This is a genomic window from Streptomyces sp. NPDC048521 (genome assembly GCF_043199855.1).
GTDB lineage: Bacteria > Actinomycetota > Actinomycetes > Streptomycetales > Streptomycetaceae > Streptomyces.
The window spans coordinates 1-55,283 of the sequence record NZ_JBICWR010000031.1 but is presented as its reverse complement, the minus strand read 5'-3'; the positions used below and the strand labels follow the sequence as shown (position 1 = coordinate 55,283).

The following is a 55,283-nucleotide window of genomic DNA, read 5'->3' as shown; positions in this document are numbered from 1 at the left end:
GAGATCGACATGGTCATCGACCGCGGCGCGTTCCTCGCCGGCAAGTACCTGAAGGTGTACGACGAGATCGTCGCCGTGAAGGAGGCCTGCGGGACGAGCGCCCGGCTGAAGGTCATCTTCGAGACCGGCGAGCTGTCGACGTACGACAACATCCGCCGCGCCTCCTGGCTCGGCATGCTGGCCGGCGCCGACTTCATCAAGACCTCCACCGGCAAGGTCGCCGTCAACGCGACCCCGGCCAACACCCTGCTGATGCTGGAGGCGGTGCGCGACTTCCGCGCCCAGACCGGCGTCCAGGTCGGCGTGAAGCCCGCCGGTGGCATCCGCACCAGCAAGGACGCCATCAAGTTCCTCGTCCTGGTCAACGAGACCGCCGGCGCGGACTGGCTGGACAACCACTGGTTCCGCTTCGGCGCCTCCTCGCTCCTCAACGACCTGCTGATGCAGCGCCAGAAGCTGGCCACCGGCCGCTACTCCGGCCCCGACTACGTGACGGTGGACTGATCACCATGGCTTCCGTGTTCGAGTACGCACCGGCGCCCGAGTCCCGCTCGGTCGTCGACATCGCCCCCTCCTACGGCCTGTTCATCGACGGCGAGTTCGTGGACGCGGCCGACGGGAAGGTCTTCAAGACGGTCAGCCCGTCGACCGAGGAGGTCCTCTCCGAGGTCGCGCGGGCCGGCGCCGAGGACGTCGACCGCGCGGTGCAGGCCGCCCGCAAGGCGTTCGCGAAGTGGTCGGCGCTGCCCGGCTCCGAGCGCGCCAAGTACCTGTTCCGCATCGCCCGGATCATCCAGGAGCGCAGCCGCGAGCTGGCCGTCCTGGAGACGCTGGACAACGGCAAGCCGATCAAGGAGACCCGTGACGCGGACCTCCCGCTGGTCGCCGCGCACTTCTTCTACTACGCGGGCTGGGCCGACAAGCTCGACCACGCCGGCTTCGGCGCGAACCCGCGTCCACTGGGCGTGGCCGGCCAGGTCATTCCTTGGAACTTCCCGCTGCTGATGCTGGCGTGGAAGATCGCCCCGGCGCTGGCGACGGGCAACACGGTCGTCCTGAAGCCGGCGGAGACCACCCCCCTGTCGGCCCTGTTCTTCGCGGACATCTGCCGCCAGGCGGGCCTGCCCAAGGGTGTCGTCAACATCCTTCCGGGTTACGGCGACGCGGGCGCCGCGCTCGTCGCGCACCCCGACGTGAACAAGGTGGCCTTCACCGGCTCCACGGCCGTCGGCAAGGAGATCGCCCGCACGGTCGCCGGCACGAAGAAGAAGCTCACCCTCGAACTGGGCGGCAAGGGCGCCAACATCGTCTTCGACGACGCTCCGATCGACCAGGCCGTCGAGGGCATCGTGACCGGCATCTTCTTCAACCAGGGCCAGGTCTGCTGCGCCGGGTCCCGCCTCCTCGTCCAGGAGTCGGTCCAGGACGAGCTGCTGGACTCCCTCAAGCGCCGTCTGTCGACTCTGCGCCTCGGTGACCCGCTGGACAAGAACACCGACATCGGCGCGATCAACTCCGCCGAGCAGCTGGCCCGGATCACCGCGCTGGCCGACCAGGGCGAGGCGGAGGGCGCCGAACGCTGGTCGCCGGCCTGCGATCTGCCCAGCTCCGGCTACTGGTTCGCCCCGACGCTCTTCACGAACGTCACCCAGGCGCACACCATCGCCCGCGACGAGATCTTCGGCCCGGTGCTGTCGGTCCTCACCTTCCGCACGCCGGACGAGGCGGTCGCCAAGGCGAACAACACGCAGTACGGCCTGTCGGCCGGCATCTGGACCGAGAAGGGCTCGCGGATCCTGGCCGTCGCGAACAAGCTGCGGGCCGGTGTCGTCTGGTCCAACACGTTCAACAAGTTCGACCCGACCTCGCCGTTCGGCGGCTACAAGGAGTCGGGCTTCGGCCGCGAGGGCGGCCGCCACGGCCTGGAGGCGTACCTCGATGTCTGAGCAGAACCGTCTGAGCGTCTTCAAGACCTACAAGCTGTACGTCGGCGGGAAGTTCCCGCGTTCCGAGAGCGGCCGGGTGTACGAGGTGACGGACTCGAAGGGCAACTGGCTGGCCAACGCTCCGCAGTCCTCCCGCAAGGACGCGCGTGACGCGGTCGTGGCCGCGCGCAAGGCGTTCGGCGGCTGGTCCGGCGCGACGGCCTACAACCGCGGCCAGGTCCTCTACCGCGTCGCGGAGATGCTGGAGGGCCGCCGGGAGCAGTTCGTGCGCGAAGTGGCCGACGCGGAGGGCCTGTCGAAGTCCAAGGCGGCGGCGGTCGTGGACGCCACGATCGACCGCTGGGTCTGGTACGCGGGCTGGACCGACAAGATCGCCCAGGTGATCGGCGGTGCCAACCCGGTGGCGGGCCCGTTCTTCAACCTCTCCTCCCCGGAACCGACCGGCGTGGTCGCCGTCCTGGCCCCGCAGGAGTCGTCCTTCCTCGGCCTGGTCTCGGTCGTGGCCCCGGTGATCGCCACCGGCAACACCGCGATCGTGATCGCCTCCGAGAAGGCCCCGCTGCCCGCCCTGTCCCTCGGCGAGGTGCTGGCCACCTCCGACGTGCCGGGCGGTGTGGTCAACGTCCTGTCCGGCCGTACGGCGGAGATCGCGGCCCCGCTGGCCGCGCACCAGGACGTCAACGCGATCGACCTCGCGGGCGCCGACGAGGCGCTGGCGAAGGAGCTGGAGATCGCGGCGGCGGACAACCTCAAGCGCGTCCTGCGTCCACAGCCTGTGGATTACTTCGAGACGCCCGGGATCGAGCGGTTGACGGCGTTCCTGGAGACGAAGACGGTGTGGCACCCGACGGGGGCGTTGGGCGCCTCGGGGTCCTCTTACTGACAGGGGCCTCTGACCGACGGGGTTCCGGGTGGGGAACTGCCACGGCCGGCCGGCTGCGGGTTCGTGGTGGCTTGCCGGCAGTTCCCCGCGCCCCTTTCGGGGCGCTCTCAGCGGCCCGGGGCCCCGAGGAACCGCCCCACCACCGGGACGCTGCCGAGCGACGGGGCCTGGGCCAGCGGGCGGGTCAGCGTCTGGGAGCCGACCGGCTTGAAGTCGGCCAGTTGGGTGCTCACACCGTTGTCGAGCGGGTCCACGCCCGTACCCGCGAGCGGGTTCGGCTTCAGGCCGGCGACCGGACCGGTGACGTAGCCGACGATGCCCGTCGCGGCGGCCACGCCCGCCTGCGGGTCGACGTTGCCGAGGCCCACGGGCCGGTAGTTGACGCCCGGGACGGAATCGGCGGACGCCGTCGCCGCCCCCGCGGCCAGGGCCGCTCCGGCGGTCGCGAGGGCGATCAGGGCGCGCTGCGCGGTGGGGTGCTGGGAAGAGGTGTGTCGGGCCATCGCTGGTGCCACCTTCTGGTGCGCAGGGTAATGAGGTCGGTACGCAGGGTAGTTGAGGTGCGACTCACGCTCAAAAGCCGACCCGCGGGGTCGGCAGGCGGCTCCCCATGCGTCAAACTGGTGTTCCGTGAGCATTCATCCACCGTCCCCCGCCCGTGTCGTGCTGCTGTGCGGCCCCTCGGGCTCGGGCAAGTCCCTCGTCGCCGCCCGTTCCGGGCTCCCGGTCCTGCGCCTGGACGACTTCTACAAGGAGGGTGACGACCCGACCCTGCCCCAGGTGGAGGGCAGTTCGGACATCGACTGGGACCACCCGGAGTCGTGGGACGCGGACGTCGCGGTCGAGGCCATCGCCCGGCTGTGCGCCACGGGGTCGACGCCGGTGCCCGTGTACGACATCGCGCTGAGCGCCCGTACCGGCGAGGAGACGCTGCACATCGGCCGTACCCCGCTGTTCATCGCGGAGGGGATCTTCGCCGCGGAGATAGTCGAGCGCTGCCGGGAACGGGGTGTACTGGCGGACGCCCTGTGCCTCACCCGTGGTCCGCTCACCACCTTCCGGCGCCGCTTCCTGCGGGACCTGAAGGAGGGCCGCAAGTCGGTGCTGTTCCTGCTGCGCCGCGGCTGGCGGCTGATGCGCGCGGAACGGTCGATCGTCACCCGCCAGGTGTCCCTGGGCGCGCATCCGTGCGACCGGGACGAGGCGCTGAGCCGGCTGGCGGCAGCGGCGGGCCGGCAGACGCGTCGGCAGACGGTGGCGTGACCGCGTAGGAACGCGGAACGGGACCGGTCGGCCCCCCGGCCCACCAGTCCCGTTCCTCTGCGCTCCCCCGTGTTCCCCCGTGGGTCCACCCCCCCAGTGGTCCCCCGTTCCCCCCGTACTCCCCCCTGACCTCAGGCGACCAGCTCGCCGAAGGCGTTCTCCTCGTCACGGCCGAAGCTGAGGACCTCGTCCTCGCGCAGCCGGCGGAGCGACCGCCAGATGCTGGACTTCACCGTGCCGACACTGATGCCGAGGATCTCCGCGATCTCCGGGTCCGTGCGGCCCTCGTAGTAACGCAGGACCAGCATGGTGCGCTGGAGTTCGGGCAGTCGGGCCAGCGCCTGCCACAGCACCGCGCGCAGTTCGGTGCCGCGCATCGCGTCCGTCTCGCCGGGCGTCTCGGGCAGTTCCTCGGTCGGGTACTCGTTGAGCTTGCGGCGCCGCCAGGCGCTGATGTGCAGGTTGGTCATGGTGCGGCGGAGGTACCCGCCGACCGCAGCCTTGTCGCTGATCCGGTCCCACGCCTTGTACGTCGAGAACAGCGCGCTCTGCAGCAGGTCCTCGGCCTCGAAACGGTCGCCGGTCAGGTGGTAGGCGGTGGCGTACAGGGAGGCGCGGCGCTCCTGGACGTAGGCGGTGAACTCCGCCTCCGTCAGCGAGCGGCGCTCCCCCGGGTCCTCCCCGTACGCGGATCCCCCGTGCGTCTCCCCCGTGCGGGCGTCCACCACCGTCATGTAGGGCTGACGCCCCTGCTGCGCGGGGACGGTGTACTGCCGCCCGGTGCCTCGAGCGCACCCCCGCGCTCCCCCACGCTCGAGCACGCTCGTGCGGGAGGACCCCCCGTCGGCACCGGACTTCTCCGAACCGGACCCCCGGTGCACGTCGTGCAGACGCGTGACCACTGCGCTGGTGCTGATGCTGTGCAGCGTGTTCATCTCGCGCTCCCCGTCGTGGACTTCCGGTGATCCGGTCTCGCTCCGGGCTGGTTCCGGCTGACCGCCGTGCCCGTGCCCAAAAGACTGCCGGGGCCACTTCATCGCCGTGTCCGTCGACTGTCACAGACCTGTCACAGGGGTCCGACACGCCGCCGTCACACACGGCACACAGGTGGTGGCGGTATGCGGGGATCGGTCCCACAGGTCGTCCGCCGGCCCCTCCATGGGCCAGAATGAGCCCCGTGCCTTCCCTGTTGCTGATCGAGGACGACGACGCCATCCGCACGGCCCTGGAGCTCTCCCTGACGCGCCAGGGACACCGGGTGGCCACCGCTGCCAGCGGCGAGGACGGTCTGAAGCTGCTGCGCGAGCAGCGGCCGGACCTGATCGTGCTGGACGTGATGCTGCCCGGCATCGACGGGTTCGAGGTGTGCCGGCGCATCCGGCGCACCGACCAGCTGCCGATCATCCTGCTGACCGCGCGCAGCGACGACATCGACGTGGTGGTCGGGCTCGAGTCCGGCGCCGACGACTATGTGGTCAAGCCGGTGCAGGGGCGGGTGCTGGACGCCCGGATCCGGGCCGTGCTGCGGCGCGGGGAGCGTGAGTCCAGCGACTCGGCGACCTTCGGCAGCCTCGTCATCGACCGCTCGGCGATGACGGTGACGAAGAACGGGGTGGATCTGCAGCTGACCCCGACCGAGCTGAGGCTGCTGCTGGAGCTGAGCCGGCGGCCCGGTCAGGCGCTGTCCCGGCAGCAACTGCTGCGGCTGGTGTGGGAGCACGACTACCTGGGCGACTCGCGCCTGGTGGACGCGTGTGTGCAGCGGCTGCGCGCCAAGGTGGAGGACGTGCCCTCCTCCCCGACCCTGATCCGTACCGTCCGTGGTGTCGGCTACCGCCTGGACGCTCCTCAGTGACCGAAACGCAAGGGGGGCTGCGCGGCTGGGCCGCGGGGCGCAAGGGAAGTCTGTCGCGGCTGCGGTTCACCAGCCTGAGGCTGCGCCTGGTCGTGGTGTTCGCTCTGGTCGCGCTCACCGCCGCGGTGTCGGCGTCGGGCATCGCCTACTGGCTGAACCGGGAGGCCGTGCTCACCCGCGCCCAGGACGCGGTGCTGCGCGACTTCCGGCAGGAGATGCAGAACCGGGCCGGGGCGCTGCCGGAGCACCCCACACAGGACGCGCTGCAGCGCGCCGCCGGCCAGATGGCCGACGGCAGCCAGCACTTCAGCGTGCTGCTGGTCGGCCAGGACGCGAGCGGCAAGACGGTGTACGGCAACTCGGGCGGCATCAACGGCTTCTCGCTGGAGGACGTGCCCGAGTCGCTGCAAGCGGCCGTGAACAAGCGGCAGAAGGTGACCGACTCCAACAAGGAGCCGTACCACCTGTACTGGCAGCGGGTCACGGACCACGGCACGCCGTACCTGGTGGCCGGTACGCGGGTGATCGGCGGTGGTCCGACGGGCTACATGGCGAAGTCCCTGGAGCCGGAGGCCAAGGACCTCAACTCGCTGGCCTGGTCGCTGGGCATCGCCACCGCACTCGCGCTGATCGGCGCCGCGCTGCTCGCGCAGGCCGCCGCCACGACCGTCCTGAAGCCGGTGCACCGGCTCGGGGTGGCCGCCCGGCGTCTGGGCGAGGGCAAGCTGGACACGCGGCTGCGGGTGTCCGGCACGGACGAACTCGCCGACCTGTCACGGACGTTCAACAACGCGGCCGAGGCGCTGGAGCAGCGGGTCGCGGAGATGGCCGCCCGGGACGACGCCTCGCGCCGGTTCGTGGCCGACATGTCGCACGAGCTGCGGACGCCGCTGACCGCCATCACCGCCGTCACGGAGGTGCTGGAGGAGGAGCTGGAGTCGGAGGCGGGGGGCATCGACCCCATGATCGAGCCCGCCGTACGGCTCGTCGTCAGCGAGACCCGGCGGCTGAACGACCTGGTCGAGAACCTGATGGAGGTCACCCGCTTCGACGCGGGCACCGCCCGGCTGGTCCTGGACGACGTCGACGTCGCCGACCAGATCACCGCCTGCATCGACGCGCGCGCCTGGCTGGACGCGGTCGAGCTGGACGCCGAGCGCGGCATCCACGCCGCCCTGGACCCGCGCCGCCTGGACGTCATCCTCGCCAACCTGATCGGCAACGCGCTCAAGCACGGCGGGTCGCCGGTGCGGGTGTCGGTGCGGGAGGCGGACGAGGAGGTCGTCATCCAGGTCCGCGACCACGGGCCGGGCATCCCCGAGGACGTCCTCCCGCATGTCTTCGACCGCTTCTACAAGGCGAGCGCCTCCCGGCCGCGCTCCGAGGGCAGCGGCCTGGGTCTGTCCATCGCCCTGGAGAACGCCCACATCCACGGCGGCGAGATCACCGCCGCCAACTCGCCCGACGGCGGCGCGGTGTTCACCCTGCGGCTGCCCCGGGATTCCTCACGGCTGACCGAGGAGGCCGACGAGGGCGGGCACGACGGCAAGGACGACAGGAACGACGGTTCGCGGAAGGAGGGGTCATGACCGTACGGCGCCTGCTGGCGCTGCCCCTCCTGGGCGCGCTGCTCACCGGCTGCGGCATCCGGGCCACGGAGGTGCCGACCGACTTCGGGGCGGCGCCCTCCCGGGTGGCGTGCTCCCTGGCCGGGCCCGACGTGTCCACGCAGTCCTCGCAGGGGGTGCCCGTGCAGGTCTTCCTGCTGTGCGGGTCGTCCCTGGTGACCGTCGACCGGACCGTGCGGGTCCCGGACGGCACCCCGGACGCCCGGCGCCGGGTGATCGTGGCGCAGGGGCTGCTGGATCTGCTCGCCGCGGCCCCGTCGGCGCGGGAGAAGGCGGCGGGGTACGCGACGTACGTGCCGGGCGGCCTCAGCGTGTCCGGGCCCGGCCCGAAGGACCCCGAGGACACCCTGCGGCTGAGCAGCGCCCCGAACCGCCTCAGCGCCTACGCCCTCGCGCAGCTGGTGTGCACGCTGTCCGACTCCGCCGCCACCGAGGGCGACGGCTCGGTCATCCTGGGCGCCCCCGGCACCGCGCCGCTGCGCCGCTACGACTGCACCGACGACGTCCGCAACCGCCCGGCAACCACCCGCCCGCCGTCCAGCGGGGTCACGGGCACGTAGCGGGGGTTCCGCCGTTGCGCCCGGGGCCGTCACCCGACCACGGCTCCGCCACACCCGATCGCGCCGTCCCCCGCACCCCGAGAGCGCCGCGTCCGACATCCGCGCACATGCCCCGCAGGCAGCGCAAGCAACCGCATCCCCGCAGGCAGCCGCGCGACCGCACCCGCAGGCCACCGCAGCTGCGGGCAGTCGTGCCGCTTGGGCGACACGGGTGGGCACGACGGCACGGGTGGGCGCAGCGGCACCCGGCCGGCGCCGGCAAGCGGGCCCACCCCGCCCAGTTGCGGCGCAGGACGCACCGGGCACTCACGTCCAGCCAAAGCGCGGGCAGCTCGGCCGGAAAGTTTCGGTGCGGAACCGATCATGCATGGCGCTGCGTCTAGGGGGGCGTGCAGCGTCAAGGCTCCATCGGCGGCAGCGCCGCGATCCGCATCCGTGTGACGGGGGGTGTCCTCCTCGTCGCCCACCTCGCCGTCGTCGGCTGGCTGATGCTGCGGCCCCTGGACGTTCCCTGGGTGATGCCCCCCAATGTGCGCCCACTGGCCGGCATCCGGGCCGATCTGGCGCTGGGCTGGCCGGCGGCCGCCAGACCCCTCGGCGAGGGGCTGGCGCTGCTCGCCCCGCTGGGCGTGCTGCTGCCGATGGCGCACGGCAGGCTGACCGTCTCCCCGCTCGCCTCCCTGATCCGTACGGCGGCCGCGGGCGCCCTGCTCTCCCTCGGCATCGCCCTGCTGCAGACCGGCGTTCCGGGCCGGGTCGTGGACGTCGACTCGCTGCTGCTGAACACCTTCGGCGTGATCGTGGCCCACCTCGCCGTCGTACCGGCCGGCCGCGCCTGGCTGCGCCGCCGGGAGACGCCCGAGCCTGTCGAGGCGGAACCGGTCACCGTGCAGGAGGAGCTGTCTCAGGGTCGTACCCCGACGATTCCCAGGGTCGGGATCGCCCCCTAGAGCGACGCTTCGTCCCCTTCGTCTCCGTACCGTGGAAGTCAGCTGGGGACGCCACTCGGGCGGCCCCGACCACCGGCCCGGACGTGGGCCGACGACCACGGAGGAGTCCCCATGAGCGCCCTTGCCCGCCCCACCCACGGCCGCATGATCGGCGGAGTGTGCGCCGCGCTGGCACGGCGCTTCGGCACCTCCGCGACGACGATGCGGGTGATCTTCCTGCTGTCCTGTCTGCTGCCCGGCCCGCAGTTCCTGCTCTACATAGCGTTGTGGATCCTGCTGCCCTCGGAGGACAAGGCCCGCACCGCCTGGTGAGTCCGGCGCACGCGAACGCCGCCGGGGCGCTCCCGGACGGACCGGGCGCCCGGCGGCGACGTGAGGAGGCAGGCCTCACCGGCCTGGCGCCGACCGGCCGGCGTCAGCCGACCGGGAGACCGTTCACCGGCAGACCGTGCGTGGGCAGCCCGCCCAGCAGGGCCGGGGCCGGCTTGGCCTGATTGGCAGACTTGGCCGGCTTGACCTGCTTGGCCGGCTTGGCCTGCTTGGCCTGCTTGGCCTGCTTGGCCTGCTTGGCCTGCTTGGCCTGCTTTCCGGAAACCTTCTTCGCGATCGGCTGCGCGGTGGCGAGCCCCTTCCCGACGGTCGGCATCGCGGCGGCGACACCCCGTTCGGCCACCGGCTTGACCTGCTTCAACGCCCCACTGTCGGGCAGCGCCTCGATGACCTGAGCGGGCGGCAGCGTCTGGGTGACGGTGTCCAGGGTCTGCGCGGAGGTCGGGACGACCGGAGCCGCGCCGGCCACGCCCGCACCGGCGGCGGCGAAGGCGGCACCGAGGGCGGCGACACCGAGGGTCTTGGCAGCAGACTGCTTCATGGTGAATGCGTCCTTGAATGCGGAGACGGAGATCGCAAACGATCTGAGCGGTCCACGACCGTAAACATGCCGGACCGCCCACCGCAAACACCGAAATGCGGACGCCGGGTGGACACACGTCCGCATTCGTTGTCGGGGGCCGACCGGTGACTAGCTCTCCGAACCGTCAGAACCGCTGGTAGAGGCCGTCTGCTGAAACAGCCATTCGGATCTCAGCTCGGCATACCCGGGCTTGATGACGTCATTGATCATCGCGAGTCGTTCATCGAAAGGAATGAACGCTGATTTCATCGCATTGACGGAGAACCACTGCAGGTCGTCGAGCGTGTAACCGAACGCCTCGACGAGATGCGTGAATTCCCGGCTCATGGTGGTGTGCGACATCAGCCGGTTGTCGGTGTTCACGGTGGCGCGGAAGTGCAGCCGGCGCAGCAGCCCGATGGGGTGTTCGGCGTAGGAGGTCGCGGCACCCGTCTGCAGGTTGGAGCTGGGGCACAGCTCCAGCGGGATCCGCTTGTCCCGGACGTACGAGGCCAGCCGGCCGAGCTTCACCGAGCCGTCCTCGCGGACCTCGATGTCGTCGATGATCCGCACGCCGTGGCCGAGCCGGTCGGCGCCGCACCACTGCAGCGCCTGCCAGATGGACGGCAGCCCGAAGGCCTCGCCGGCATGGATGGTGAAGTGGTTGTTCTCGCGCTTGAGGTACTCGAAGGCGTCGAGGTGCCGGGTGGGCGGGTAGCCGGCCTCGGCACCGGCGATGTCGAAGCCCACCACGCCTGCGTCCCGGTAGCGGTTGGCGAGTTCGGCGATCTCCAGGGAGCGGGCCGCGTGCCGCATGGCGGTCAGCAGGGCGCCGACCCTGATCCGCCGGCCGCTCTCCCGGGCGAGCCGCTCGCCCTGCCGGAACCCCTCGTTGACGGCCTCGACCACCTGTTCCAGGGTCAGCCCCTGTTCGAGGTGCTGCTCGGGCGCGTACCGCACCTCGGCGTAGACGACCCCGTCCTGCGCGAGGTCCTCGGCGCACTCCCGGGCTACCCGGATCAGGGCCGCGCGGGTCTGCATCACGCCGACGGTGTGGGTGAAGGTCTCCAGGTAGCGTTCCAGCGAGCCGGAGTCGGCGGCCTCGTGGAACCAGATGCCCAGCTTGTCCGGGTCGCTCTCGGGAAGGTCCGAGTAGCCGGTCTCGCGGGCGAGTTCGACGACGGTGGCCGGGCGGAGCCCGCCGTCGAGGTGATCGTGCAGCAGAACCTTGGGCGCCCGGCGGATCTGGTCCGGCGTCGGAACGTGCGCCGGCACGGTCGCCGGGGCGGCCCCGGTCGGTGCAGTCTGGCTCGTCATCCCCGCACTGTAACGCCTACGCGCGTAGAGCGCCCGGTGTACGCGACAGCTCTCTCCTGGCACTTTTCCGTCGATACGCAACGGTGACCGCACGTACGGGTTTCGTACACCGCGCCTTCTGACACTGTTCTGTCATGGGACAGCAAGCGACGCCGGTCCGAACGGCCGGGCTCGGAAAGGCAGTCGGCCCGGAGCCGACGGCGGTCAGCGGAGCGGTGCTGCTGCTCCCCGGCGGGGAGGAGGTCTCCGCCCGCAGGCCGTCCCCCGTATGGGCGACGGCCTTCGTTCGCTCCCTGGGCCGTCGCCTCGCCCGCGCGGGCCGCGCGGAAGGGCTGGCCGTCCACACCGTGCAGTACCGCTACCGGGGCTGGAACGGCAGCGAGGCGCATCTCGCGGCGGACGCGGAGTGGGCCGCCGACGAGGTCGTACGACGGTACGGGGACGTCCCCGTGTGCCTGGTCGGCGTGGACATGGGCGGGCGGGCGGCGCTGCGCGCGGGCGGCCATGCAGCGGTGAACTCCGTCGTCGCGCTCGCTCCCTGGCTACCGGGGGAGGACGTCGCCGCGCCCGCCGAGCCGGTGAAGCAGCTGGTGGGGCGCCGGGTGCTGATCGTGCACGGTACGAACGACGAACGGATCGATCCCGAGCTGTCGTTCCGGTTCGCCGCGCGGGCGAAGAAGGTGAACCGGGAGGTGTGCCGTTTCGAGGTGCACTCCGACGGACACGGGCTGCACGGTCACCGCGACGAGGTGCTCTGCCTCTCCATGGACTTCGTGATGGGGGCGTTGTTCGGGTGCCCTGTCTCCCGGCCGGTGGAGGACGCGCTCGCCGCACCGCCGCCGATCGGACTCCGGATGCCGTTGGCCGCGGGGTTCGGCAAGTCGTTGAGGCGGTAGAACTGGGGCCACGGGCGGTGATCGCGCCGCGGGCGGGGGGCCCGCGGCGGAGCCGCATGTCGATCCGGCCCCGCTCCGGTCGGCCGGGAGGCGCCGTCGCCCGGATCCGGCCTGATCCGGAAGAAAGGCCCTAGCTGGGCAGCAGACTGTCCCTTCTCGACAGCAGGAACTTCTTGAAGGCAGCCACCGGGGGCGTGTCCGGGCGGTCGGCCAGCCAGGCGACGCCGATCTCCCGGGCCGCCCTGGGGGCCGTGACCGTCAGTTCCACGACACCCGGCCTCGGGACGGTCGGAGGGGGCAGGAGAGCGACCCCCAGTCCCGCCGCCACCAGACCCCTCAGTGTCTCCGCCTCCTCACCCTCGAAGGCGACCCTCGGCCGGAAACCCGCCTGGCGGCAGAGGTCGTCCGTGATGCGGCGCAGGCCGTAGCCCGGCTCCAGGGTGACGAAGGTTTCGTCGGCGGCCTCGGCCAGGCGGATGCGGCGGCGGGCGGCCAGGCGGTGGTCGGCGGGAACGACCAGGCGGAGCTTCTGTTCGTCCAGGCGGCGGGCGACGAGGTCGGGGGCGTCGGGCACCGGAGAGGTCAGGCAGAGGTCGAGCTCGCCCGCCCGCAGCCCTTCCAGCATCGCCTCGCCGTAGTTCTGCACCAGGCTGAAGCGGACGCGTGGATGGTCGGCGCGGAAGGCGTGCAGCAGGCCCGGTACGGTCTCCGCGCCCATGGTGTGCAGGAAGCCGAAGGCGACCTTGCCGGTGGCCGGGTCGGCGTCCGCGCGGACCTCCTCGGCGGCGCGCTCGATCTCGGCGAGGGCGCGCTCGACGGACGCGAAGAAGGTGCGGCCCCCGGTGGTCAGGGAGACCGTGCGGCCGTGGCGGGCGAAGAGGTCGACGCCCAGGTCCTGCTCCAGGCGGGCCATCGCACGCGACAGGGTGGACTGGGGGACGTTCATCTCCTGGGCGGCCCGGGTGACGTGCTCGGTCCGGGCCACGCCGGCGAAGTAGGCGAGGCGGGGCGCGAGCAGCCTCGCCATCTGTGACATGTCTTCTGTGTCACCGGACGGTGACAGCCGCTCCTGTGACCTCTGCTGATGCACCATGGGAACGATTATGGCGATTCCATGCATTGGACGGATGAGAGGCACGGTCCCTACGGTCGAAGCATGTCTCCCGCCAGTACCGGGGCGTCCACCACCGTGGACGCCGTCACGCCCGTCCCCTCCTCCGACTCCCCGTCCGACTCCCGTATGACGCCGGGCGGCCCCGGCTACCGCCGGATGAGCCTCGCCCTCTTCCTCGCCGGAGTCGCGACCTTCGCCCTGCTGTACTCCACCCAGGCCCTGCTGCCGTTGATCTCCGGGGAGTTCGGGGTGGCGGCGAGCGAGGCGAGCTGGACCGTGGCGGCCGCGACCGGCGGTCTGGCCCTGTTCGTGCTGCCCATGAGCGCCCTGTCGGAGCGCTTCGGGCGCCGTACGATGATGACGGCCTCGCTGGCCGTCGCGGTGACGGTCGGGATGCTGGTCCCCTTCGCGCCGTCGATCGGCGCGCTGGTGGTGTTGCGGGCGGTGCAGGGCGCGGCGCTCGCCGGTCTGCCCGCCTCGGCGACGGCCTACCTGGCCGAGGAGGTGCGGCCGAAGGCACTGGTCACGGCGATCGGCCTGTTCGTCGCGGGCAACAGCGTCGGCGGCATGAGCGGCCGGGTGATCACCGGCTGGGTGGCCCAGGAGTGGGGCTGGCGGGCCTCGGTCGGCGTGATCGGCGCGATCGCGGTCGCGTGCGCGGTGGCCTTCCGGCTGCTGCTGCCGGCCCCGAAGCACTTCACGGCGGGTTCGCTGCGTCCGCGCGTTCTGCTCGGCACGGTCCGCGACCACCTCTCCGACCCGCTGCTGCGTCGCCTGTACGCGATCGGCGCGCTGTTCATGACGGTGTTCGGCGGCGTGTACACGGTGATCGGCTACCGCCTGACGGAGCAGCCGTTCGGGCTGCCGCAGGGCATCGTGGGTTCGATCTTCCTGGTGTACCTGGTGGGCACGGTCTCCGCGTCCACGGCGGGCCGTCTGGTGGGCCGTCTCGGCCGCCGGGGCGCGCTCTACCTGGCGGGCGGTACGACCGCGACGGGTCTGCTCCTGTCACTGGCCTCCTCGCTCCCTCTGGTCCTGCTGGGCCTGGTGCTGATCACGGCGGGCTTCTTCGCCGGGCACGCGGTCGCCTCCTCGGCCGTCAGCAAGACGGCCGCGCACGGCCGCGCCCAGGCCTCGGCGCTCTACCAGTCCGCGTACTACGTCGGCTCCAGCGCCGGCAGCACGGTCGGCGCGACGGCCTTCCACGCGGGCGGCTGGGCCGGTACGGTCGGCGTCGGACTCCTCGCGGTCCTCGGTGTCGTGACGATCACGGTCCTCGGTTCGCGGGCGGCCCGGATGACGGCCCGCCGGAACCCCGAGCAGACCGCGCTCCTCACCGCCTCCAAGGCGTGATGCCGCCGACCGGGCGCCAGGCATTCCGAAGTGCCGAACCGATTGGGCCGACTCTCGTTGATCAAGCCATGAGGAAGATGATCCCGACCGCGGTCCTCGCGGTGGTAACCGGCATGATGTTGTGTGTCTCCCCCGCTCAGGCGGAGACACCGGCGAACGGTGGAGCGGCCCGCACTACGGGCGCGGACACCAGCCCACTCGGGGATGTGGCCCGGATGGGCCCCGTCTCGCTACCGGAGACCCTCGTCCGACTGCTGCCGTTCGACTGACGGCGAGGAGCAGCCGAGGCGGTCTCGACGCGACCGCGGGCCCCGGGAAGTCGTGTGATGACTCCCCGGGGCCCGGGGCATGGGAACGCACTGTCTCCGACGACGCTGCTTCCCGGGCGTCACACGGTGATCGGATCCGCCGGGCTGCGTGACATCGGGTGCACGGCAGACCACCGCGCGCCCAACCCCCGTGCAGGGCAGGCGACGAGGAGTGAACCATGCCCACCCCCGCCGACGGCCGACAGACCTCTGCCTTCGACGCGATCCACCGTGGCTGTCGCGTCCCGGACCGACGCGATACCCACCAGCAACTGCGCGATCCGGCACCCGGATCGACGGATGAGGGACCGGTGCGCAAGAGGGGCGAGGATGGCGTACACACGTAAGAACGCCAGCCTGCTGACCCCCACCGAGCGGCGACGCTTCGTGAATGCCCTGCTGGAGGTCAAGCGCCGTGGTGAGTACGACGAACTCGTGCGTACACACGTCCAGTACGCCGTCCCGGACGGCGAACGCCGCTTGCGCGCCGCTCACATGGCACCCTCCTTCCTGCCCTGGCACCGCAAGCTCCTGCTGGAGCTGGAGGGCGCGCTGCGCCGGGTCGATGCGTCGGTGACGGTGCCGTACTGGGACTGGACCCGTGACCGCGCAGCGGACTCCCTGCCGTGGACCGACGACCTGCTCGGCGGCAACGGACGGCGCTCGGACCGGCAGGTGATGACCGGCCCGTTCGCCTACCGGGCGGGCCACTGGAAGATCACCGTCGGGGTGACGGACGTGCAGTACCTCACCCGTGACCTCGGCCGCGCCGCCGATCCGATCCAATTGCCGACCGACCAGGCTCTGGAGTCGGCGCTGGCAGAGCCGGTCTACGACGTGGCGCCCTGGGACTCGACGGTCACCCGAGGGTTCCGCAACACGCTGGAGGGGTGGGGAAGGGGCCACGGCAGCGCCTCCTGGCGCAACCACAACCGGGTGCACCACTGGGTCGGCGGTGTGATGGTCGGCGCCGCCTCCGTCAACGACCCCGTTTTCTGGCTGCACCACGCCTTCGTCGACCTTCAGTGGACCCGCTGGCAGCAACGGCACCCCGGCAATCACTACCTTCCTGCCGAGCCTCCCGGCCCGGGTGACGCCCAGCACGGCCGAGTTGTGGCCCGATACGAAAAGCTGCCGCCGTGGGACGTGACGCCGGACGAACTCGAGGACGTGACAAGCATTTACCGGTACGAGTGACGTCGGCCCAACCGGTCGCTCGGTCGTTCGAGATGTCACACGTCCCGCTGAAAAGCCGACGACACAGCAGACACCGCTCGCGCACGCCTCCACGTTGATCAAGCCTGTGTCTTCTGCGAAGGAGACGCCACTTTGCGAATTTCTGACATTCAGCGCTGCGAGGTCCGACCCGGACGGCTTGTCGAGTGGACGTTCAGCCCGGCGACCGTCGCGGCCGCGCGGGTGCTGCCGACGGATCCGAGGCCACCCGCATACATCCAGGAGTCACACATCAGAACGGCGCGATCGGTGCGCGAGGACGGGCTGTTCGTACCGACCTGGCTCGGGACGGTGTTCGACCTGCCGGGCCGGCCCGACCTCGACGCGCTGGAAGAGGCGCTGCGTAGCTGGACGTTGCGCCACGAGACGCTCCGCAGCGGGTTCAGGTGGGCCGGCGAGGAGATGCACCGGTTCACCCTCGACGAGGACGACGTGACGCTCCAGCGCGAGGTGGTCGGCGACTTCACCGACGCGGACGTGCTGATCCGCTATCTGCAGGACCGTTTCGACGTTGCGGCGGACGCGCTCGGCTGGCCCAACCTCATTTATGCGGCGGTCATCCGCGACGACTCCACGAGCGTGTATCTGGCCTTCGACCACACCAACGTCGACGCCTACTCCCTGCAGCGCATCCCGGACGAGATCCACAGCCTTTACACCGCACGCGTCACGGGGCGGCCCGACGCCGGTACACCCGTCCACAGTTACGTCGACTTCTGCGAGCAGGAGCGGGCAAACGCGGACGCCATCGACGACACCCACACCATCGTCACGCGCTGGAGCGATTTCATCGCCCGGTGCGACGGAAGGCTTCCGGAGTTCCCCGTCGATCTGGGTCTGCAACCCGGCGGCGCCCTGCCCGCACAGAAGCTGCTGCGCGAACCGCTCGTCGACGCCGACGCAGCCGCCGCGTTCGAGGCGTATTGCCGACCTTACGGCGGCAGCCTGTTGGGCATCCTGGCCGCGACCAGTCTGATCGTCCATGAGCTCGGCGGGCAACCGGTCTACCGCACGGTCGTGCCCTTCCACACCCGGCTGAAGTCTGCATGGTCGGACTCCGTGGGCTGGTATGTCGGCGGCGCGCCGATCGAAGTGCCCGCAGCACGCAACTTCGACGACGCACTCGCATCGGTCCGCGCCGAGCTGCAAGCGAATCGGTCCCTGGCACGCATTCCGCTGGCCCGGGTACTGCGCCTGCTCGGCGACAACTTCCGCCCCACGTCGCCCGACCTGTACTCGATCGTCTCGTACGTGGACGCCCGCCTCATCCCCGGCTCCGCCCGCTGGGTCGACCAGAAGGCATACGGGCTGCTCCGGGTGTCGTACGGAGATCAGGTGTGCGCCTGGGTCAACCGGCTGCACGAGGGCCTGTGGATCGCCTGCCGCTACCCGGACACCGACGTCGCCCACAAGAACGTGCGGCTGTACATCGAGGGGCTTCGGGACTTGATCGTCTCCGTGCCCGCACGCCACCGGTTCCGAGCAGCGCAGCGGACCTCGCCGTCGAACAAAGTTCGTTCGGGCCACCCGTGTTGACGCCGCACAGGGTCCTTCCCGATACGCGCCGGCCACGCGCCACGGCGCTCACCGGAGGACAACCGGCCGTTCAGCGGCACCAGTTGGCGGTCGCGGGTGGCCATCCGGCTCCATGTTCCCCTCAGGACACGTCCGGCCTGTGTGGAACGACGGATATGGCTACTGCTAGTGTTCATGTCGTCACGCTAGGCAATTAGCCTTCATGTACAGGCAATGGAGAACCGAGGGTTCCATGCGCAAGTTTCAGCAGGTCGTGATCGCAGCAGCAGTGGCGGCCGGTGGCCTGACCGCCGTCGGCGCCGGCACCGCCTCCGCCGACACCTACGACAACGGACCGCAGGTGTCCGACCTCTACCGCCCCTACCAGGAGTGCAGCCCGCAGACGGTGTCGGAGAACGACATCCCGATCGGCGTGGTCGGTATCGGTCAGACCATGCACACCACCTGCGGCCAGTACAACAGCGCCTTCACCGGCTGAGGTCGCCGGCGCCATCGTGGCGACACCGGGCGCGAACCCCGCCGGGCCGACCCCGCGCACAGGGCCGGCCACCCGGTCGACTGCTCGAGTGCCGCAGACAGCGCCCGGCGCGGCCGTTGGCGACGGGCGGCACCCGGACTCCCGCGAAAAGGACACGCATCACATGTTCAGCAGGAAAAAGATCGCAGCCGTCTCGGGGCTCATCGGCGGGCTCGCCGTGGCATCCACCGGCGTCGCCCAGGCGTACGCCGCAGGAGGCCCGGGGACCTGCACGCGCGACCTCGCCGGGAACATCAGCTGCATCCAGCACATCGAAGGCGAGATCCCCGCAAGCGGCATCATCCCCCATCAGGAGAGCTGCGCGCCGGTGCAGCCCCTGACGCTGCCCTCCGCCACGGGCAACGGCTCGACGCAGCTGGGGCCTGAAGTGACCTGCTCCCCCACGACGTCCGGAGTGCCGGTTACCGACGGCGCACAGGATTCACCCGATCTGCTCCCTTGAAATCCTGGGTGGCTACGTAGCGTATGTATATGCTCACATTAAGTAGCCAATCCGGGCCTCCACGCCCGGGCAGGAAGGGATACATCATGCGTAAGTTTCAGCGGGCCGCAGTCGTCGCGGCGACGGTTGCGGGGCTGTCCGCCCTCGGTGCCGGTGTCAGCTTCGCCGGCGGTGACGACGACGCGCCTTCGCGCGTGATCGCCGTGGCCAACTCGTCGGCCAACGCCCTGGCCGTCGGGGACAGCTACTCCGTTCAGCCTGCGGCCAAGCCGGAGGCCAAGCCTGAGGCCAAGCCGGAGGAGAACAAGGACCACGCGCCGGAGCAGGGCTACGGCGACGAGGGCGACGACGACTGACGACTCACCGCGGGCTCGTCCCCTCGGCGTAAAGGCAGCCCGGATGCGCGCATGCGCGTCCGGGCTGCGGCACGATCCCCACGCCGGACGCAGCCGACAGCACATCCAGGCACGGAATCACTCTTCGGACCTTCTCGGCCCGGGCGACGCCGGTCAACGACACAGGCGCGCCCGGGCCTTCATGCAAAGGAATGCAGCACATGTTCTCTTCGCAGAAGACCGCCACCGTCGCAGCACTCGTGGGAGGCCTCGCCGCGCTCTGCATCGGTGCCGGCCACGCGTACGCCGACGAGAAACCGGACGACTGCCAGACCACTGAGCAGGGGGGCACCGTCTGTATCCGCAAGAGCGAGACGTACATCGACAAAGACGGCAAGCATGTCGTCAAGCAGGACCAGGACTGCTCGACCACAGACAGGTCACGTGTGGAGTTTCAGGAGGACCGCCTGCTGGGAGGCGAATCCTCCCCGGACAGGCCGGTCGTGGACTGCTCCAACACGGCCAAGCTGCCCGAGGGGTTCAAGAAGCCTCACATCGAACTCTGAGCGCACACGGAAATGCCGGACCGGGGACGTTCCCGGTCCGGCATCTCGCTTTCGGGGGCAGGTCTTGCGAAGAAGGCCCTACTTGCCGCCGACCGTGTTGTTGCAGCCCATGTCGGAGCCCATGGACGTCTGCTGCGCCCCGGCGCTGCCCTCGCCGTTCAGCAGGTTGCCGCCCAGCCCGTTGGCGATGCCGACCTCGCCGAGGACGTCGACGTTGCCGTCGTGCGAACGACAGGTGCTGCTCTGCAGGACACTGAACGTGTCGCCCTTGCTCTTGCCCCAGCCCTGGTCGGCGTGGGCAGCGCCGGCACCCAGGAGCCCGACGCTTCCGAATGCGGCCACCAGAACGGCGGCCGTGCGGAGCTTGTGCATGTCATCTCCGAAGAAGTGAGGTGGATGCGATCTGACGAAGATCGGCTTTGAGAGATGCTGAAGTCTGCAACGGCGCCGGGCACTGAGGACCTGTCACTTCCAGGGTCGCGCCGCGCCGCCTCAGAATTCTGGTGTACGTCAACGGTCCCAGCGCTTCGCCTGAAGCCCGGCGCCGGGACCATTCATCGTCCAGCGTCTTTGCGTCGGAGAAGACCTCAGAAGGCGCTGTTGTTGCAGCCCATGGTGGAGCCGATGTCGGTGGCCTGGGCGCCCGGGTTGCCTTCGCCGTTCGCGGCGTTGCCCAGCAGGCCGTCGAGCAGGCCGACCTCGCCGAGGACGTTGAGGTTCAGGTCGTGCGACTTGCAGTGCGAGCTCTGCTGGACGCTGTACTTGTCGCCGCCGTGGTCACCGCCCTTACCGCCCTGGCCGGCGTGGGCCGTGCCGCCCACGAGTCCGATGCTTCCGATTGCAGCGACCAGGACGGCAACGTTGCGAAGCTTGCGCATGTCATCTCCGGTGAGGTGAGTGGGTGCGATCTGTGGAAGATCGACTTTCTACGGTTACAGGAGATTAGTAGGAAATACCCTAAAGCAGACACAGACGCGCCGATTTCGTGCGCTTGATGACAAAACACCCGAATGTCGCATCGCGGGTGACAGGGTCGGCTCGATCGCCCGAAGACCCGTGCCGAGCGTCGCCGTCCGGCCGTCCGGTGGTCCTACTGCACGCTGGCGAACGAGTTCGACTGGCTGTTGGCCTGGCTGCAGTCGACGCCGCGGGTCTGGGACGCGGCCAGCAGAGCGACCGGGACGTTCGCGTCGAGCAGGCTCTGCGGGCTGCACTCCTGCGACGGACGGAACAGATTGGCCTGGCTCACCGGACCGCCCTGCTGCGTCCGCGCCGCCTGCGGCGCCTGGGAAGAGATCTGCGGACTGATCTGCGGGTTCAGCTGCGGGTTGACCTGCGGGGCGACCTGAGTGCTCCGCTGCGGGGCTGCCTGCTGCGGAGCCGGCGAGCCATAGGTCTGCGCGGTCGCCTGAGCGTTGGCCGTCGAGGCGGCCTGGGCGTCCGGTTGCGAAACGGGAGGCGGCGCTACCCCGTTGGCCGTGGCGGGGACGACGGCGGAGCTGGGGCCGGCGCCGGCGCCGGACAGGCCGCCGGCTGCTGCGACGATGAGCGCGACCTTGTGAAGCTTGCGCATGAAATCCTCGGCTCTTCAATTGACCTGTGCTCGGAAGCTGATGAAATGCTGATGAGGCAGCGCAGTTGTCACCGCTCCTGCTGCCCTGTGCGGCTGCGATGGACCATCGTTCTCGCCCTCTGGGGAACGAAAGGGGAACGGACCCGATACGGGGGCCGGAAAGTGGTCACCCATTTGACGCAAGGGTGGGGGCCGTAACGCCCGCGCCGACAGACGGCAAACGGGTGAAGACCTTTGCGTGCCGTGACCACGGCCGCCAAGTCCTCGTTCCACCAGGGAGAGGGCAGCGACCGCGGGCCGTCAAGGGGTGAGGGATCTCGCTGCCGGCTCCGTGCGAAGTCCGCGTGCTCTTCGCGATGACCGTCGCTGACGATGCGGTGCGAATATCGCATCGACAGCACGCGTGACCGCACTGAACGCAATGGGTTCCCATTTCAGGTACTGAAGGGCCGAGGGTTTCATGCGCAAGCTTCACAAGGCCGCGCTCGTCGTCGCAGCGGCCAGTGGTCTGACCGGCATCGCCGCCGCCGGCAGCCATGCCAACGCTGCTGTCGGACAGGGCAGTGCCACTCCGGCGTCAGTTCCGGATCAGCAGGCCGCTCCGGTCGCGGCCCCGGCACCCGCTCCACAACCGGTACCGCAGGCCGCCCCGGTCGCGGCCCCGGCACCAGCTCCCCAGCCGGCGCCAGCTCCCCAGCCGGCACCGCAGGCCGCCGCGCCGCAGCAGCAGACCGGCTACGCCGCCGGATCGGCCTCGTCGCAGGGAACGGCCCAGGCCGTCACGGCGCCGAACCCTCCGCAGGCCGCCCCGGTCGCAGCCCCGGCACCCGCTCCGCAGCCGGCACCGCAGGCCGCCCCGCCGCAACAGCAGAGCGGCTACGCCGTCGCCTCGGCCTCGTCGCAGGGAACGGCCCAGGCCACCACGGCGCCGAACCCTCCACTGGCCGCCCCCGCGCAGCCGGCCCAAGTCGTGCCGCAGGTCATGCCGACGGTCATGCCGCAGGTCGCCCCGCAGGTAGGGATGCCCCAGGCATCCGTCCCTGAGCCCCCGATGCTCGTCACCCCGCAGGTGAATCCGCAGATCAACCCGCAGGTGAATCCGCTCGTGAACCCGACGGTCACGCCCACGAGCGCACCGGAGCTGGCTCCGGTCGGCCTCGGACAGATCGCGGCGCCCCCCGTCGGGCAACTGGGGCTTCCCCGTCTCGGCTGACAGCCGGCCCGTAAGAGACCGCAGTCCTCACTCGGCATGTCGCCGATTCCATCCATTCCATCAGCGGAGAACCAATGCGCACGTTCCAGAAGGTAGTCCTCCTGAGCGCCGTCCTCGGCAGTGTCGGCTCCTTCGGCGGTAACACCGCCTTCGCACACGGCGAGCCGGGCCACGACATCGACATCACGCAGGGCGTCGAGTGCCGCTCGCACGACATGAACATCGAGGTGATCGGCAGCGTCGGCGCCCTCACCGGCCTGGCAGGCAATCTGCTGAACGGCGAAGGCAACCCGGGCGCGCAGCAGAGCCACCTCGGTTCCGACATGGGCTGCAACAGCGAGGCACTCTGAAGGCATGCCACTGCCGTCCACCCGCCATTCCCCGGGGGGTTCGGACCGGCGCGTGGATCACGGGCCCCAGGACGACGTGTCATGACGTCGTCCTGGGGCCCGTGACCTGAAGGAAGGCACGCTTTTCAGCGACGCCGTGCCCGAGAAGCCATGCGACGTGGTCTCTCGGCACGCCGGAAGGCCCCATCGGGCACGCCCGATGGGGCCTTCCGGCGTGTGGTTCAGTGGGTGCGGGCCGGGTGGAAGCGGCGGTACAGGATCGCGCCCGTCAGGAGGAACGCGGCGCTGCCGGCGACGAGCGGGGCCGTGAGGTCCGTTCCGGTACGGGCCAGCGCGGGGGTCGCCGCATGCGCGGTGTGCGGGCCGGGCCGGGACCGGGTGTGGGCCGCCGGGGGCTTCGGGGCCGTGTGCCGGACGACGTCGTGATGGTCGACGGGGCCGTTGACCGACTCGTTGTCGAAGACCGGATTGCCCACGCCCACCGCATTGACACTGTTCCCGGTGACGTTCACCGGCACGTCGACCGGGAGGTGAACACTGTTGCCCGAGAGCAGCCCGGGCGAGTCCGTGGCGCGGCCGTCGGCCGAGGCCCCGCCGGACGCGGCCGCACCATCGCGGTCCTCCGCACCGTCGGCCTTCGCCTCCACCTTGTTCGCGCACATGTTGCCCGCGGCGGGGTTGAGCAGCCCCACGACGTCCACCGTGTTGCCGCAGACGTTCACCGGCACATTCACCGGAATCTGGATGCTGTTGCCGGAGGCCAGGCCGGGCGAGCCGGCCGCCGCACCGTCGGCGTCGGCCGCGAAGACGGCGGACGCGGGGAGCGCCACCGCCATCGCGCCGGACGCGGCGGCGACGGCGATCACACGGTTTCGGGTAGCCCGTCTCATAGGTTCACTGCCTTCCTTACTTCCATGCGGGCACTCACCCGCACCTTTAAAAACGCCGGCGAACCGCCAGAGTTATGGCGTGGGGTCCTCCAGTCGCCGCGGTGGACGTACGGCTGCGTCGTGTGCGATCCGCACAACGGCCCGCCGGGTTGCGGCAGCCACCGGTACCGGTCCTGTACATGCCCGTACGGACAGCTGGTCCGAGCTGCGCCTTTTCGTACTCCGGGGGCCATTGTCAGTGGGCTGCGGTAGCTTCCCAAGTGCTGGGCGCGAAGGCGCGCGACAGAACGGCCACAGGGGTGGGTGGACGATGGGCGACAGCACGGCGACGGCGGACCTGGACGTCGCACTGGAGAAGCACCGGACCGAGCTGACCGGGTACTGCTACCGGATGCTCGGTTCCTCCTTCGAGGCCGAGGACGCGGTGCAGGACACCCTGGTGCGGGCCTGGCGGAGCTACGAGAAGTTCGAGGGACGTTCCTCGCTGCGCTCGTGGCTGTACCGGATCGCGACGAACGTGTGCCTGGACATGCTGACGGCGGGCAACAAGCGGGCCCGTCCGATGGACCTGACCGAGTCCACGCCGCTCGCCCAGGCGGCCCTCTCCCCGCGCGCGGACAACGTCTGGCTGGAGCCGGTGCCGGACGCGCGCGTGCTGCCGACGGTGGGCGATCCGGCGGAGGCGGCGGTCGCCAAGGAGTCGATCCGGCTGGCCTTCATGGCGGCCCTCCAGCAGCTGCCGCCCAAGCAACGGGCGGTGCTGATCCTGCGCGAGGTGCTGGCCTGGAAGGCGAGCGAGGTCGCGGAGCTGCTGGACACCACGGTCGCCTCGGTCAACAGCGCGTTGCAGCGGGCCCGGGCCACCCTCGCCGAGCGCACGACCGCGGGCGGCGAGGGCGCGGTGTCCGACCCGCTGGACGAGGAGCAGCAAAAGCTCCTGGAGCGGTACGTCAAGGCGTTCGAGGGCTACGACATGACGGCACTGACGGCGCTGCTGCACGAGGACGCCGTCATGACGATGCCGCCGTTCGACCTGTGGCTGCGCGGCCCGGCCGACATCACCGGTTTCATGACCACCCTCGGCGCCTCCTGCGCCGGCTCGCGCCTGCTGCCGGTCCAGGCCAACGGCCTGCCGGGCTTCGCGCACTACAAGCCGGACCCGGACACCGGCGGGTTCAGCCCGTGGGCGGTGCAGGTGCTGGAGCTGTCAGACGACCGCATCACCGGATTCCACTGCTTCCTCGACACCAAGCGCTGGTTCCCCCTCTTCGGCCTGCCCCTCCACCTGGAAGCGGAGTCCGACGAGGTCGACAAGAGCGTGTAGCGCGGGATCGGGGTCCCGCAGCCGTATCCGCCCGCCGGCCCGGCGGGCGGCCAGCTGCAGCCGGGCCAGCAGATCCACGGCCGCGAGCCCCGGGGGCCCGAGTCCGCCCACGTCACACACGACGACTCCGGCCCTGCTGCCCTCCAGCAGCGCCCGCACATCGGCGCACAGCCCCGGCACCTGGTCACGGCTGACGGGGCCGCGCAGCACGAGCACGGCGGGGGTGTTGGCATCCACGTGCGGTAGACCGCCGGGGCGGGCGGAACTCATCGGCGGGAGGAGCAGGTGCGGGACACACCCACCGCCGAGCATGCCCGGCGCGGTCGTCGTCAGTGGCGAGTGGGCTGGCGCTGCGCTGGGCCCGGAGCACGTTGACGCAGTACGGCCGGCGGGTCACCACGTGCACGAGCGTCGACCGGCACGTCACGCCGGTGGCGATCCCGCCGGACGGTGGCGCGACCGTCCACATCGCGACCTACCCGTACGACCGTCTCGCCGTGTCCGCGTCCGCGGAGTGCATCCGTGTGCATCCGTACCGCCCAGGACGGCCGGGCCGTGGCCGAGGTGCGCCCCGAAGGCGCCGGAGATCACATTGACCGGCTCCCCCCGCCCGCGCAGGGTTGGCTCTGTGGCGGGGGTGCTGAGCGGGTTCGCGGTGATCGCGGTCGTCATCGGGGTGGGCTATGTGCTCGGGCGGCGCGGGACGCTCGGTGCGCACGGCGGTGAGGTGCTGACCCGGCTGGCCTTCACGGTGGCCGGTCCGGCGCTGCTGTTCACCACCCTCGCCGGGGCGGACCTCTCCGTGCTCTTCTCCAGCCGCCTGCTGGTGACGGCCCTGAGCACGGCAGCGGTGTCCGGGGCCTTCGTGGCCGCCGGTGGGCTGGGGCGCTGGGGTGTGGGACGTACCACGATCGGCGCCCTGTGCTCCGGTTACGTCAACTCGGGCAATCTCGGCATCCCGATCGCCGCGTATGTGCTGGGCGACGCGTCCCTGGTGGCGCCGGTGCTGCTCTTCCAGGTCGCCCTGGTCACCCCCGTCGCCCTCACGGTCCTGGATCTGTCCGGGGCGGGCGAGGAGGGCACGGTGTGGCGGCGCCTGCTGACCCCGCTGCGGAACCCGATCGCCGTGGGCTCCCTGTCCGGGGTCGTGGTGTCGGCGGCGGGCTGCCGGCTCCCGGGTCCGATCCTGAATCCCCTCACCCTGATCGGCAACATGTCCGTCCCGGCGGCGCTGCTGGTCTTCGGCATGTCCCTGCACGGCAGCGCGGCGCCCGGCCGGGGACGGGACCGCCGTCTGGTGCTGCTGTCGGTGGCCCTGAAATCGGTGGGCCAGCCGCTGGTCGCCTGGGCGCTGGCGACGACCGTCTTCGGTCTGCACGGCGCCCCCCTGCTGGACGTGGTGGTGACCTCGGCCCTCCCGGCCGCCCAGAACCTGTTCACCTACGCCAGCCGCTACCGGGTGGCCGAGTCCTTGGCCCGCGAGTCGATCCTGCTGTCCACCGTGGTGTCCGTGCCGGTGCTGCTCGGCGTGGCGACGGTGCTGGGGTGAGGGCCGGCCCACGCAGCGGGTGGGAGCACGAGCGGAACGGGACCGGTCGAGGTCCACCGGTCATTCACCGGTCCCGTTCGCCCGTACGGTGAGGAGACCGCAGGTCAGGCGATGCGCTCCAGGACCACCGGCGACGGCGTGAAGTCCGTCCCCGGCGCCGCGATGTCGTACGAGTCCTGCACCGCCTGGAGCGCGTACGCGAAGCGCTCGGGGGTGTCCGTGTGGAGGGTGAGGAGGGGCTGGCCCTCGGTCACCGTGTCGCCCGGCTTGGCGTGCAGTTCGACGCCCGCCGCCGCCTGCACCGGGTCCTCCTTGCGGGCGCGGCCGGCGCCCAGGCGCCAGGCGGCGATGCCGATGTCGTAGGCGTCCAGGCGGGTCAGCACGCCGGAGGCGGACGCCTTCACCACGTGCTGCTCCTTCGACGTGGGCAGCGGAGCGTCGGGGTCGCCGCCCTGGGCCGCGATCATCCGGCGCCACACGTCCATCGCGGAGCCGTCGGCCAGCGCCTTCGCGGGGTCCGCGTCCTTGATGCCGGCCGCGTCGAGCATTTCGCGGGCCAGGGCGATCGTCAGCTCGACGACGTCCGCGGGGCCACCGCCCGCCAGGACCTCGACCGACTCGCGGACCTCCAGGGCGTTGCCCGCCGTACGGCCGAGGGGGGTGGACATGTCCGTCAGCAGCGCCACCGTCTTCACGCCGTGGTCCGTGCCGAGGCCGACCATCGTGGACGCCAGCTCACGCGCGTCGTCCAGCGTCTTCATGAACGCGCCCGTGCCGACCTTGACGTCCAGGACCAGGGAGCCGGTGCCCTCGGCGATCTTCTTCGACATGATCGAGGAGGCGATCAGCGGGATCGCCTCGACCGTGCCGGTCACGTCCCGCAGGGCGTACAGCTTCTTGTCCGCCGGGGCCAGGCCGTCGCCCGCCGCGCAGATCACCGCGCCCGTCGTGTCCAGGACGTGCAGCATCTCCTCGTTGGAGAGCAGGGCGCGCCAGCCGGGGATCGACTCCAGCTTGTCCAGCGTGCCGCCCGTGTGGCCGAGGCCCCGGCCGGAGAGCTGGGGAACCGCCGCACCGCAGGCCGCCACCAGGGGCGCCAGGGGCAGCGTGATCTTGTCGCCGACGCCGCCCGTGGAGTGCTTGTCGGCCGTCGGACGGGACAGCGCCGAGAAGTCCATGCGCTCGCCGGAGGCGATCATGGCCGCCGTCCAGCGGGCGATCTCCCGGCGGTCCATGCCGTTGAGCAGGATCGCCATGGCGAGCGCGGACATCTGCTCGTCGGCGACCTCGCCCCGGGTGTACGCGTCGATGACCCAGTCGATCTGCTCGTCGGTCAGCTCACCGCGGTCCCGCTTGGTGCGGATGACGGAGATGGCGTCCATGGCCATGGCTGAGGGCTTCCTTCCGGGAGGTGCGAAGTGCACGGCCCCCCTGAGCGGGTCAGGGGGGCCGTACGGGACTTACTTGGTGAGATGGTCCGGGCCGAAGGCCTGGGGCAGCATCTCGGAGAGCGGGAGGACGCCCGCCGGGGTGTCCAGCAGCAGGTCGGGCCCGCCGAACTCGTACAGCAGCTGGCGGCAGCGGCCGCACGGGACGAGCAGCGCGCCCTCGCCGTCCACACAGGTGAAGTGCGTCAGGCGGCCGCCGCCGGTGCGCTGCAGCTGGGAGACCAGCCCGCACTCGGCGCACAGGCCGAGCCCGTAGGAGGCGTTCTCGACGTTGCAGCCGGTGACCGTGCGCCCGTCGTCGACCAGGGCGGCCACCCCGACCGGGTACCCCGAGTAGGGGGCGTAGGCGTGGGACATGGCCTCGCGCGCCTCGGCGCGCAGCGCCTCCCAGTCGAACCCGTCGGCCGGAGTGGTCGTCACTTGCCCTGGCCCTTCCGGTACCGCATGCCGTCCGCCTTCGGCATCCGCAGGCGCTGCGCGGACAGCGACAGCACGAGCAGCGTGACGACGTACGGGGTGGCGCCCACGAAGTCGCTCGGGACCTCGTCGGTGAACAGGTACCAGACCAGGACGAGCGCGGCCGTCATGAGGCTGATCCCGCCCTGCCAGTGGGCCTTGCGGTACAGCTTCCAGCCGGCCAGCAGCGCGAGCAGGACGACCAGCAGCAGGAGCAGGGCGTGGACGGTGACGCCGCCGTTGCGCAGCTGGAGCGCGTCGGAGTAGCCGAACAGGCCCGCGCCCATGGCCAGACCGCCGGGACGCCAGTTGCCGAAGATCATCGCCGCGAGGCCGATGTAGCCGCGGCCTCCGGTCTGGCCCTCGAGGTAGGTGTGGGAGGTGACCAGCGCGAGGAAGGCGCCGCCGAGACCGGCGAGGCCGCCGGAGACGGCCACGGCCGCGTACTTGTACCGGTAGACGTTGACGCCGAGCGACTCCGCGGCGACGGGGTTCTCACCGCACGAGCGCAGCCGCAGGCCGAACGGGGTGCGCCACAGCAGCCACCAGCTGCCGACGAACAGCAGCACGGCCAGGATCGTCACCACGGACAGGTTGGTGATGAGACCGCCGATGATGCCCGCGAGGTCGGAGACCAGGAACCAGTGGTGCTTCTCGATCGACGCGAGGCCGTCGGAGAGGCCGGGGATCGTGACGTCGGGCAGCGTGTCCGCGGGCGGGGACTGCTTGGGGTTGCCGCCCGCCTCCGCCGCCTTGCCGTCGGCGAAGAACAGCTTGGCGAGGTACTGGGTGGCGCCGAGCGCGAGCAGGTTGACCGCGACACCGGAGACGATGTGGTCGACACCGAAGGTGATGGTGGCGACGGCGTGCACCAGGCCGCCGAGGACGCCGAAGCCGATGCCGCACAGCAGGCCGAGCCAGGGGCTGGACTGCCAGCCGATCCAGCCGGCGCCGAAGGTGCCGAGGATCATCATGCCCTCGAGGCCGATGTTGACCACACCGGCCCGCTCGGACCACAGGCCGGCGAGTCCGGCGAGGCCGATCGGCACGGCCAGGCCGAGCGCGGCGCCGACCTGTCCGGCGGAGTCGAGCTGGTTGGCGTCGGTGATGACGCGGACCGCGGACAGGAGCAGCAGCGCGCCCGCGACGATCATGAGGATCATGCCGAGGGGGCGGCCGGAGCGCTGCGGCGCGCCCGCCGCCTTGGGGGCCGCCGGCGGCGGCGCGTCGGTCATCGTGGCAGTCATCACGCCACCTCCTGCTTCTTCGTCGGAGCGGCGGCCTGGGCGGCGAGTTCGGCGCCGACCTTCTGCTGCTGGCGTTTCATGCCGAAGCGTCGTACGACTTCGTAGGCGATCACGACGCAGAGGACGATGACGCCCTGGATGACGCCGAGGATCTCCTTGTCGTAGCCCTGGAACTCCAGGTGGTTGGTGGTGCGCTCCAGGAAGCCCCACAGGAGGGCGCCGAGCGCGATGCCGATCGGGTTGTTACGGCCGAGCAGCGCGATGGCGATGCCGGTGAAGCCGATGCCCGCCGGGAAGTCGTTGCTGAACTGGTGGCTGTCGTTGAGCAGGGTCGGCATGCCGATCAGACCGGCCACCGCACCCGAGATGATCATGCTGGTGGCGATCATCTTCTTGACGGAGACACCGCTCGCGGCGGCCGCGCTCTCGGACTGGCCGACCGTGCGCAGGTCGAAGCCGAACCGGGTGCGGCCCAGCACGAACCAGTACGCGACGCCGACGAGCACGGCGAGGACGATGAAGCCCCACAGTTCACCGGCCGGGCCGGTGTCGAAGCTGAAGAAGTGCGAGGACGACGGCAGCGGCTTGGTGGAGACGAGGGTGCCCGCCTGGTCCAGCTGGCCGAGCTTCCCGGGCTGCAGGAGGTAGGCGATGATCGCGGTGGCGATCGAGTTCAGCATGATGGTCGAGATGACCTCGCTGACGCCTCGGGTCACCTTGAGGACGCCCGCGATGGCCGCCCACAGGGCGCCGGTCGCCATGGCGCAGAGGATGATCAGCGGGATGGCGATCCAGCCGGGGGCGGTCAGCGCCCCGCCGAGGACCGCGGCGATGAACGCGGCGAGCCGGTACTGGCCGTCGACACCGATGTTGAACAGGTTCATGCGGAAGCCGATGGCCACCGAGACGCCCGCCAGGTAGTACGTCGTCGCCTTGTTCAGGATGTAGACCTGGCTGTCGCTGGCGAAGCCGTAGGTCACCATGTCGCTGAAGGCGTCGCCGGGGTTCTTGCCGGTCGCGAGGATCACCAGGGTGGTGACGACGAGCGCGGCGACGACCGCCAGCAGGGGCGCGGCGATGCCGAGGAGCAGCCGCTCCTTGTCGATCCGTGAGGTCAGCTTGTTCATCGCTCGTCGTCCTCTGTGTGCTCCAGGTGGCCGGTGGCCGCACCCGTCATGGCGGAGCCCAGCTCCTCGGGGGTGATCGTGGCGGGGTCGGCGTCGGCGACCAGGCGGCCGCGGTACATCACCCGCAGGGTGTCGGAGAGCCCGATCAGCTCGTCCAGGTCGGCGGAGATCAGCAGCACGGCCAGGCCCTCGCGACGGGCCTCGCGGATGTAGTCCCAGATGGCGGCCTGGGCGCCGACGTCCACACCGCGGGTGGGGTGGGCGGCGATGAGCAGCTTGGGGTTGTGGCTCATCTCGCGGCCGACGATCAGCTTCTGCTGGTTGCCGCCGGACAGGGAGGCCGCGGTCACGTCGATGCCGGGTGTGCGGACGTCGTACGCCTGCACTATCCGGTCGGTGTCGGCGCGGGCCGCCTTGATGTCGAGCAGTCCGCCGCGCGAGTTGGGCCGCTCGGAGACATGGCCGAGGATGCGGTTCTCCCACAGCGGTGCTTCCAGCAGCAGGCCGTGGCGGTGGCGGTCCTCGGGGATGTAGCCGATGCCGGCCTCGCGGCGGTCGCGGGTGGCGGCGTGCGAGATGTCGGTGCCGTCGAGCGTGATGACGCCGGCGTCGGGGTGGCGCATGCCCATGATCGCCTCGACCAGCTCGGACTGGCCGTTGCCCTCCACACCGGCGATGCCGAGGACCTCGCCCTTGTGGATGGTGAAGGAGATCTCGTCCAGGATGATCCGCTCGACGCCGTCGAGGTCGGTCTGCGTCAGGTGCAGGCCGTCCAGCTCGAGCATCGGGACGTCCGTGACGGTGGACTCCTCGGTCTCCGGCGTCGGCAGCTCACTGCCGACCATCAGCTCGGCGAGCTGCTTGGGTGTGGTGCCCCGCGGCTCGACCGTGCCGACGGTGGTGCCCCGCCGGATGACGGTGATCTCGTCGGCGACGGACAGCACCTCGCCCAGCTTGTGGGAGATGAAGATGACGGTGAGGCCCTCGGCCTTCAGCTCGCGCAGGTTGTCGAAGAGGGCGTCGACCTCCTGCGGCACGAGCACGGCGGTCGGCTCGTCCAGGATGAGGGTCTTGGCGCCCCGGTAGAGGACCTTGAGGATCTCCACGCGCTGGCGGTCGGCGACGCCCAGCTCCTCGACGAGGACGTCGGGGCGGACGTTCAGGCCGTACGCGTCGGAGATCTCCTTGATCCTGGCGCGTGCCTTGCCCCCGATGCCGTACAGCTTCTCCGCGCCGAGGACGACGTTCTCGAGGACGGTGAGGTTGTCGGCGAGCATGAAGTGCTGGTGCACCATGCCGATGCCGCGGGCGATGGCGTCGCCGGGGTTGTGGAAGACGACCCGTTCGCCGTTCACGGTGATGGTGCCCTCGTCCGGCTGCTGCATGCCGTAGAGGATCTTCATCAGGGTGGACTTGCCGGCGCCGTTCTCGCCGCACAGGGCGTGGACGGTGCCCGTGCGGACCGTGATGTCGATGTCGCGGTTGGCGACGACGCCGGGGAAACGCTTGGTGATGCCGCGCAGTTCGACGGCAGCGGGAGGGCTGGACGCGTTGATGGCGCACTCTCCTCGGGGAAAGGGGCTGCGGGGAGGGGGCAGGCGTCGGCGACGCTAGCGCGGCAACTCCGCGCTACACGCGTAGAGTTGACACATTGTTATGGCTCGGTGGGGGGCTCCGGGAGGCGCCCCCGCACCGAGCCTAGGTCCGGCGGGACCCGTCAGGTCACGGGGTGGTCTTGACCTTGATCGAGCCGTCGACGATCTTCTTCTTCGCCGCGTCCAGCTTGGCCTGGATGTCGTCGATGAAGCCACCGCTGGTGGACAGCGAGACACCGTTCTTGGCGAGCGAGTAGGTGTTGGTGCCGGACAGCGGCTTGCCGTCGTGGACGGACTTGACGAAGTCGTAGACACCGACGTCGACGTTCTTGACCATCGAGGTCAGGATGGAGTTCTTGTACTTGGCCAGACCCGGGATGTTGTACTGGTCCGAGTCCACGCCGATGGCCCAGGCGCCCTTGACGCCGCTCACGGCCTCGATCGCGCCGTTGCCGGAGGAGCCGGCCGCCGTGTAGATGACGTCGGCGCCGTTGTCGAGCATGCCCTGCGCGGCCTCCTTGCCCTTGTCGGGGCTGGCGAAGCCGGAGGTGTCCGAGCCGTGCGACAGGTACTGCGTGTCGACCTTGATCTTGGAGTTGGTGTCCTTGACACCCTGGACGAAGCCCGCCTCGAACTTCTTGATCAGCGGGACGTCGACACCGCCGATGAAGCCGACGTGGTCCTTCTTGGTCTTCAGCGCCGCGGCGACACCGGCCAGGTAGGAGCCCTGCTCCTCGGTGAAGGTGATGCTGTCGACGTTGTTGGCCTGCACCACCGAGTCGACGATGCCGAAGCTGGTCTTCGGGTACTTCTTGGCGACCTTGTCCATGGAGGCGGAGTACGCGTAGCCGACACCGATGATCGGGTTGTAGCCCGCGTCGGCCAGGTCCGACAGGCGCTGCTCGCGGTCGGCCTCGGTGTCCGAGGTCTTCGCGGTCAACTCCTTGATCTCGCCACCGAACTCGCTCTTGGCCTTGTCGGCACCGCGCGCGGCGGAGTCGTTGAAGGAACGGTCACCACGGCCGCCGACGTCGAAGGCGAGACCGATCTTGACGCCCTTGCCGCCGCCCGAGGAGGAGGACGGGCTGGACTCGTTGTCGGAGGAGGTGCTGCCACAGGCAGTGGCAGTCACGGCGAGAGCTGCGGTGGCGATACACGCAGCGGAAAGCTTGGCTACCCGGCGCACGGGAAGGCTCCTTCACCTGACCTGAGCGCCGTGTCGGCGCTTGATGTGAGCACCATGACGGTGCTCCAGCCGAGACGCCCCGGCGGCGTCGGCTTCGCGGCATCGTAACGCGCGTAGATGTCGCAAAAAACCCTCTCGCGAAGCCGTTATCGATTCGAGGCAAACAGCATCTGAACTCGGTCTCTCAGCCTTCTCATGCGGTTGTTGCGCACCGTGTACGAATGGCTTACGAGTGTGTTGCGCCGGAGAGGGGAGCGGCCCCCCGCGGGGGGGGGCCGCTCGCTCAGCCCTGCACCGCGTTCGGCTCCAGGAAGGCCGCCGCCGTGAACATCTCCACCCCGACCCTGATCGCTTCCTCGTCCGCGTCGAAGTCGCCCTGGTGCAGGTCGCGCACTGTGCGCTCGCCGGGCCTGCGCACCCCGAGCCGGGCCATCGCACCGGGCACGTGCTCCTGGTACCAGGAGAAGTCCTCGCCGCCGAGGCTCTGCTCGGTGCTCTCGACGGAGTCCCGCCCACGCCGGCAGGCCATCGCCCTGCGCAGCAGCTCGGTCGACTCCCGGTCGTTCACGACGGGCGGCACCCCGCGCACGTAGTTGATCTCCGACTTGGCCCGGTGCAGGGTCGCGACCTCGTCGATCGCGGCGTGCACGATGTCGGGGGCCTCCCGCCAGGCCTCCAGGTCCAGGCAGCGCACGGTCCCGGACAGCTCCGCGTGCTGCGGGATCACGTTCGGGGCGTGGCCCGACTCGATCCGGCCCCAGGTGAGGGCGAGGCCGGCCCGGGTGTCGAGGCGGCGGGCGATCAGCGCGGGCACGTCGACGGCGACGCGGGCGGCGGCGGTGACCAGGTCGGTGGTCAGATGGGGCCGGGCGGTGTGCCCACCGGGCCCGTCCAGGGAGATCTCGAGCCGGTCGCACGCGCTCGTGATCGCCCCGTGCCGCAGCCCGACCTTCCCGGCGTCGACCCGAGGATCGCAGTGCACGGCGAGGATCCGGCCCACCCCGTCCAGCGCCCCGTCCTCGATGGCGTCCAGGGCGCCGCCGGGCAGCACCTCCTCGGCGGGCTGGAAGATCAGCCGCACCGGGCGGGACAGCAGGCCCTTGGCGTGCAGGTCGGCGAGGACGAGCCCGGCCCCGAGCACGACGGACGTGTGCACATCGTGACCGCACGCGTGCGCCCGGTCGGGAACGGTCGACCGGTAGGGGCAGTCGGTCTTGGTGTCCGGGATGGGCAGGGCGTCGATGTCCGCGCGCAGCGCGAGCACCGGTACGGCCGATCGAGCGCCCTCGGCCAGGCCGATGTCACAGACGAGTCCGGTTCCGGTGCTGAGCACACGGGGCCTGAGCCCCGCCTGCTCCAGCCGCTCCTTGATCGCGGCGGTTGTTCGGAACTCCTGATTGCCCAGCTCGGGGTGCATGTGCAAGTCGCGGCGGAAGGCCACGAGTTCGGCGTGCAGGGACTCGCTCAGCACGCCGGGGAGCGCATCCCCCGCGAGGCCGGCCTCGGACTCTAGGGACATCAATTGCTTCACCCTCTGAAGGGTAGGACGCCCGACTGATCAACTACCCCTCGATCAACAAAACTTCAGCCCGTTAGGGGAAGAAAATCTGACCGGCGGACGCATGGCGGCGGACTCGGATGGGTAAAACCTCTGTTTCCTCCTTCCACGGATACCACGCATCACCGGAGTCACGCTCGCCATGTCCACGAACCGGACCCCAGTGCGGCCTGTCCCCCGCTAGGGTCCACGCCCGTGACCGACTCGATCCCGGACTTCCTGCACACCACCCGTACGTCCTACGACGCGATCGCCAAGGACTACACGGCGGCCTTCCCCGACGGCCTCTCCCACCCCCTGGACCGCACCCTGATCACCGCCTTCGCCGAGCTGGTCACGGCGAACGGCACGGCGCCCGTGGCCGACCTGGGCAGCGGCCCCGGCCATGTCACCGCACTGCTCCACCAGAGGGGCGTCCCGGCCTTCGGCGTCGACCTCTCCCCCACCATGGTGGCCCTGGCCCGCGAGGCCCACCCGCACCTTCGATTCCACGTGGGTTCCATGACCTCCCTGGACCTGCCGGACAGCACCCTGGGCGGCATCCTGGCCCTGTACTCCACGATCCACGTCCCCGACGCCCACCTGCCGAAGGCCTTCGCGGAATTCCACCGCACGCTGTCCCCCGGCGGCCACGTCCTCCTCGCCTTCCAGACCGGCCCCGACCCCGGCCACCTCCACCTGACCGAACGCTTCGGCCACGAGATCGACCTCGACTACTACTGGCGTACACCCGAACAGGTCACGACCGCCCTGACCGAGGCGGGCCTGCCCCTCGTGGCCACGATCCGCCGAGAACCGACGTCCGACGAAAAACGCCCCCGAGCCTTCGTACTGGCGCGAAAACCCTGACCCCACGACCCCACCTGCCCCAGCACTCCCACCCCGGCTGGGCGTGAAGGGCAGATCTGCTCCGGGGGACGGGGAAGCCCGCCGGTCGGGCAGGGCGGGCGGGGGAACAGATCCGCCCCCCTCGGCTGGGCGAGACGGGCGGTCCTGTTCCGGGGGACGGAGGGAAGCCCGCCGGTCGGGCAGGGCGGGCGGGGGAACAGATCCGCCCACCTCGGCTGGGCGAGACGGGCGGTCCTGTTCCGGGGGACGGAGGAAAGGCCGCCGGTCCAGGAGGGCGGGCGGGGGGCCAGATCTGCCGATCGTTGCTCTTGGGGTGGCTGGTGGGACTGGTGACCGCCCAGCCCTCCCCCTTCCCCTCCCCCACCGGCCGTCAGCCGCTCAGCCCACCCGGTGTGCGGGCGAGCCGCGACCGCGCCCCGCGCCGACGGCGTCCGGACAGCGCCGCCGAGGGCCGGCACCGGCCAGGGCCACCGCTGTTTCCGGGCCGCTCGCTCGCTTCACGACCCGTGCTGGAGCGAGCCGAGTCAAGGGTGGCCCGGAGGGCCATCGCCGAACGCGACGCGGGAGTGGAGCGCAGCGCAACGGGAGCGCCCTTTACTCGGCTCGCGGAAGCACGACACCGAGAGGAAGCGAGCGGCCCCACGGCACCCCACTCAGTCACGCCGCGACGAGCCGACCCTCACGCCAGCTCGCACCACACGTACTTCCCCCGGTCCCCGAACCGTGCCGACGGCTGCCAGCCCCAGTAGTCCGCGCAGGCCCTGACCAACCCCAGTCCCCGCCCGTCCTCCAGGCCGGCGACCTGCTCCAGCGGCCGGGGCGGAGGGGGCGGCTCGGGGTCCGTGTCCCACGCCCCGATCCACACCACCCCCTCCCGGGTGCGGCGCACCCTCAGGGCGGCCGGCCCCTTCGTGTGCCGTACGGCATTGGAGACCAGCTCCGTCGCCAGCAGCTCCGCCGTGTCCACCAGGCCGATCCAGCCCGTGCAGCGTGAGGATCAACCGCAGGGTGCGGCGGCAGACCGTGACGGCTCTGAGGTCGTTGGGGACGTAGAGGGTGTAGTCCCAGGAATCGCTTTCGGACATGCGTCATCAACTCCATCGGCCGGCAAAGGATTTCGCGTGCGGTGGCATTGCCGCAGCCGTCATGGCAGGACAGAGCGGTGCGCTTCCGATGCGTGTGCGTTGCATCACCGACGGTAGACCGGAGCAACAGCAACAGGCGTGTTGGACAAGGAGCGACCGATGGGGACCAAGCGCGAACCCACAGCGCGACAGCTGCGGCTGGCCGTGGAACTGCGCAGGCTCCGCGAGGCAGCGGGCCTCAGCTCCCGTGAGGCGGCCGCACTGCTCGGTGTGAACTCCGTCCAGATTAGCCAGATCGAGTCCGGCACCTCCGGAGTGAGCGAGGAGCGCCTGCGGCGCATGGCGGCCAACTACGCCTGTGCCGACGAGGAGTTCATCAGCGCCTTGGTCGCGAAGGCCGCCGACCGGACGCAAGGCTGGTGGGAGGAGTACCGAGGTCGGCTGCCGACGCCCTTCATGGACCTGCCCGAGCTGGAGCACCACGCCACCTACCGGTGGGATGTGGACTTCCTGCACGTTCCAGGCCTGCTGCAGACCGCCGAATACGCCCGTTCGCTCTTCTCCTACGTGAACCCGGAGTTCCAGGAGACGGAGGTGGAGCGCTGGGTGGAGCATCGGATGAAGCGCAGATCCATCCTGGAGCGCCCGAACCCGGTCCCCTACGAGACGGTGATCCACGAGGCGGCACTGCGCATCCGGGTCGGTGACCGACGCGCGGCACGGGCTCAACTCACCCGCGTTCTGGAACTCGCCGAGGCCGACCACGTCACCGTGCGCGTCATTCCCTTCGATCTGGACGACTTCGGCGGAGCCGGAAGCGCCATGGTGTACGCGGGCGGCCCCGTACCCAGGCTGGACACCGTGGTCCGGGACGGGCCCAACGGGCCCGTTTTCATCGACGCCGAAGCCCAACTCACGTGGTATCGAACGCTCTTCCGTAGGGTGGAGGCGGTGTCACTCGACCCGGACCGTTCGCGTGACTTCATCCACAGGTTGGCGAAGGAGCTGTGAAGCGGTGACCACCCCCTGCACCTGGCGAAAGTCCTCCTACTCCGGCGGCGGCCAGGGGGACGCCTGCGTAGAAATCTCCCCCACCCCACCCACACCCACATCCGCGACTCCAAAGCCCCCACCAGGGCGACCCTCACCTTCCGTGCCGACGCCTTCACCTCCTTCGTCGAAGCGCTGAAGGAAGCGCGGCAGGCCTAGGCCGGGGCCACCGCCGCCAGTCGGTGGACGTCCCGTGCCGTTCCCGTGACCCCCGACAGGAAGCCCTGCGCCCGCGGGGAGGCGTTCGCGGTCAGCCACGACGGGTCGATGTCGCACACCGCCACGCGCACGCCGGTGCCGGCCAGGGCGAGCGGCAGGGTGTGGACGACCGTCGACGGGAAGCTGAGGATCGTACGGCCGATCGGGCCGCGGCGGGCTATCAGTTCCAGGGGGAGGTCCGGGCGGACTATCTCCAGGCCGGTCTCGGCGGCCAGCCGGTGCAGCTTCTCGGCGCTCTCCCGGCGGTGGGCGAAGTAGCGGGTGGCCCCGTGGGCCCTGGCCAGGCCGCGGACGGCCGCCAGGTAGCGGTCACCGTCCACGACTCCGGTCTCCACCAGGGACGTGCCGACCAGGTCGGCGCCCTTGGTGATCCGCGGCGGCCCGAAGCGGGCCCGCGTCCAGGAGAAGTCGTTGGCCGTGACGGTGACGCCCTGCGGGATCTCCGTCACCGGCATGGAGGAGAAGACCTCGACCCGGCGGTGCGCACTGGGCGTCAGCCTGCGGCGGGCGGAGGAGGACACCGGCGCGAAGAGCAGGTCGCGCGGGCCGGGGCGGCCGCCCTTGCGGTGCCAGCGGACCAGGCGTTCGCCGCGGGCCAGCTGGGCGACGAACTCCATCGTCGCCGTGCCGTCGTCGACGACCACCAGGTCGCGGGCACGGGTGATGGTCAGCAGCAGTTGTACGTAGCGGGAGAACGGGTCTCCCATGACGATGCGGTCGGCCCGGCGCAAGGAGCCCGCCAGGCCGCCGATCGTGTGGAAGGGCGCGGTCGTACCGCCCCGCGCCTCCTCCCAGCGCACCCGGTAGCCCTCGTCGCGGGCCAGGTCGGCCATGCGGCGCAGCTGGCCCCGGGTCATGGGGTCGGTCGGGGACAGGACGACGACCGTGAGTTCCGCGCCGGCCGCCGGGGTCTCACCCGCCACCGTCCGCCGTACCTGCGCGGGCACGGACCGCAGGGTGTCCGGCTCCGCGCCGGGTAGGCCGTGCAGATGCGCCCACTCCAGGACGTTCAGCAGCTGGACCGGGCTCTCCACGAAGGCGAGCGTGCGGGGAGGGTGGCCGGTGTGACCGGCGCGGGGGCTCATCGGCGTACGACCGTCCCGTCGTAGGGCAATCCGTCAGGCAATCGGGGTGCTCAGACCGCGACCGGCTCGCCCGCGGCCGCGGCGATCTCCGCCTCGGCGACGACGCCGCTGACGCGGCGCAGCTTCTTCATCGGGCCCAGCTCGGAGTCGTAGACCTTCTTGACGCCGTCGCCGAGGGAGGCCTCGATGGTGCGGATGTCGCGCACCAGGCGGGTGAGGCCCTGCGGCTCCACCGAGGCGGCCTGGTCGGAGCCCCACATGGCGCGGTCGAGGGTGATGTGGCGCTCGACGAACACCGCGCCCAGCGCGACCGCCGCCAGCGTGGTCTGCAGGCCGGTCTCGTGGCCCGAGTAGCCGATCGGGACGTTCGGGTACTCCTTCTCCAGCGTGTTGATCACGCGGAGGTTCAGCTCCTCGGCCTTGGCCGGGTAGGTGGAGGTGGCGTGGCACATGAGGATGTTGTCGCTGCCCAGGACCTCGACCGCGTGGCGGATCTGGCGCGGGGTGGACATGCCCGTGGAGAGGATGACCGAGCGGCCGGTGGCGCGCAGGGCGCGCAGCAGCTCGTCGTCGGTGAGGGACGCGGAGGCGACCTTGTGGGCGGGGACGTCGAACTTCTCCAGGAAGGCGACGGCCTCGGTGTCCCACGGGGAGGCGAACCAGTCGATCCCCTTCTCCTTGCAGTACGCGTCGATCTGGCGGTACTCGTCCTCACCGAACTCCACGCGGTGGCGGTAGTCGATGTAGGTCATCCGGCCCCACGGGGTGTCGCGCTCGATGTCCCACTGGTCGCGCGGGGTGCAGATCTCGGGGGTGCGCTTCTGGAACTTCACGGCGTCACAGCCGGCCTCGGCGGCCACGTCGATCAGCTTGAAGGCGTTCTCCAGCTCACCGTTGTGGTTGATGCCGATCTCGCCGCAGATGTAGACCGGACGGCCGGGGCCGACCTCGCGGGAGCCGAACGTGCGCAGACGGGAGTTGGTGCTCATCGGGGGATGTCCTTACTTGGGGAGGGAATCGAGAGAGGGGCCGAGGATCCAGCTGGCGATCTCTCGGATCGCGCCGTCGCCGCCGGGGACGGTGGTGACAGCGCGTGCGGCGCCGCGTACGACGTCGTGGGCGCTCGCGACCGCCACGGGCCAGCCGACGAGGGCGAAGCACGGGAGGTCGTTGACGTCGTTGCCGACGTAGAGCACGCGCTCCGGCGCGATGCCCTGCTCCTCGCACCACTGCTTGAGGGCGAGGTCCTTGCGGTCGATGCCGTGCAGCACCGGGAGCCTGAGCTTCCGGGCGCGGGCGGCGACCACCGGGTTCTGTTCCGTGGACAGGATCAGCATCCGCAGGCCGCTCCTGCGCAGCGCCGCGATGCCGAGTCCGTCGCCGCGGTGCACGGAGACGAACTCCCGTCCCTCGGAGTCGATCAGCACCCGGTCGTCGGTCTGGGTGCCGTCGAAGTCCAGTACGACCGCGTCCACGTCGGCGGCGGTCGGCAGCGAACCGGGGCGGCCGGCGTCGAAGAGGGGGGCGAGGGCCCGCGCCCGCGCCAGGTCGTGCGGGTCGTCGATCTCCAGCACCCGGGCCGGGTCGGTGCGGACCAGTTCGGTGCGGCCGAAGAAGCGGTGCCGGTGCTCACGGAAGCCGGCCGCGTCCATCGCGTACGCGGCGCCGGTCTCCAGCAGGTCCTGCGGGCGGTCCTGGCGGCGCGGCCGGAAGGACTTGTCGTGGTTGACGCCGTAACCGCCGCCCGTCTGCGGTGCGTTGATCTCCTCGTTGCCGTCCCGCCAGACGAAGCCGTGGAAGGGGGCGACGGTGACGGCGGTGTCGGCGCCGTTCTCGACGACCGCGGCGGCCACCCCGTCGATGTCCTCGCGGACGAGGAACGGGCTGGTGCACTGCACGAGCAGCACCGCGTCGACCGCCGAGCCGTGCAGGGCCTCGTGGGCGTCCATGGCGTGCAGGACAGCGGCCTCCGAGGTCGCCGTGTCCCCGGCGATGGCGGCCGGCCGCAGCACGACCTCGGCACCGGCCTCCCGCGCGGCGGCCGCGATGGCCTGGTCGTCGGTGGACACGACGACGTCGGTCACCAGACGGGTCGCCCGGCACTCGCGCACCGCACGCGCCACCAGCGGGACGCCGCCCACGGGCGCGAGGTTCTTCGCGGGCACGCCCTTGGAGCCGCCGCGGGCGGGGATCACCGCGAGCACCCGGCGCACCGAAGCGCCTTGGCCCGCTTCCGGGTGGGACATGAGATCTACTCCTTGGACGAAGGTCACAGCTCGCCCATCCGCCGGATCACCGGGGCGACGCGCTGCACGCCGTGCCGGTAGGCACCCCGTGCGGCGCGGCGCACGATCTGGCGGACGGGGCCGGGTGCCTTGTCGGCGGCGGGCGCACCGGGCAGCGGTGCGCCGTCGGGGCCGAGGTGGTGGCGGGCGAGGATGCCGGGCAGATAGCCGGGCGCGGTCTCGGGGGTGTAGTAGGGGTTCAGGGGCGGCAGACCGCCGGGGCGGTCCAGCAGCTTGGCGATGCGCTCGCGGGCGGCGTCGAAGGCGGTCTCGTAGGAGCCTGCTCCCGAGGGGGTGCCGGCGGCGACGCCCTGCCGGGCCAGCCACTCCTCGTCCGGCACCGGCCGGTGTCCGGCGTCCAGCTGGTCCCAGGAGGCGAGGCAGCCGGAGCCGGTGAAGTGGTGGTTGCCGAGCACCTCGCGCACGCCCAGGTCGGTCAGGACGACCGTGGGGACACGCCGGTGCAGGGCCTCCAGCGCGGCCGTGGAGCTGACCGTGACCAGCAGGTCGGTACGGTCGAGCACCTCGCCCATGTGCCCGTACACGAGGCGGAAGTTGGCCGGCGGCTCCTTGCCCTGGACCAGCTTCTGGTAGGGCAGTTCCTCGATGTGCGTGGTGTGTTCGCCCGGCTTGGAGCGCAGCTTCAGCAGCACCTCGCGCTCGGGGTGCCTGCGGGCGTGCTGGATCAGCCGGTCGAGGAGGTACGTACGGTCCCTGCGGTTGTCCGGCACGGACGGCTGAGCCGCGAACACCACGGTGTACGGCTCGTGCTCGCCGGCGTACGGCGCCCCGCCGAGGAAGGGCAGCGCCACCTCGGTGACCGCGGAGGCGTCGGCGCCCACCCCCTCGTACACGGCCCGGAAACGGTCCGCGTCGTGGCGGGAGTTGGCGAGGACGAGGTCCGCGCCGTGCCGCAGCAGCAGCCCGTCGGCGAGCTTCTCGTAGACGACCCCGACATAGCCGGTGACGACGACGGGACGCCGGCCGGAGCCCCAGGCGGCGCGCAGTCCGTGCAGCATCGCCTGGACTCCGCCGCCGACCAGGGCGAGGACGAGGACGTCGTACGGTTCCCCGGTCATCGCGCGCAGGAACTCGACGCCGGTGACCTCGCGGAGCGCGTCCGCCTGGACGCCGACTTCCTGGAGCTGGCGGGCTGTCGGGGTGGCGCGTCCCCGCAGGAGGTAGCCGTCGAGCCGGACCTCGGCAGCCGCGGGTGCGAGACGCCGCGCGGTGAGCGCGCCCCACTTCCACCGGGTGTCGGAGTCCGCCAGGACGGCGACCCGCAGGGACTTCGTTGCACTTGCTGGCACGCCGAAGACGCTAGGAAGCCATGGAGAGGTTCCGCCCAACCCGAACGCAACAAACGGTTAACAGCACATCGCCGAATGGCGAATCGGGCCGCGATCGCACGGGGAAAAGGCGTGGTTCACAGCTTCGCCACGCGTCGTTCACCGGGCATCAAGCAGGCCGTCAGGACGAATGACGGGCTGCGCCCTAACGTCCCAGGCGTGGTCAAGCTCTCCGTCATCGTGCCGTTCTACAACGTGCGGCAATACGCGCCCGACACGCTCACCAGCCTGAAGGCGAACGCGCGTGAGGACTTCGAATTCCTTCTCGTCGACGACTGTTCCCGCGACGGGACACCAGAGATTCTCGCGCGCGCGGAGCGCGAGCTGCCGGGCGCGGTCCTGGTCCGGCACGAACGGAACGGGGGGCTGGCGACCGCGCGCAACACCGGTATCGACCGCGCGCGCGGCGAGTACCTGACGTTCCTGGACGGCGACGACTGGCTCGCCCCCGGCTACTACCAGCAGCTGGTCGCGGCCATCGAGGAGCTGGGCTGCGACTTCCTGCGCACCGACCACGTGCAGTGCACCGCGCGGTCGCGCACCGTGCACCGGGCGCCCGTCGGGCGGCGGAACGTGGTGCTGGACCCGCGTGCGGCGATCCTGCCCGCCGACCGGTCCACCTCCGTGGACTACGCCTACGCCTGGGCGGGTGTCTACCACCGTCGGCTGGTGGACAAGGGGCTGCTGCACTTCACCGACGGGCTGCGCACGGCCGAGGACCGGCCGTGGATCTGGAAGCTGCACCGGGAGGCGGAATCGTTCGCCGCGGTGAGTCTGCTCGGGGTGTTCTACCGGCGCGGGGTCGCCTCGTCACTCACCCAGATCGGTGATGTACGGCAACTCGATTTCATTCGCGCGTTCGATCAGGTCATCGAGGAAACCGCCCGGGACCGGGAGGCCGACGTGCTGCTGCCCAAGGCCGTCCGCACCTATTGCGCGATCATTTCCCATCACCTGGGATCCATCGAAAGGTTCGAGCCCGAGGTGGCGAAGAAACTGAAAATCCTGAGTGCCGCCGCCCTGCGGCGCATGCCGCAGGACGTGCTGGACGAGGCGCTGGACTCCATGGACCTGCAGCGTGCCACGAAGCTGCGCCGGCTGCGCCGCCGTCCCGCTCCCGCGGGGGTCGCCGCGTGACCACCCAGATCTTCCAGGCGTCGACGCTGTACGGCACGGCCACGCTCGCCGCCGCCCTGGACTCCGGCTGCTTCCGCCCGGCCGACCGGCGGATCCTGCTGGTCTGCAACAACGCGGCCACCCCCGAGACCACGCCCGGCCTGGACGCGACGCCCGGCTTCGAGCGGCTGCGCGACCGGTTCGACGACGTGGTGTCGTACAACGCGGCGATCTTCCCGTTCCATCCGGGCGGCTGGGCGCCGCGCGGGGACGATCTGCCGCTCTGGGAGCGGTATCTGCGCCACGAGTGGCACCTGGCCGACGACGACGTGGAGCTGGCCGTCGAGTCCATCCAGGTCAACCCGTCGCTCGCCCTCGCCCAGATCTTCACCGGCGCCCCGGTCACCGTCTACGCCGACGGCCTGATGAGCTACGGCCCCACCCGCAACAAGATCGACCCGCTGGTCGGCACCCGTGTGGACCGCGTGCTCCACCTGGACCTGGTGCCGGGTCTGAAACCGCTGCTGCTCACCGAGTTCGGGGTGCCCGGCGAGGTCCTGCCGACGCCCGCCTTCACCAAGGTGCTCGCAGAACTCGCGTCCGCCGGCGACGGGTTGCCCGCGATCGAGGAGCCGGCGCTGCTGCTCGGCCAGTACCTGTCCGCGCTCGGCATCCTCTCCGCCGAGCAGGAGGAGGACCTGCATGTGCGGATGCTGACGGGCGCGGCCGGACTCGGGCACACCGAGGTGGTGTTCAAGCCGCACCCGTCCGCCCCGGCACGCTTCACCCGCTCCCTGGAGAAGGAGGCGGAGCGGCTGAAGGTGGAGCTGACCGTGCTGGACACGCCGGTCCTCGCCGAGGTGCTGTACCAGCGGATGCGTCCCGCGCTGGTCGTCGGCTGCTTCTCCACCGCCCTGCTCACCGCCTCCGCGCTGTACGGCCTCCCGGTCGCCCGGATCGGCACCGACCTGCTGCTGGAGCGGCTGACGCCGTTCGAGAACAGCAACCGGGTCCCGGTCACCATCGTCGACGCGCTGCTGCCGGAGCTGGGCGACCGGGCCGCCGTGACCGAGCAGCGCCCGGGCATGGACGTGGCGGCGCTGGGGGCGCTGGTGAGCGCGGTGGGCTTCGCGATGCAGCCGAAGATCCTTCCGGGGCTGCGCGCACAGACCGAGGCCCATCTCGCGAAGAACCTGAACGAGCGGACCCTGCGCTACTTCAAGCGCAAGCGTCTGGCCTCGCTGGCGCTGCCGGGTGGCATCCCGAAGCGGCTCACGTTCGTGCGCCGCAATGCCACCGCGCGGCGGATGGCCCGGCGGGTACGGGCGTTGCGGAAGGCCGTCAAGCGCTGACGGCACGGCGGACACTCCCACCGGGCTCCTCGGCCCACGCGGTCGCGGTCAGCGAGCGGGCCGAGGAGCCCTTCCCGCATTCCGCACCCTCGGCGATGCCCAGAGTTCACGCAGGGTTCCCCACCAGTTCGACGGTGACGGGAACCGGGTCGTATTTCATTCACTCATATGAAGATTCAGTAGGTCCACGAGTCACACGGGGGCCTCGCCCACTGGGGGATTGATCACGTCCATGCGCATCGCTGTGTTTGTCGAGAACCGCAACGGTGTCGGCCTCGCCTCGGAGATCATGAAGGCACCGGGAGCCGAAGCCCATTCGTTCCACCTGGTCACCGCCGACCGGGACGGGGACGTCGCGGGCTGGATCGAGCAGGAGGCGGCGGCCCGCTTCGACGGCCTCGAGGCGCACAACCTGTTCCAGGTGGACGAGGCGCTCAGCGGTGCGGAGTTCCTGGAGGAGGTGGGCCGCCGCATGCGGGCCTTCACCGACCTGGAGCGCATCGACCGGCTCGTGTTCTTCAACGACCAGTCGCAGCGCGGGCGTCGGGTAGCCGGCGAGCTGGGCCGCACCCTGCCGCTGATCCTCGTTCAGGACGGGCACCTGGACTTCCACTTCAAGAAGACCGGCACGGGCCTGCGCGACCAGAACTGGTACTACGGTTCGTCCTCCCCGGCCGCCGTCTGCGTCTGGGGGCCGGCGACGGCGCACCACCTGATGTTCCGCTCCGCGGACGCCGACGCGCCCGTCCACATCACCGGCGCGCTCGGCCACAGCGACGACCCCCTGCTGCTGCGGGCGGCCCGCTCGACCACCCACCGGCACGCAAAGCGCCCCGGCGAGCCACTGCGCATCGTCGTCCTCGACCAGCCGCTCAGCGACCAGAGCAAGCTCTCCCGCAACGAGCACCGCAAACAACTCACCGAAGTGTGCGCGGCGCTGGCCGCGTTCGGCGAGGTGGAGATCAAACCGCACCCCTCCACGCTGCGCGGCCACCTCGACTGGCTGCGGACACTGCCCGACGTGACCGTCCTGGACGAGAGCGCGCTGCTGGAGGCGGAGGCCCTCGACGGCTACGACCTCGCGATCACCTTCTTCTCCACCACCTACCTGCAGACGCTGCGGGCGGGCACGCCGCTGATCCTGTTCAGCCCGCCCGCGCTGAACATCGTCTTCCCCACCATCAACCACCCGCTGCTGCGCAACGTCGGCACGGTCGGCGAACTCGCGGACGTCGCCGCCGAGCTGCGGCGCACGGGCAAGTTCGCCGCCAACGTGCACGGCGAGCCGGTGGAGCACTTCCTCACCTTCCACGACGAGGTGCCCGCCCGCGTCCTGCGCCGTATCGAGGAGGCCGAGGTCCCGGTCGAACGGCCCGCGCCCCGCTGGTCGGCACCGGCCGAAGGGGCGCGGGCCCGCCTCTCGCGCGCCGAGAGTGCCCTGCGTGCCGTGGAGGGGCGGCTCAACCGGCCGCGCTCGCTGGCCGTCCTGGGCCTGGGCTTCTCCTACGTCACCGGTGTGGCGATCCCCGTGCTCACCTACACCCAGGCGCTCCTCGCCCAGAGCCCGGTCGACATCCGGTACCTGGACCTCGGGGTCTACACCCGCACCGAGGACGTACTGGCCGACCTCGGGGGAGCCGAGGTCGTCCTGATCAACAGCCTCGCCCCGTTCTGGCGTTCGCCGCTGGCCAACGAACTGGCGGAGGCCCTGCACGCCATGGGCCGCTCCGTGGTGCTGTACGCCCACGAGACCGAGTACGTCATGAACTTCGAGGGCGAGCAGCACGCCCTGCGGCACGCCGAGATGCTCAAGGTGCTGCCCAAGATCAAGGTGCTGTGCGTCTCCGCCGCCCAGGCCGACATGTTCCGCCAGCTCGGCGTGAGCGAGCCGGTGGTCGTCTACAACACGGTGCCGCTGGACACCCACCGCGCCCGGGCGCGGCGTACGCCGGGTGAGCGGCCGCGGATCGTGATGGTCGGCTCGATGCAGGACCGCAAGGGCCTCGACCTGTTCTCGCGGGTCGCCGAACTCGCCTACGCGCAGGGCCTGCCGTGGCGGTTCGCCTGGATCGGTCACAAGACGTGGCGGATCGCTCCGACGACGCTGCTGTCGGACCGCATCGAGTGGATGGGAGCGCTCTCCCGCGACCGGGTGCGCGAGGAACTCGCCGCCTCCGACGTGTTCTTCCTGTCCAGTGTGGACGACCCGATGCCGCTGTCGGTGGTCGAAGCGGTGCAGCAGCGGCTGCGTACCGTCACCTACCACCGGGTGGGCTCCCGAGAGGTGCTGGACGGGGTGCCCGGCTACCGCTCCTTCGGCCAGTACACACCGGAGGCGGCCCTGGAGGCGCTGCGGCAGGTGCTCGACGAGGAGGTGTCGGAGGAGGAGTACCAGGACGTGGAGGAGCTGTTCGGCATCTCCGCCTTCACCGCCCGCATGACGACGGCCCTGAACCTCGCCGGCCCCGAGGACGCACGGCGGACGGTGGCCGCCGGTGACGAGGCCGGCGCCCAGGAGCCGGACGGCGGGACGGCGTACGCCGAGGGGCCGTTCTCCGCGGTGCTCTCCCGGCACGGCAAGTACCTCGCCGAGGACTTCACCCGCCACTTCACCAAGGGCAGGCAGGACGACGCGCTGCGCGTGGGAACCGAGATCCTGCGCCGCCGGCAGCCGGTGGACGTGCTCATCGGCATGGCCGAGATACGTGCCTCGCGCGGCAACGTCGACGAGGCGTGCCGGCTGCTGTCCGCCGCCGCGATCGCGGGCGGGGACCGGGGCCGGGTGTGGTCGGAGATCTCCCGGGTGGCCGGCGACCTCGGCCCCCGGGGGAAGTCGATCCGGCAGCTGGCCCGCCGGGAGGCGATCCGCATCGACCTCGCCAACCGCTCCGCCCGCTTGCTGAAGTCCGACTGAGCGACGCCCCCCCGGACCCGGCCGCTTCGCTCCTGCCGGCACCGCACGCCCGAGGCGGCGGTCCACCGGGGTCCCGGGCTGCCGCCGTGGCCGACGCCGGTCGTGACCGTGCTGAGCATGCTGCTGCGGGCGTGGCCGATCCACCGGTCCGGTTCGTGGAGAAGCCCTTCGGCCCGCCCCCGAGAAGGGCGTGTACGGAGGCCGCCCGGAACGGAAGTTGGGCAGCCGTTCACCTCGGCGTGGGTTTCGGACCGACCGTCGGGGCAGGCACCGTAGTGCCCTGCCACCCGTACCACAGGCCCCCGCAGGGATCTCGCAGACTGCCGTACCGAGGGAGTTCCTCCGCCGCATGGCCATCACTCAGGAAGCGACACGACCGCCCCATCGTCTCGACGACGTCCCCGGCTGGTTCCCCGTGCTCGACCAGCTGCTCTTCGACTGGCTGCTGAACCGGCAGGAGGCCGCCGGAGTCCGCGGCGACCTCCTGGAGATCGGGGTCTACATGGGCAAGAGCGCGATCTTCATCGGCCGGCACCGGCGGCCGGGTGAGAAGTACACCGTGTGCGACCTCTTCGAGGGAGACGCCCCGGACGACGCCAACCGGGCCGAGTCGACCAAGTCCTACAGTGCGCTGACCCGGCGGGTCTTCGAGGAGAACTACCGCGCCTTCCACGACGAACTGCCCCGTGTGCTCCAGGGGCCCAGCTCTCTGGTGCCCTCCGAGGTCGCCTCGCGCTCCTGCCGGTTCGTGCACATCGACGGCTCGCATCTGTACGAACACGTGCGCGACGACATAGGGGCGGCGCACGATCTGCTGCTGCCGGACGGCGTCGTCGTGCTCGACGACTTCCGCTCCGAGCACACGCCCGGGGTGTCCATAGCCGCCTGGGAGGCCGTGCTCAACCGCGGCCTGCGGCCCCTCTGCCTGAGCACGCAGAAGCTCTACGCCACCTGGGGCGATCCCGAGCCGGTCCAGGAGGAGCTGCTGGCCATGGTGCGTGAGCGGTCCGACTGCCACCTGAGCGTCCAGGAGGCCGCCGGGCACCGGATCGTCCGTCTGAAGTCCCGCGGGATGCCGGCGCCGGCGTTCCCGCCCTCCCGGTACGCGGAGGCGGCCGCCGTCGCGCCGCCCAGGACCGAGGAGCCGGCGCCGGTCCCGGCAGTTCCTGCCCGTTCCCGGTACGGCAGGCGGGTGCGCCGGGTCGCCCTCGACCTGCTGCCGCCGGTCGTCACGCGGGCGATACGCAACGCGCGTGCGCCCAGGGGCTGACGCCGCCGCTCAGCCGACGCCGTACCGCGTCTCGATGCCGGCGATCACCAGCGCCAGCCCTTCCTCGAACTGCTGGTCGTAGTCGTCGAAGAGCACCTTCCCGGCCTCGGCCGAGAGCGGGAAGTCGGCCATGCGCCGGGCGCGGTCCTCGATGTCGTACCCCTCCCGGCGTTCGCCCGGCAGGGGTACGACGCCCTGTTCCTCGGTGACGAAGCCGATGGTGAACAGGGTCGAGGTGCGCGCCGCGTTGACCGCCTGGGCCAGGCTGAGGCCGGCAGCGGTGAGGACGCGCAGGTGCTCCTCCAGGTCACGGGCGTGGTGCGTGCCCGTGAAGCGGGAGCCGCTGAAGACCTTGGCGCCGTCGCGGTAGCCGAGCAGCGCGGCCCGCAGTCCGCGGTTGGCCTTGAGCAGCCGTTCCTGCCAGGTGTCGGCGGGGTCGAGCGCGGTGGCGGCGGCCATCCGCCGGTACATCTGCGTCGCCATCTCGTCCAGCAGCGCCTGCTTGTCCTTGAAGTGCCAGTACAGCGCGGGCGCCTTGACGTCCAGTTCCTTCGCGATGGCGCGCAGGGTCAGCCCGTCCAGGCCGACCTCGTTCAGCAGCCGCAGCGCGGTGTCCGCGACCCGTTCGCGGTCCAGGGGTGCCCGTCGTTCCGTACTCACGCTTGACAGCTTAACAGCGTTAAGGCCACCCTCGTGGAGACGTTACTTAACGATGTTAAGGAGAAATACCATGGATGTCCTGATCGTGGGCGCGGGTCCGGCGGGTCTCACCCTCGGCATCGATCTCGCCCGGCGCGGGGTGGACGCGCTGGTGGTGGAGCGGGCCGAAGGGCTGTTCCCCGGCTCGCGCGGCAAGGGGATCCAGCCGCGCACCCAGGAGGTCTTCGACGACCTCGGTGTGCTCGACGCGATCCGCGCGGCGGGCGGGCCCTATCCGGTCCGGATGGTCTGGCAGGACGGCGAACGGGTCGGTGAGCAGCCGATGTTCGAACCGGTGGAGGCCGACGAGGGCACGCCGTACACCGATCCACTGATGGTCGCGCAGTGGCGGACGCAGGAGGTCCTGCACGCCCGGCTGGAGGAACTGGGCGGCAAGGTCGCCTTCGGGCGCGAGGCGACGGACCTGGAACAGGACGCCGACGGCGTGACCGTGCGGTTCGCCGACGGTACGACCGCCCGCGCGCGGTACGTCGTCGCGGCCGACGGCGGGCGGTCCGCGGTGCGGCGCGCGGTGGGCGTGGGGATGACCGGGGAGACGGTCGACCCGAATCCGTTCCTGGTGGCGGACGTACGGGTGACCGGGCTCGACCGGGAGTACTGGCACGCCTTCCCGGGGAGCGACGGCTGCTTCGTCGCGCTGTGCCCGCTGGCCGGCACGGCCGACTTCCAGCTGGCGGCGCGCCTCCCGCAGGGCACCGAACCCGACCTGACCCTCGACGGCATCCGCAAGCTGGTCGCCGCGTTCACCCACCTCGACACCGACGACGTCACCGAGCTGCGCTGGGCCTCGGGCTTCCAGCCGCGCGCCGCCCTGGCCGACCGCTTCCGGGTCGGCCGGGTCTTCCTCGCCGGGGACGCGGCCCACGTGCACTCACCGGCGGGCGGGCAGGGCCTGAACACCAGCGTGCAGGACGCCTACAACCTGGGCTGGAAGCTGGGCGCCGTGCTGCGGGGCGCGGCACCGGAGACCCTGCTCGACACCTACGAGGAGGAGCGGCGCGCGAATGCCGCTGCCATGCTGGGCCTGTCGACGGGCGTCCACCGCGGCGAGGTGCGGCGGGGGAAGGCGACGGTGCAGCTCGGGCTGGGGTACCGGGAGTCGTCGCTCAGCGTGGAGTCGCGCACCGCTCCCGCCGGGGTGCGCGCGGGCGACCGGGCGCCGGACGGCACGGTGGACGGCGTGCGCCTCTTCGACGCGTTCCGGGGGCCGCACTGGACGGTGCTCGGAGCGGCGGTGACGGGGCTCCGGTCGCTCCCGGCGCCCCCCTCGTACGGCCCGGGTGTCTACCTGGTCCGGCCGGACGGGTACGTGGGCTGGGCGGGCGAGACCACGCAGGGCCTGCGGGAGTACGCGGCACGCACGGGAGCCCTCGTAGCGCCCTAGGAGGCACCCCCAGGGGCGCCAGGACCTGCGTGGCCGGCCGCGGCGGGCGCGCACCCGCTGTCTGCCGAATCCCGCGAGGCGTCAGGCGCCGGCGAGCGACAGCTTCACCGCGAACCCGAGGAAGAGCGCACCGGCCGCCGAGGTGGCCGTCGCCGACAGCCGCTTGCGGCGGCGGAAGGCGGCGGCGAGGCGGGTGCCGCCGAATATCAGCGCACTGAGATAGAGGAAGCTGGCCAGCTGGGCGAAGGCGCCCAGGACGACGAAGGAGAGGGCCGGGTAGGCGTAGCCCGGGTCCACGAACTGCACGAAGAAGGCGACGAAGAACAGGATCGCCTTGGGGTTGAAGAGGCTGACGACGAGGGCGCGGCGGAACGGCCGCTCCTCGGTGACGGCGGTGCGCGCGGTGTCCGCGACGGGCTGCTCCCGCCGGGTCCGCCACATCCCCCACGCGGCCCGCAGCATGCCGATCGCCAGCCAGGTCAGATATCCGGCACCGGCGTACTTCACGATCCCGAACAGCACGGCGTTGGCCTGCAGAAGGGAGGCGACCCCGGCGGCGGACAGCGTCATCAGCACGGTGTCCCCGCACCACACCCCGGCCGCGGCGGTGTATCCCGCCCGGACGCCGCGGCGGGCGGCCACGGAGAGGACGTACAGCGAGTTGGGGCCGGGCAGCAGGACGATCAGGACGAGACCGGCCAGGTAGGTGGGGAGATCGATGACGCCGAACATGAGAAGGAGTGTCGCACGGGGGTGTGACATCGCCTCCGGTGCGGGCGCTCAGAACGCATCGCTCGGCACATGGCTTCCCCACACCTCCCGCAGCGCGTTGCACACCTCCCCCACCGTCGCCCGCCCGCGCAGCGCCTCCTTCATCGGGTACAGGACGTTGTCCTCCCCCTCGGCCGCCTTCCGCAGCGCGGCCAGCGCCGCGTCCACCGCCCCCTGATCCCGCTCGGCCCGCAGCCTGGCCAGCCGCTCCGCCTGCCGGGCCTCGATGGCCGGGTCCACCCGGAGGGGCTGGTACGGCTCCTCCTCGTCCAGCTGGAAGCGGTTGACGCCCACGACCACCCGCTCACCGGAGTCGGTCTCCTGCGCGATGCGGTACGCGTTCCGCTCGATCTCGGCCTTCTGGAAGCCCCGCTCGATCGCCGCCACCGCGCCGCCCAGGTCCTCCACCCTCCGCATCAGGTCGACGGCCGCCTCCTCCACCTCGTCTGTCATCCGCTCCACGGCGTAGGAACCCGCGAAGGGGTCGACCGTCGCGGTGACGTCCGTCTCGTACGCCAGCACCTGCTGCGTCCGCAGCGCCAGCCGCGCGCTCTTGTCGGTCGGCAGCGCGATCGCCTCGTCGAAGGAGTTCGTGTGCAGCGACTGCGTGCCGCCCAGCACCGCCGCCAGCGCCTGCACCGCCACCCGGACCAGGTTCACCTCCGGCTGCTGTGCCGTCAGCTGCACACCCGCCGTCTGGGTGTGGAAGCGCAGCATCAGCGACTTGGGGTTGCGCGCGCCGAACTCCTCCCTCATCACCCGCGCCCAGATCCTGCGGGCCGCGCGGAACTTGGCGATCTCCTCCAGCAGTGTCGTACGGGCCACGAAGAAGAAGGACAGGCGCGGGGCGAAGTCGTCGACGTCCATGCCCGCCGCGACCGCGGTACGGACGTACTCGATGCCGTCGGCCAGCGTGAACGCGATCTCCTGCACGGGGGAGGCGCCCGCCTCGGCCATGTGGTAGCCGGAGATCGAGATCGAGTTCCACTTCGGGATCTCGGCGGTGCAGTAGCGGAAGATGTCGGCGGTCAGGCGCAGGGAGGGCTTCGGCGGGAAGATGTACGTGCCGCGCGCGATGTACTCCTTGAGCACGTCGTTCTGGATGGTCCCCGTCAGGCGGTCGGCCGGGACTCCCTGTTCCTCCGCCACCAGTTGGTAGAGCAGGAGCAGCAGGGCCGCCGGGGCGTTGATCGTCATCGACGTCGAGACACGGTCCAGCGGGATCCCGTCGAACAGCACCCGCATGTCGTCGATCGAGTCGATCGCCACGCCGACCTTGCCGACCTCGCCGTGGGCGAGGGGCGCGTCGGAGTCGTGGCCCATCTGGGTGGGCAGGTCGAAGGCGACGGACAGGCCGGTGGTGCCGTGCTCGATCAGCTGCCGGTAGCGGGCGTTGGACTCCACCGCCGTACCGAAGCCCGCGTACTGGCGCATGGTCCAGGGACGGCCGGTGTACATGCTCGGGTACACCCCGCGGGTGAACGGGTACGCGCCCGGGTCACCCAGCTTTCCGGCCGGGTCCCAGCCGGTCAGGTCGGCCGGCCCGTAGACCGGCTCGATCGGCAGGCCCGACTCCGACTCACGCGCCATGGAAGCCTCCGCAGCAGTATGTCCCGTACCCCTCACCATGCCCCGTAGTTCGGCGGCGGTCACGCGGGGAAGCATCCCCGGCATGAGGATCCCGGGGATACCCGCCGCCGTAGTCGCCTCGGCCGCCGCCCTCGCCGCGCTCTGCGGCTGCACCGTGCAGCCCGTGGCCGCCGATGGCAAGAACCGCTCACCGGTCCATGTCCAGCCGCCGTCCAGCCGCGTTCCCGAGTCCACCCGGACGGCCGAGGACCCGCCCACCGCGGCGGCGCCCCGGGTCCTGTGGTCGCGCGGTGACACCGGCTCGGGCGTGCGGGAGCTGCAGGCCCGGCTCCGCCAGGTGGCCTGGCTGTTCGACGGGCCGACGGGGACGTACGACGATCCGACCGAGCGGGCCGTCAGGGGCTTCCAGGGCAAGCGCGGGCTGCCGCGCACCGGCGAACTGGACACCGTCACCTGGCAGCGGCTGCTGGCGATGACGCATCGGCCGGGTCACTGGGAGCTGTACCTGATGGGCGGTCAGCCGGCCGCGGCGCCGGACCCGCGCTGTCTGACCGGCCGGGTGCTGTGCATCAGCAAGACCAGCCGGACGCTGCGCTGGATGATCGACGGGCGGACGCTGTCGACGATGTCCGTCCGCTTCGGCACCCAGTACACGCCGACCCGCGAGGGTGTGTTCCACGTCTACTGGAAGTCACGGCACCATGTGTCGACCCTGTATGACTCGCCGATGCCGTACGCGATGTTCTTCAGCGGCGGCCAGGCGGTGCACTTCTCGTACGACTTCGCGGTGCGCGGGTACGCGGGTGGCTCGCACGGGTGCGTGAACGTCCGGGACGAGAGCGCGATCGCTCAGCTGTTCGCGCAGGTGCGGACCGGTGACAAGGTCGTCGTCCACTGGTGAGGGTCGTCCGCCGCGGAGAGCGGTGCGTTGCGGGGGGGGGGGGGGGGGGGGGGGGGGGGGGGGGGGGGGGGGCGCGGGGCGGGGGGGGGGGGGGGGCGGCGGGGCGGGGGGGCCGGGCGGCGGGGGGGGGGGGGGGCGGCCGGGCCCGCCCCCCGGCGGGCGGGCCGCGCTTCACCAGGGACAACCACCCCGCCGTCCACACGCAGAAG

The 55,283-nt window shown here is 71.0% G+C and carries 54 protein-coding genes and 2 pseudogenes (1 of these 56 running past the window's edge); 31 read left to right on the top strand and 25 right to left on the bottom strand.

Translation table 11 applies throughout. From position 1 onward, the window contains the following. The 3 genes in view from deoC to ACGFRF_RS39675 are tightly spaced (at most 5 nt apart) and all read left to right on the top strand, a layout consistent with a single transcriptional unit that may run on beyond the window. Positions 1-504, top strand: partial view of a deoxyribose-phosphate aldolase gene (gene deoC / locus ACGFRF_RS39685; RefSeq protein ID WP_393748700.1) — the 3' portion only. Its footprint begins 456 nt before the window's first position; the window shows 504 of its 960 coding nt (coding positions 457-960); its start codon lies off the left edge, out of view; it ends in the stop codon at positions 502-504. 5 nt (positions 505-509) lie between these two features. Continuing rightward, entirely contained in the window at positions 510-1,946 is a 1,437-nt protein-coding gene (locus ACGFRF_RS39680) for an aldehyde dehydrogenase family protein (RefSeq protein ID WP_393748680.1), read from the top strand. Then, positions 1,939-2,829, top strand: a complete 891-nt coding sequence (locus tag ACGFRF_RS39675; RefSeq protein WP_393748678.1) for an aldehyde dehydrogenase family protein — start codon at positions 1,939-1,941, stop codon at positions 2,827-2,829. The genes ACGFRF_RS39680 and ACGFRF_RS39675 overlap by 8 nt, the downstream gene beginning before the upstream one ends. Positions 2,830-2,936: 107 nt before the next feature. Here the strand turns inward: ACGFRF_RS39675 and ACGFRF_RS39670 are convergent, their stop codons facing one another. Then, positions 2,937-3,332: a hypothetical protein gene (locus ACGFRF_RS39670; RefSeq protein WP_393748676.1), complete on the bottom strand. Its 396-nt coding sequence runs from the start codon at positions 3,330-3,332 to the stop codon at positions 2,937-2,939. 160 nt (positions 3,333-3,492) lie between these two features. Between ACGFRF_RS39670 and ACGFRF_RS39665 the strand changes: the two genes are divergently transcribed. Then, positions 3,493-4,092 carry a uridine kinase gene (locus tag ACGFRF_RS39665; RefSeq protein WP_393748698.1) on the top strand — a complete coding sequence of 200 codons (600 nt, stop codon included), beginning with the start codon at positions 3,493-3,495 and terminating at the stop codon, positions 4,090-4,092. Between the two features lie 131 nt (positions 4,093-4,223). Here the strand turns inward: ACGFRF_RS39665 and ACGFRF_RS39660 are convergent, their stop codons facing one another. Then, positions 4,224-5,027, bottom strand: coding sequence for a SigE family RNA polymerase sigma factor (locus ACGFRF_RS39660; RefSeq protein ID WP_393748674.1), 804 nt, complete (start codon positions 5,025-5,027; stop codon positions 4,224-4,226). Between the two features lie 242 nt (positions 5,028-5,269). Between ACGFRF_RS39660 and afsQ1 the strand changes: the two genes are divergently transcribed. The 5 genes from afsQ1 (at position 5,270) to ACGFRF_RS39635 (ending at position 9,397) form a co-directional block, all read left to right on the top strand. Beyond that, positions 5,270-5,947, top strand: coding sequence for a two-component system response regulator AfsQ1 (gene afsQ1, locus ACGFRF_RS39655; protein ID WP_393748672.1), 678 nt, complete (start codon positions 5,270-5,272; stop codon positions 5,945-5,947). Beyond that, positions 5,944-7,536 carry an ATP-binding protein gene (locus tag ACGFRF_RS39650; protein WP_393748670.1) on the top strand — a complete coding sequence of 531 codons (1,593 nt, stop codon included), beginning with the start codon at positions 5,944-5,946 and terminating at the stop codon, positions 7,534-7,536. Before afsQ1 ends, ACGFRF_RS39650 begins: the two co-directional genes overlap by 4 nt. Then, positions 7,533-8,135 carry a hypothetical protein gene (locus ACGFRF_RS39645; RefSeq protein ID WP_393748668.1) on the top strand — a complete coding sequence of 201 codons (603 nt, stop codon included), beginning with the start codon at positions 7,533-7,535 and terminating at the stop codon, positions 8,133-8,135. Before ACGFRF_RS39650 ends, ACGFRF_RS39645 begins: the two co-directional genes overlap by 4 nt. Positions 8,136-8,524: 389 nt before the next feature. Then, positions 8,525-9,085, top strand: coding sequence for a VanZ family protein (locus ACGFRF_RS39640; protein WP_393748666.1), 561 nt, complete (start codon positions 8,525-8,527; stop codon positions 9,083-9,085). 111 nt (positions 9,086-9,196) lie between these two features. Beyond that, positions 9,197-9,397, top strand: a complete 201-nt coding sequence (locus ACGFRF_RS39635) for a PspC domain-containing protein (protein ID WP_385169422.1) — start codon at positions 9,197-9,199, stop codon at positions 9,395-9,397. Positions 9,398-9,500: 103 nt separating this feature from the next. Here ACGFRF_RS39635 and ACGFRF_RS39630 read toward each other — a convergent pair whose 3' ends face one another. Both ACGFRF_RS39630 and ACGFRF_RS39625 read right to left on the bottom strand, forming a co-directional pair. Then, on the bottom strand, positions 9,501-9,956 hold the full coding sequence (locus ACGFRF_RS39630; RefSeq protein WP_393748664.1) for an ATP-binding protein: 456 nt from the start codon (positions 9,954-9,956) through the stop codon (positions 9,501-9,503). 150 nt (positions 9,957-10,106) lie between these two features. After that, complete coding sequence (locus ACGFRF_RS39625) at positions 10,107-11,294, bottom strand: adenosine deaminase (protein ID WP_393748662.1); 1,188 nt, start codon at positions 11,292-11,294, stop codon at positions 10,107-10,109. Between the two features lie 134 nt (positions 11,295-11,428). Here ACGFRF_RS39625 and ACGFRF_RS39620 point away from each other — a divergent pair, with 134 nt between their 5' ends. Beyond that, on the top strand, positions 11,429-12,190 hold the full coding sequence (locus ACGFRF_RS39620; protein ID WP_393748660.1) for an alpha/beta hydrolase: 762 nt from the start codon (positions 11,429-11,431) through the stop codon (positions 12,188-12,190). Positions 12,191-12,320: 130 nt separating this feature from the next. Here ACGFRF_RS39620 and ACGFRF_RS39615 read toward each other — a convergent pair whose 3' ends face one another. Continuing rightward, on the bottom strand, positions 12,321-13,283 hold the full coding sequence (locus ACGFRF_RS39615; protein WP_393748658.1) for a LysR family transcriptional regulator: 963 nt from the start codon (positions 13,281-13,283) through the stop codon (positions 12,321-12,323). A 63-nt stretch (positions 13,284-13,346) separates the two neighbouring features. On the opposite strand from ACGFRF_RS39615, the gene ACGFRF_RS39610 reads away from it, so the two are divergent. From ACGFRF_RS39610 to ACGFRF_RS39575, 8 genes are all read left to right on the top strand, one after another. Beyond that, entirely contained in the window at positions 13,347-14,657 is a 1,311-nt protein-coding gene (locus tag ACGFRF_RS39610) for an MFS transporter (RefSeq protein ID WP_393748656.1), read from the top strand. 68 nt (positions 14,658-14,725) lie between these two features. Next, positions 14,726-14,926, top strand: a complete 201-nt coding sequence (locus ACGFRF_RS39605) for a hypothetical protein (RefSeq protein ID WP_393748654.1) — start codon at positions 14,726-14,728, stop codon at positions 14,924-14,926. A 369-nt stretch (positions 14,927-15,295) separates the two neighbouring features. After that, on the top strand, positions 15,296-16,162 hold the full coding sequence (locus tag ACGFRF_RS39600) for a tyrosinase family protein (RefSeq protein WP_393748652.1): 867 nt from the start codon (positions 15,296-15,298) through the stop codon (positions 16,160-16,162). A gap of 132 nt (positions 16,163-16,294) precedes the next feature. Further along, positions 16,295-17,737, top strand: coding sequence for a condensation domain-containing protein (locus tag ACGFRF_RS39595; RefSeq protein WP_393748650.1), 1,443 nt, complete (start codon positions 16,295-16,297; stop codon positions 17,735-17,737). A gap of 232 nt (positions 17,738-17,969) precedes the next feature. Further along, the gene (locus ACGFRF_RS39590; protein WP_393748648.1) at positions 17,970-18,215 is read left to right on the top strand and encodes a hypothetical protein; all 246 of its coding nucleotides are present in this window, start codon (positions 17,970-17,972) and stop codon (positions 18,213-18,215) included. Positions 18,216-18,303: 88 nt separating this feature from the next. Further along, positions 18,304-18,717, top strand: coding sequence for a hypothetical protein (locus ACGFRF_RS39585; RefSeq protein WP_393748646.1), 414 nt, complete (start codon positions 18,304-18,306; stop codon positions 18,715-18,717). Positions 18,718-18,803: 86 nt separating this feature from the next. Beyond that, entirely contained in the window at positions 18,804-19,073 is a 270-nt protein-coding gene (locus ACGFRF_RS39580; protein WP_393748644.1) for a hypothetical protein, read from the top strand. A 200-nt stretch (positions 19,074-19,273) separates the two neighbouring features. Further along, positions 19,274-19,618, top strand: coding sequence for a hypothetical protein (locus tag ACGFRF_RS39575; protein ID WP_393748642.1), 345 nt, complete (start codon positions 19,274-19,276; stop codon positions 19,616-19,618). Positions 19,619-19,696: 78 nt separating this feature from the next. Here the strand turns inward: ACGFRF_RS39575 and ACGFRF_RS39570 are convergent, their stop codons facing one another. The 3 genes from ACGFRF_RS39570 to ACGFRF_RS39560 all read right to left on the bottom strand — a co-directional run bounded on the left by ACGFRF_RS39570 (position 19,697) and on the right by ACGFRF_RS39560 (position 21,191). Further along, positions 19,697-19,990 carry a hypothetical protein gene (locus tag ACGFRF_RS39570; RefSeq protein WP_393748640.1) on the bottom strand — a complete coding sequence of 98 codons (294 nt, stop codon included), beginning with the start codon at positions 19,988-19,990 and terminating at the stop codon, positions 19,697-19,699. A 215-nt stretch (positions 19,991-20,205) separates the two neighbouring features. Beyond that, a complete protein-coding gene (locus ACGFRF_RS39565) occupies positions 20,206-20,496 on the bottom strand; it encodes a hypothetical protein (protein ID WP_393748638.1) in 291 nt (96 codons plus the stop codon). 212 nt (positions 20,497-20,708) lie between these two features. After that, on the bottom strand, positions 20,709-21,191 hold the full coding sequence (locus tag ACGFRF_RS39560) for a hypothetical protein (protein ID WP_393748636.1): 483 nt from the start codon (positions 21,189-21,191) through the stop codon (positions 20,709-20,711). A gap of 460 nt (positions 21,192-21,651) precedes the next feature. Here ACGFRF_RS39560 and ACGFRF_RS39555 point away from each other — a divergent pair, with 460 nt between their 5' ends. Continuing rightward, complete coding sequence (locus ACGFRF_RS39555) at positions 21,652-22,404, top strand: hypothetical protein (RefSeq protein WP_393748634.1); 753 nt, start codon at positions 21,652-21,654, stop codon at positions 22,402-22,404. 74 nt (positions 22,405-22,478) lie between these two features. Further along, positions 22,479-22,754, top strand: coding sequence for a hypothetical protein (locus ACGFRF_RS39550; protein ID WP_393748632.1), 276 nt, complete (start codon positions 22,479-22,481; stop codon positions 22,752-22,754). Between the two features lie 221 nt (positions 22,755-22,975). Here ACGFRF_RS39550 and ACGFRF_RS39545 read toward each other — a convergent pair whose 3' ends face one another. Next, positions 22,976-23,620, bottom strand: a complete 645-nt coding sequence (locus ACGFRF_RS39545; RefSeq protein WP_393748630.1) for a chaplin — start codon at positions 23,618-23,620, stop codon at positions 22,976-22,978. Positions 23,621-23,954: 334 nt separating this feature from the next. Here ACGFRF_RS39545 and ACGFRF_RS39540 point away from each other — a divergent pair, with 334 nt between their 5' ends. Then, positions 23,955-24,968 (top strand): sigma-70 family RNA polymerase sigma factor, encoded by a 1,014-nt coding sequence (locus ACGFRF_RS39540; RefSeq protein ID WP_393748628.1) that lies wholly within the window; start codon positions 23,955-23,957, stop codon positions 24,966-24,968. On the opposite strand, the gene ACGFRF_RS39535 is transcribed toward ACGFRF_RS39540, so the two are convergent. Then, a complete protein-coding gene (locus ACGFRF_RS39535; protein WP_393748626.1) occupies positions 24,852-25,238 on the bottom strand; it encodes an STAS domain-containing protein in 387 nt (128 codons plus the stop codon). The two genes, ACGFRF_RS39540 and ACGFRF_RS39535, sit on opposite strands and share 117 nt — an antisense overlap. Positions 25,239-25,596: 358 nt before the next feature. Here ACGFRF_RS39535 and ACGFRF_RS39530 point away from each other — a divergent pair, with 358 nt between their 5' ends. After that, complete coding sequence (locus ACGFRF_RS39530) at positions 25,597-26,517, top strand: AEC family transporter (RefSeq protein WP_393748624.1); 921 nt, start codon at positions 25,597-25,599, stop codon at positions 26,515-26,517. A 104-nt stretch (positions 26,518-26,621) separates the two neighbouring features. Here ACGFRF_RS39530 and ACGFRF_RS39525 read toward each other — a convergent pair whose 3' ends face one another. From ACGFRF_RS39525 to ACGFRF_RS39495, 7 genes are all read right to left on the bottom strand, one after another. After that, complete coding sequence (locus tag ACGFRF_RS39525; protein ID WP_393748622.1) at positions 26,622-27,905, bottom strand: thymidine phosphorylase; 1,284 nt, start codon at positions 27,903-27,905, stop codon at positions 26,622-26,624. A gap of 72 nt (positions 27,906-27,977) precedes the next feature. Then, positions 27,978-28,385 carry a cytidine deaminase gene (locus ACGFRF_RS39520; protein WP_393748620.1) on the bottom strand — a complete coding sequence of 136 codons (408 nt, stop codon included), beginning with the start codon at positions 28,383-28,385 and terminating at the stop codon, positions 27,978-27,980. Beyond that, a complete protein-coding gene (locus ACGFRF_RS39515) occupies positions 28,382-29,668 on the bottom strand; it encodes an ABC transporter permease (RefSeq protein WP_393748618.1) in 1,287 nt (428 codons plus the stop codon). Before ACGFRF_RS39515 ends, ACGFRF_RS39520 begins: the two co-directional genes overlap by 4 nt. Further along, positions 29,668-30,795 carry an ABC transporter permease gene (locus ACGFRF_RS39510; protein ID WP_393748616.1) on the bottom strand — a complete coding sequence of 376 codons (1,128 nt, stop codon included), beginning with the start codon at positions 30,793-30,795 and terminating at the stop codon, positions 29,668-29,670. Before ACGFRF_RS39510 ends, ACGFRF_RS39515 begins: the two co-directional genes overlap by 1 nt. Then, on the bottom strand, positions 30,792-32,318 hold the full coding sequence (locus tag ACGFRF_RS39505; RefSeq protein WP_393748696.1) for an ABC transporter ATP-binding protein: 1,527 nt from the start codon (positions 32,316-32,318) through the stop codon (positions 30,792-30,794). Before ACGFRF_RS39505 ends, ACGFRF_RS39510 begins: the two co-directional genes overlap by 4 nt. Positions 32,319-32,517: 199 nt before the next feature. Continuing rightward, positions 32,518-33,576, bottom strand: a complete 1,059-nt coding sequence (locus ACGFRF_RS39500; protein ID WP_393748614.1) for a BMP family protein — start codon at positions 33,574-33,576, stop codon at positions 32,518-32,520. A 283-nt stretch (positions 33,577-33,859) separates the two neighbouring features. Further along, a complete protein-coding gene (locus ACGFRF_RS39495; RefSeq protein WP_393748612.1) occupies positions 33,860-35,095 on the bottom strand; it encodes an amidohydrolase in 1,236 nt (411 codons plus the stop codon). Between the two features lie 234 nt (positions 35,096-35,329). Between ACGFRF_RS39495 and ACGFRF_RS39490 the strand changes: the two genes are divergently transcribed. Beyond that, on the top strand, positions 35,330-35,983 hold the full coding sequence (locus ACGFRF_RS39490; protein WP_393748610.1) for a class I SAM-dependent DNA methyltransferase: 654 nt from the start codon (positions 35,330-35,332) through the stop codon (positions 35,981-35,983). 679 nt (positions 35,984-36,662) lie between these two features. Here the strand turns inward: ACGFRF_RS39490 and ACGFRF_RS39485 are convergent. After that, a pseudogene (locus tag ACGFRF_RS39485) lies at positions 36,663-37,068 on the bottom strand (ATP-binding protein). A gap of 159 nt (positions 37,069-37,227) precedes the next feature. On the opposite strand from ACGFRF_RS39485, the gene ACGFRF_RS39480 reads away from it, so the two are divergent. Next, on the top strand, positions 37,228-38,079 hold the full coding sequence (locus ACGFRF_RS39480) for a helix-turn-helix domain-containing protein (protein ID WP_393748608.1): 852 nt from the start codon (positions 37,228-37,230) through the stop codon (positions 38,077-38,079). A gap of 4 nt (positions 38,080-38,083) precedes the next feature. Further along, positions 38,084-38,277: pseudogene (locus ACGFRF_RS39475) on the top strand (DUF397 domain-containing protein). Here the strand turns inward: ACGFRF_RS39475 and ACGFRF_RS39470 are convergent. Genes ACGFRF_RS39470 through ACGFRF_RS39455 form a run of 4 tightly spaced genes read right to left on the bottom strand, consistent with a single transcriptional unit; the run spans position 38,274 to position 43,017 of the window. After that, positions 38,274-39,422 (bottom strand): hypothetical protein, encoded by a 1,149-nt coding sequence (locus ACGFRF_RS39470; RefSeq protein ID WP_393748606.1) that lies wholly within the window; start codon positions 39,420-39,422, stop codon positions 38,274-38,276. The pseudogene ACGFRF_RS39475 and the gene ACGFRF_RS39470 sit on opposite strands and share 4 nt — an antisense overlap. A 50-nt stretch (positions 39,423-39,472) precedes the next feature. Continuing rightward, on the bottom strand, positions 39,473-40,411 hold the full coding sequence (locus ACGFRF_RS39465) for an N-acetylneuraminate synthase family protein (RefSeq protein WP_393748604.1): 939 nt from the start codon (positions 40,409-40,411) through the stop codon (positions 39,473-39,475). Between the two features lie 12 nt (positions 40,412-40,423). Continuing rightward, positions 40,424-41,668, bottom strand: coding sequence for a cytidylyltransferase domain-containing protein (locus ACGFRF_RS39460; protein ID WP_393748602.1), 1,245 nt, complete (start codon positions 41,666-41,668; stop codon positions 40,424-40,426). A 23-nt stretch (positions 41,669-41,691) separates the two neighbouring features. Further along, entirely contained in the window at positions 41,692-43,017 is a 1,326-nt protein-coding gene (locus ACGFRF_RS39455; RefSeq protein WP_393748600.1) for a DUF6716 putative glycosyltransferase, read from the bottom strand. 198 nt (positions 43,018-43,215) lie between these two features. On the opposite strand from ACGFRF_RS39455, the gene ACGFRF_RS39450 reads away from it, so the two are divergent. From ACGFRF_RS39450 to ACGFRF_RS39435, 4 genes are all read left to right on the top strand, one after another. Next, complete coding sequence (locus tag ACGFRF_RS39450; RefSeq protein WP_393748598.1) at positions 43,216-44,193, top strand: glycosyltransferase family 2 protein; 978 nt, start codon at positions 43,216-43,218, stop codon at positions 44,191-44,193. Next, a complete protein-coding gene (locus ACGFRF_RS39445; protein ID WP_393748596.1) occupies positions 44,190-45,524 on the top strand; it encodes a polysialyltransferase family glycosyltransferase in 1,335 nt (444 codons plus the stop codon). Before ACGFRF_RS39450 ends, ACGFRF_RS39445 begins: the two co-directional genes overlap by 4 nt. 232 nt (positions 45,525-45,756) lie before the next feature. After that, positions 45,757-48,438: a glycosyltransferase gene (locus tag ACGFRF_RS39440; RefSeq protein WP_393748594.1), complete on the top strand. Its 2,682-nt coding sequence runs from the start codon at positions 45,757-45,759 to the stop codon at positions 48,436-48,438. A 349-nt stretch (positions 48,439-48,787) separates the two neighbouring features. Next, the gene (locus ACGFRF_RS39435) at positions 48,788-49,708 is read left to right on the top strand and encodes a class I SAM-dependent methyltransferase (RefSeq protein ID WP_393748592.1); all 921 of its coding nucleotides are present in this window, start codon (positions 48,788-48,790) and stop codon (positions 49,706-49,708) included. A gap of 9 nt (positions 49,709-49,717) precedes the next feature. On the opposite strand, the gene ACGFRF_RS39430 is transcribed toward ACGFRF_RS39435, so the two are convergent. After that, entirely contained in the window at positions 49,718-50,368 is a 651-nt protein-coding gene (locus tag ACGFRF_RS39430) for a TetR/AcrR family transcriptional regulator C-terminal domain-containing protein (RefSeq protein ID WP_393748590.1), read from the bottom strand. Between the two features lie 70 nt (positions 50,369-50,438). Here ACGFRF_RS39430 and ACGFRF_RS39425 point away from each other — a divergent pair, with 70 nt between their 5' ends. Next, on the top strand, positions 50,439-51,812 hold the full coding sequence (locus tag ACGFRF_RS39425; RefSeq protein ID WP_393748588.1) for an FAD-dependent monooxygenase: 1,374 nt from the start codon (positions 50,439-50,441) through the stop codon (positions 51,810-51,812). 81 nt (positions 51,813-51,893) lie between these two features. Here ACGFRF_RS39425 and leuE read toward each other — a convergent pair whose 3' ends face one another. Beyond that, a complete protein-coding gene (gene leuE / locus ACGFRF_RS39420; RefSeq protein WP_393748586.1) occupies positions 51,894-52,544 on the bottom strand; it encodes a leucine efflux protein LeuE in 651 nt (216 codons plus the stop codon). A gap of 48 nt (positions 52,545-52,592) precedes the next feature. Then, positions 52,593-54,173 carry a methylmalonyl-CoA mutase gene (locus tag ACGFRF_RS39415; protein WP_393748584.1) on the bottom strand — a complete coding sequence of 527 codons (1,581 nt, stop codon included), beginning with the start codon at positions 54,171-54,173 and terminating at the stop codon, positions 52,593-52,595. Between the two features lie 82 nt (positions 54,174-54,255). Here ACGFRF_RS39415 and ACGFRF_RS39410 point away from each other — a divergent pair, with 82 nt between their 5' ends. After that, on the top strand, positions 54,256-55,074 hold the full coding sequence (locus ACGFRF_RS39410; RefSeq protein ID WP_393748582.1) for a L,D-transpeptidase family protein: 819 nt from the start codon (positions 54,256-54,258) through the stop codon (positions 55,072-55,074). Positions 55,075-55,283: the final 209 nt, after the last annotated feature.

What these genes read in the sequence shown, in the direction of transcription:
- ACGFRF_RS39680 (WP_393748680.1), top strand. Translation starts at nt 510, where the DNA reads ATGGCTTCCGTGTTCGAGTACGCACCGGCGCCCGAGTCCCGCTCGGTC.
- ACGFRF_RS39675 (WP_393748678.1), top strand. Translation starts at nt 1,939, where the DNA reads ATGTCTGAGCAGAACCGTCTGAGCGTCTTCAAGACCTACAAGCTGTAC.
- ACGFRF_RS39670 (WP_393748676.1), bottom strand. Translation starts at nt 3,332, where the DNA reads ATGGCCCGACACACCTCTTCCCAGCACCCCACCGCGCAGCGCGCCCTG.
- ACGFRF_RS39660 (WP_393748674.1), bottom strand. Translation starts at nt 5,027, where the DNA reads ATGAACACGCTGCACAGCATCAGCACCAGCGCAGTGGTCACGCGTCTG.
- ACGFRF_RS39645 (WP_393748668.1), top strand. Translation starts at nt 7,533, where the DNA reads ATGACCGTACGGCGCCTGCTGGCGCTGCCCCTCCTGGGCGCGCTGCTC.
- ACGFRF_RS39635 (WP_385169422.1), top strand. Translation starts at nt 9,197, where the DNA reads ATGAGCGCCCTTGCCCGCCCCACCCACGGCCGCATGATCGGCGGAGTG.
- ACGFRF_RS39630 (WP_393748664.1), bottom strand. Translation starts at nt 9,956, where the DNA reads ATGAAGCAGTCTGCTGCCAAGACCCTCGGTGTCGCCGCCCTCGGTGCC.
- ACGFRF_RS39625 (WP_393748662.1), bottom strand. Translation starts at nt 11,294, where the DNA reads ATGACGAGCCAGACTGCACCGACCGGGGCCGCCCCGGCGACCGTGCCG.
- ACGFRF_RS39620 (WP_393748660.1), top strand. Translation starts at nt 11,429, where the DNA reads ATGGGACAGCAAGCGACGCCGGTCCGAACGGCCGGGCTCGGAAAGGCA.
- ACGFRF_RS39615 (WP_393748658.1), bottom strand. Translation starts at nt 13,283, where the DNA reads ATGGTGCATCAGCAGAGGTCACAGGAGCGGCTGTCACCGTCCGGTGAC.
- ACGFRF_RS39610 (WP_393748656.1), top strand. Translation starts at nt 13,347, where the DNA reads ATGTCTCCCGCCAGTACCGGGGCGTCCACCACCGTGGACGCCGTCACG.
- ACGFRF_RS39605 (WP_393748654.1), top strand. Translation starts at nt 14,726, where the DNA reads ATGAGGAAGATGATCCCGACCGCGGTCCTCGCGGTGGTAACCGGCATG.
- ACGFRF_RS39600 (WP_393748652.1), top strand. Translation starts at nt 15,296, where the DNA reads ATGGCGTACACACGTAAGAACGCCAGCCTGCTGACCCCCACCGAGCGG.
- ACGFRF_RS39590 (WP_393748648.1), top strand. Translation starts at nt 17,970, where the DNA reads ATGCGCAAGTTTCAGCAGGTCGTGATCGCAGCAGCAGTGGCGGCCGGT.
- ACGFRF_RS39580 (WP_393748644.1), top strand. Translation starts at nt 18,804, where the DNA reads ATGCGTAAGTTTCAGCGGGCCGCAGTCGTCGCGGCGACGGTTGCGGGG.
- ACGFRF_RS39575 (WP_393748642.1), top strand. Translation starts at nt 19,274, where the DNA reads ATGTTCTCTTCGCAGAAGACCGCCACCGTCGCAGCACTCGTGGGAGGC.
- ACGFRF_RS39570 (WP_393748640.1), bottom strand. Translation starts at nt 19,990, where the DNA reads ATGCACAAGCTCCGCACGGCCGCCGTTCTGGTGGCCGCATTCGGAAGC.
- ACGFRF_RS39565 (WP_393748638.1), bottom strand. Translation starts at nt 20,496, where the DNA reads ATGCGCAAGCTTCGCAACGTTGCCGTCCTGGTCGCTGCAATCGGAAGC.
- ACGFRF_RS39560 (WP_393748636.1), bottom strand. Translation starts at nt 21,191, where the DNA reads ATGCGCAAGCTTCACAAGGTCGCGCTCATCGTCGCAGCAGCCGGCGGC.
- ACGFRF_RS39555 (WP_393748634.1), top strand. Translation starts at nt 21,652, where the DNA reads ATGCGCAAGCTTCACAAGGCCGCGCTCGTCGTCGCAGCGGCCAGTGGT.
- ACGFRF_RS39550 (WP_393748632.1), top strand. Translation starts at nt 22,479, where the DNA reads ATGCGCACGTTCCAGAAGGTAGTCCTCCTGAGCGCCGTCCTCGGCAGT.
- ACGFRF_RS39540 (WP_393748628.1), top strand. Translation starts at nt 23,955, where the DNA reads ATGGGCGACAGCACGGCGACGGCGGACCTGGACGTCGCACTGGAGAAG.
- ACGFRF_RS39535 (WP_393748626.1), bottom strand. Translation starts at nt 25,238, where the DNA reads ATGAGTTCCGCCCGCCCCGGCGGTCTACCGCACGTGGATGCCAACACC.
- ACGFRF_RS39525 (WP_393748622.1), bottom strand. Translation starts at nt 27,905, where the DNA reads ATGGCCATGGACGCCATCTCCGTCATCCGCACCAAGCGGGACCGCGGT.
- ACGFRF_RS39515 (WP_393748618.1), bottom strand. Translation starts at nt 29,668, where the DNA reads ATGACTGCCACGATGACCGACGCGCCGCCGCCGGCGGCCCCCAAGGCG.
- ACGFRF_RS39510 (WP_393748616.1), bottom strand. Translation starts at nt 30,795, where the DNA reads ATGAACAAGCTGACCTCACGGATCGACAAGGAGCGGCTGCTCCTCGGC.
- ACGFRF_RS39495 (WP_393748612.1), bottom strand. Translation starts at nt 35,095, where the DNA reads ATGTCCCTAGAGTCCGAGGCCGGCCTCGCGGGGGATGCGCTCCCCGGC.
- ACGFRF_RS39480 (WP_393748608.1), top strand. Translation starts at nt 37,228, where the DNA reads ATGGGGACCAAGCGCGAACCCACAGCGCGACAGCTGCGGCTGGCCGTG.
- ACGFRF_RS39470 (WP_393748606.1), bottom strand. Translation starts at nt 39,422, where the DNA reads ATGAGCCCCCGCGCCGGTCACACCGGCCACCCTCCCCGCACGCTCGCC.
- ACGFRF_RS39465 (WP_393748604.1), bottom strand. Translation starts at nt 40,411, where the DNA reads ATGAGCACCAACTCCCGTCTGCGCACGTTCGGCTCCCGCGAGGTCGGC.
- ACGFRF_RS39460 (WP_393748602.1), bottom strand. Translation starts at nt 41,668, where the DNA reads ATGTCCCACCCGGAAGCGGGCCAAGGCGCTTCGGTGCGCCGGGTGCTC.
- ACGFRF_RS39440 (WP_393748594.1), top strand. Translation starts at nt 45,757, where the DNA reads ATGCGCATCGCTGTGTTTGTCGAGAACCGCAACGGTGTCGGCCTCGCC.
- ACGFRF_RS39435 (WP_393748592.1), top strand. Translation starts at nt 48,788, where the DNA reads ATGGCCATCACTCAGGAAGCGACACGACCGCCCCATCGTCTCGACGAC.
- ACGFRF_RS39425 (WP_393748588.1), top strand. Translation starts at nt 50,439, where the DNA reads ATGGATGTCCTGATCGTGGGCGCGGGTCCGGCGGGTCTCACCCTCGGC.
- leuE (WP_393748586.1), bottom strand. Translation starts at nt 52,544, where the DNA reads ATGTTCGGCGTCATCGATCTCCCCACCTACCTGGCCGGTCTCGTCCTG.
- ACGFRF_RS39415 (WP_393748584.1), bottom strand. Translation starts at nt 54,173, where the DNA reads ATGGCGCGTGAGTCGGAGTCGGGCCTGCCGATCGAGCCGGTCTACGGG.
- ACGFRF_RS39410 (WP_393748582.1), top strand. Translation starts at nt 54,256, where the DNA reads ATGAGGATCCCGGGGATACCCGCCGCCGTAGTCGCCTCGGCCGCCGCC.